Raw genomic sequence first — 56,045 nt, forward strand, 5'->3', positions numbered from 1 at the left:
GTGCAGACCTACTTCTTCCGCCGCACCAACATGAACGCGCTGGGCCAGCCGCGCAGCTGGACCGACCATCTGCTGTGGCACCACGCCGCCCACACGGTGGACCTGTTCGCCTACCAGTGCGGCTCACCCGTCGTGCAGGCCCATGCGATCCAGGGTCCGATCCACCCGACGCTCGGCATCGCGATGGACATGAGCATCCAGCTCAAGGCGGCCAACGGGGCGATCTGCACGCTCTCCTTGAGCTTCAACAACGACGGGCCGCTGGGCACCTTCTTCCGCTACATCGGCGACACAGCCACCTACATCGCCCGCTACGACGACCTGTTCAACGGCAAGGACGAGAAGATCGACGTGTCGAAGGTCGACGTCTCGATGAACGGCATCGAGCTGCAGGACCGCGAGTTCTTCGCGGCGATCCGCGAAGGGCGGGAGCCCAATGCCAGCGTGGCGCAGGTGCTGCCTTGCTACCGGGTGCTGCAGCAGCTGGAGCAGCAGTTGAACGCGGGGTGATAGCGGCGATTCAAGGCTTGCAGAGGTGGTGGCGGCAGGGAAACGGCGGTGCCCCCGGTCGCCGGCCGCTCGCGGGGCACTGTTAGCGGCCCATGCAGCGCATCTCCATCAACAACGTGGTACCTGGGATTCGTTGGGGCGACCGCTAATGAGGCCGACACCCGGGAACACCACCGTCACCCTGCAGGCACCGCCGTCGGCATGGCACGCCGTGGCATGCCACCCGGTTGCCCCGGGGTGTGAGGCTCGGGGTACGGTCGGCGGCTCTCATTCGCGGTCGCCCCAACCGCCGCAAGAGAAGGCGGTGCCGAGGGCAGCACGTTCGCGAGCGCATTCCGTGTCCCCGCGAGCGGAGCCGCAGAACGTGCCCCGGGCCTCGCGCCCACGCGCGACCATTGCAAGCAGCTCGCATCGCGCGTCACCAAAGGCCTGAGCAGAGATGAACCTCACCCGCCGCCACTGCCTGTTGATCGCCTCCGCGTGGCCCGCCCCGGGATTTGGGCAAGCCAGCAAATTCCCAACCAAGCCCATCACACTGATCGTGCCCTTCGCACCCGGCGGTGTCGCCGACATCACCGCCCGCACCGTCGGCAAGGTGATGGGTGAATCGCTGGGCCAGCCGATCGTCATCGACAACCGGCCCGGCGCGGGCGGCATCGTCGCCACCCAGGCAGTGCTGAATGCACCAGCCGATGGCCACACGCTGCTGCTGATGAGCAACGCCTCGGCCGTCAGCGTGCACCTGGTCAAGAAGCTGCCGTACGACGTTCAACGCGATCTGGCGCCGATCTCGACCTTGGGCTTCTTCGAGCTGGCCCTGGTGGTCAGTGCCGACTCGCGCTTCAAGACGCTGGCCGACCTGCTGGCGTTCTCGCGCACGCACCCGGACAAACTCAGCATCGGCACCATCACCGTCGGCAGCACCCAGCACCTGGCGGCCGAATGGTTCAAGGCGTGGCCGGCATCAGCGCCACCGTCGTGCCCTACAAAGGCTCGCCCGCGGTGGTCAATGCGCTGCGCTCGGGCGAGGTCGACGTGGCGTTCGAGATCCTGAGCCCGCTGTTGCCGCAGGTCGCCGCCAAGGTCGTAGGGCCGCCGGCGGTGACGGGCGCCCAGCGCTTCGCACTCTGGCCCGAGGTCCCCACCGTGGCCGAGCTGGGCTGGTCTGCCTACGTGGTCGACAGCTGGAACGCCTTGGCCGCGCCCACGGGCACGCCGCCAGCCGCCATCGAGCGGCTGCAACGCGTGGCGACAGAAGCGCTGCGGCAACCAGCTGTTCACAAGAGCCTGCGCGACCTGGGCGTGAAGGCTCAGGCCGGCACGCCGGCCGAGCTGAAGGCGCTGCTGGCCAGCGAGATCAAGCACTGGGGCGAGGTCATTCGCACCGCGAAGATCGAGCCGGACTAACCTCCAGTGCACGCCGCGGGTTGCCGCTGAATTTCGGCGTTTGAGTGGGCGCCGTTCCATCCATCAACTTCTGTCAATACGACTGGATACACCCGAAGCCGGGCGTCACGGTCGGTGCAATATCCCCGCTCGGTGGGCATGCGCATAACGCAACGCCTTGGGTGTCGCCCCGACCGGGATGCGACGTGATGGATCTGTTGACTGGGAAAGCCTGACTCATGACTGGATATCGCCGTACACCTCGCAGCGCCGCCGTGCGCTCGATCACCTGGACGCGCACCGCGCTGGCCGCGGGCGTGGCGCTCGCCTGCCTGGGCGTGGCCCACGCCCGCCCGCAGCCGCAGGGCAACCTGGGCCTGGGCCTGCGCGAGCTGGTCGAGCAGCAAGGCGTGCAGCCGGCCTCGCGTGCCGAGGCCGAGCGCAGCCGCGCCCGCACCGCGCTGGCCGTGCAGGACAAGCAAGGCCGGGTGCGCGTCAACGTGCATCTGAACGGCCGCGTGCCGCTGGCCAACCTGCAGGCGGCCGCCCGCAAGCTGGGCGCCGAAGCGGTCGCCGCCAACGCGCGCTACCGCCAGGGCGTGTTCACCGCCTATGTGCCGGTGGCCAAGGCGAAGGAGTTGGCCGCGCTGCCGGGCGTGAAGTCGGTGCTGCTGTCGACCGCGCCGATCGCCGATGTCGGCACGGTCACTTCGCAAGGTGCCGCCACGGTGCACGCCGACCAGGTCAACGCGCTGGGCATCCGGGGCGCGGGTGTCACCGTCGGCGTGATGTCCGACAGCTTCGACGCGGCCGCAGGCGCCAAGACGCACGCGGCGCAAGACGTGGCCAGCGGCGACCTGCCCGGCGCCGGCAACCCCGACGGCGACGTCGAGCCGGTGGTGGTGATCGAAGACGTGGCCAGCGGCAGCGACGAGGGCCGCGCGATGATGCAGATCGTGCACGACCTGGCGCCCGCCGCGAAGCTGTGCTTTGCGACTGCGTTCAACGGCGAAGTCGGCTTTGCCGACAACATCCGCAAGCTGGCCGACAAGAACGGGCCGTGCAAGGCCGATGTCGTCGTCGACGACGTCATCTACTTCACCGAGCCGATGTTCTCGGACGGCGTGATCGCGCAGGCCGCCGACGAGGTCGTCGCGCAGGGCGTGTCGTACTTCTCCTCGGCCGGCAACCGCGGCTCGACGATGGGCTACCTGGCCGGCTACAACAAGGTCGACGACGCCACCGCACGCGCCAGCGCGCAGACGGTGGACCTGTCGCTGATCGCGGCCGGCTCGTCCAACGGCGGCTTCCACAACCTGGCCACCGACGGCAAGACGATCGACGTCTCGCGCACGATCACCTTCGGCGCCACGTCGACGCTGGTGCTGCAGTGGAACGACCCGTTCGACGCCGGCAAGGTCACGACCGACTACGACCTGTACGTGTACAACGCCGCCGGCGACCAGCTGGCCGCCGTCTCGGCCGACGACAACTTCTCGACCGACCAGCCGATCGAGGCGGTGCAGGTGCCAGCCGGCACCTACCAGATCGTGGTCGTCCGCGCTGACACGACAACTGACGCGCCGACCGCCGACCAGGTGCGCTTCGTCACCTTCGGCAGCGTGGTCAACGGCGAGTACATGAACTACACGACGCCGATCACCTTCGGCCACAACTCGGCCGCCGGCGCCAACGGCACCGCCGCGTTCGCCTGGTTCCAGGACTACCTGCCCGAGTCGTTCTCGTCGCCCGGCCCGTCGATCATGTACTTCGGCAAGGACGGCTCGCGCCTGCCCACGCCCGAGGTCCGCCGCAAGCCGGACATCGGCGCACCGGACGGTGTCAACACCACCTTCTTCAGCGGCGACACCGCCGAAGACAGCGACACCTTCCCGAACTTCTTCGGCACCAGCGCCGCCGCGCCGCACGCCGCCGCCGTGGCCGCGCTGGTGATCGACAAGGCCGGCGGCCCGGGCTCGATCTCACCGGCCAAGCTGAGCCACCTGCTGAAGAAGACAGCCCGCGCGCACGACTCGAAGCCCAACTTCGCCGCCGCGCAGGCCTCGTTCGGCGCCGGCACCGTGCACGTCACCGCCACCGGCGACGGCCAGTCGCCCAGCCAGTTCGACACCGATGTCTTCCGCATCGGCTTGACCGCGCCCGAGGGCTACACGCTGAAGTCGGTGACGCTGGACCTGTCGACCGCCAACGGCCAGCGCCAGCTGCTCGGCAACCCGGCGCCCGGCATCCAGCTCGACCCGCGCGTCGGCCCCGGCCTGCCGGTGACGCTGGGCACGCTGAAGGACATCGCCGCGACCGACGTCAGCTTCTCGGCGCTGAGCGATGTGGTGCCGTTCAGCAAGACGCTGACCGTCACGTTCGCGCCGGGCAGCTTCGGGCGCAAGTCGGTGGTGCATTTCGGCGTCGACCGCGACGAGGTCGCCACCGGCGGCGGCGGCAACTCGGCCGACCTGCTGGTGGGCGGCACGATCAGCGGCGTGGTCGCCGGCCCGGGCGGTGACATCCCGTTCACCGGCACCTTCTCGCAGGCGCTGCGCAAGGGCCACTCGCCGGCAGAGGGCATGGGCCTGGTCGACGCGCTGTCGGCGGTGCAGGCACTGCCCTGAGGTAGGGCCACCCCAGCAAAAAGCCGCGGCAGTCGCCGCGGCTTTTTTTGCGGCTGCGGCCCCGGCCTCAGCGCAACGGCGTCTCGTCGTCCACCGGCAGCGCCACGTCCAGCGACAGGCGCAGGAACTCGGTCGGGTCGGGCTCGCCATCGACGCGGCTGCTGCCAGGGTAGTTGTTGTCGTTGATCACCAGCAGCGTGTGCGCGTCCAGCACCAGCACGTCCTCGATCGTCACGAACGGGAAGGTGAAGCTGGTCTGGCCGTCCTGGTTCAGGTCGTGCGGGTCGGCCACGTCCATCAGGTCGACCACCTCGGTCTTGCTGACGAAGCCGTCGGCGTCGACCACGTTCAGGTCGATCAGGTAGATCCTCTTGAAGCGCGGCATCTCGGTGCCGTTGCGCTCGATGACCAGGAACTGGTGCTCGTTGACCGCCGTCATGTCGCCGATGTTGGTGCCTTGCGGGGCGAGCTTGTACAGCCACTGCTGGCCGGTGTAGGCACCGGCTCGGATGTCGAAGCGGTTGATGCGCAGGCTGCCCGCCGGGTCGCCGGTGACCGTGCCTTCGAGCAGCGTGAACAGGTGCTGGCCCGCCGCGTCGATCGCCATGCCCTCGAAACCACGCGAGCGGCCGAGGTTGGGCGTGGCGCCGTTCAGGTGCGGGTTGTCGGGCGACTGGACACCCGGCATCGGCACCTCGGCACGCAGCACCTTGCCCTTGGCATTGGTCTGCAGCAGGAAGGGGCCGAGCTCGTCGCCGAACCAGAGGTGGCCGCGGCGGTCCACCCGCACCGATTCGATGTCGAGGTCGGCGCCGGTCAGCAGGCGGCGCTTGGTGATCGCATCGTCGACCGGGATGTCGGCACTGCCCGGGCCGCTGCCAGCATAGGGGTAGAACGCGCCTTCGGCGACGATCGGGAAGCCGAGACGGTGGTCGGCGTCGTTCAGCGTCACGTAGCTGCGCTTGTCGAAAGCGGTGAGCTTGTCACCCGTCTCGCGGTCGACCGGCAGCACCGTGCCGCTGCCGGTCAGGCCCTTGCCGCCCCAGCTGCGAAAGTCGGGCTGCACGGCGTACAGGCGCAGCAAGGTGTCGGGCGAGTTGGTCTTCGCGCCGAAGCCGTTGTCCGGCATGACCAGGAAAGTGCCGGCCACCGGCCCCGGCAGCACCGCCGAGAAGCCCTGTACCGGCTGCTTGTCGACCAGCGGCAGGCTGCGGCCGTTGGCGCTGCTGGCGAACTGGCCCGAGGTCGGGCCCGGAGCGAAGGTGTCGGCCGGCATCGAGGCAAAGCCGGCCAGCGTGGCGGCGGCGTGGGCGGCAGGCAGCGCGAGCACGGCGAGGGCGCCGGCCATGGCCAGGGAGAAGGTTTTGAACGAACAGCGCATGGAAATCTTTCGTGCAGGGAAGACCCGGCATGCTTCCAAGCCGCGATGACAGGCCCATGAGCGCCCGATGACGCCGATGTGACGCGCCTATGATTCGGCCTTGTCGTCTCTGCCAGGTGCTGCCCCGTGACCGACCTTGTCCCTTGGCTCAGCTTCAATCTCAGCGTCCTGCTGCTGGTGGCCTACGAATGGCGCGTGCACCACGTCGGCCAACGCCAGCCCGAGCGGCTGGCCCGCTACGCCAACGCCAAACTGCGCATGCACTGGGTGGTGTCGCTGAGCGGCAAGCCCGGCCACGAGATCGTCGCGGTGCAGGCGCTGCGCAACTCGCTGATGGCCGCGTCGATCTCGGCCTCGACCGCAGCGCTGGCGGTGATGGGCGCCTTGAGCATGACCGGCCCGTCGCTGGCCGCAAACCTGTCGCGCTGGTCGGGCGAGAACACGCTGCACACCCTGCTGCAGGCGATGCTGGTCGGCCTGCTGTTCGCGTCGTATGTCTGCTCGGCCTTGTCGACGCGGCACTACAGCCACGCCAGCTTCATCGTGTCGATCCCGGTCGACCGGCCCGAGCGCGCCGAGCTGAACAGCGCGGCGGCCAACCACGTGCGCCGCGCCGGGCTGATGTACAGCTGGGGCCTGCGCCTGTTCCTGATGGTGCTGCCGGCCGTGGCCGGGGTCGTGCACCCGCTGGCGATGCTGCCGGCCACGGTGTTGCTGGTCTTTGGCCTGCGCCTGTTCGATCAGCCGGCCAATGACGTCGAGGTGGATTGATCCCGCGGCCCGATCCAGAAATGGAAAACGGGGCCCGAAGGCCCCGTTGTCTCGTTCAGTGCCGAAGCGCTGATCAGTTGCCGCAACCCAGCTTGGTGATGCGGGCCTTGGCGGCCTTGGCCTGGACCAGGCCGTAGCCGGTCTTGGCGTCGCGGCCAGCCACGTCCAGGTCCTTGGCGGACTTGTTCAGCGACTGGCGGATCTGCTCGCCGGTGCAGGTCGGGAAGAAGCTCCACACCAGCGCAGCGACCGCCGCGACGTGCGGGGTGGCCATCGAGGTGCCGTCGAAGTAGGCGTAGTTCGTGGCTTGCACGGCCACGGTGGCCGACTGGCCCAGCTGGCCCTTCATCGCGGCGCCTTCGGTGTCCGAAGCGGTCACCGACGGGATGGTGGTGGCCACGCCACCCAGCGTGCCGGCGAAGCCGCCAGCGACGTTGTTGTAGACCACCGCGCCGACGCCACCGGAGTTCTGGCAGTTCAGCACCTTGTCCGAGAACGCGATGTTGCCGCGCTGGATCAGGCAGACCTTGCCCGACACCGAGGTGTCGACCGCGTCGCCCAGGCCGAAGTCGGCCAGCGCAGCGGTGGCGCTGCCTTGCGGCGAGCCGTCCATCGCGCCCGGCGCGTAGTCGGTGCCACCCACCTTGAGCGACGGCGCCGAGCCGGTGCCCATCGGCACGGTCGACAGCACGCCCACGCCCGGGCCGGAGATTTCAACGTCGGCGTTGCGCTGCGAGAAGCTGGCCCAGGCCGAGTGCTCGTCCACCGCGGCGACCGACATCACCGGCACATAACCGGCGGGGTACGAGGTCTGGGTGTTGCCACCGTTGCCGGCTGCGGCGATCGACAGGATGCCGGCGGTCTGCAGGGCGGTGAAGGTGTTCTTCTCGACCGTGTTCGGGATCGGGCCGCCGAGCGACATGCTGATCACGTTGGCACCGGCGGCCTGGCACTTCTTGGCCGCGGCGGCCAGGGTCGACGAGTAGGCCCACACGCCGTCGTCGCCGAAGACCTTGATGATGTGCAGCTTGATCTTCGAGTTCGGCAGCACGCCGACCACGCCGGTGTCGAGGTTGTTGATCGCCGAGATCGTGCCGGCCACGTGGGTGCCGTGGTGGGTGCCGTCGTGGTTCCACAGGCCGGCGCCGCCGATGTCGTCTTCGCCGGTCACGTTGGCGTTGTGCTGCAGGTCTTCCTGGCCACCGTCATAGCCCGAATCGATGATGCAGATCTTGCGGTTGCCGGCGTTGGTGTCCTTCAGCTTGTCGGCCTGGGTCAGCGCGATGCCGTAGGGCACGAGCTGGCCGAGCTTGTAGGGCTTGCCGTCCGACGGCGTGGTCAGCGACATCGGGTAGCGCGGAGCGTCTTCTTCGATGCGGGCGATGGCCGTGTGCTTGGCCAGCGCCATCGCGGCAGCCTTCGGCAGCTCGACGGCGACGTTTTCGCCGTCGATCTCGAGCTTGATCTTGCCGCCCAGCTGGGCAACGGCAGCACGGGCCAGCTTGGCAGCCTGGCTGCCCGACTTGAAAGTCACAACCACGCGGGTGGTGTCAGCAGCGGCTTGGGCAGCGCCCATCATCGCAAAGGCCAGGCCCAGGCCGACACACAGGCGGGACACCGGGAAGCTCGTCTTGGTCATCTTCACAACTCCAGAAAGGAAAGGTCGATCAAGCAAAAAACGTAAGGATCTGAATCCGAGGCCGCAGTGTCCACGCGAGCCCTGGGCTTGCCCACTACAAAAGCTTCAACGATCCTCACGACATTCGAGAGCGCCACGGGGAAACCCGGAGCAAATTCGCCCTCAGCGGCCCAACCCGCGTGAATTGTTCACACCCCCGGCGATGGAGCGCCGCGCCTACAATGGCGGCTTGCAGGAGAGCGCCGGGTTTCGACCACCGTGTCAGCCCGGCCACCGAAGGCGCAAACTCCCATACACGCTCAGGTTCCGTACTGCACTGATCAATCGCCGTCTGGAGAGCCGCTGACCTAACTTTCAGGATCAGCGCACCGAAGGAGCAAAGCCCCGCGGCAGTCACGCGGCGGCCGAATCTCTCAGGTACCGGGGACAGGGGGAGCGGCAGGCACGAAGCACTCCATTTCATCGGGCTTCGTGCCGATCGCCTCCTGGAGAAACCATGCACGTGGTCGTTCTCGGCGCCGGCCTGCTCGGCGTCACTTCCGCCTATTTCCTTCGCCAACAAGGGCACGACGTCACCGTCGTCGATCGCCAGGCCGTACCGGCCGCCGAAACCAGCTTCGCCAATGGCGGCCAGATCTCGGTCAGCCACGCCGAACCCTGGGCCAACCCGAGCGCACCACTGAAGGTGCTGAAGTGGCTGGCCAGAGAGGACGCACCGCTGCTGTTTCGCCTGCGGGCCGATGCGCGGCAATGGGCCTGGGTCTTCAGCTTCCTGCGCGAGTGCACGCCCGGCCGCACGCGCCACAACATCGAGCAGATCGTGCGGCTGGGCAGCTACAGCCGCGAGACGCTGCAGCAGCTGCGCCGCGACATCGGGCTCGAGTACGACCAGCGCACGCAAGGCATTCTTCACTTCTACACCAGCCAGCAAGAGTTCGACGCCGCCGAGGCGCCCGCCGCGCAGATGCGCGCGCTGGGCTGCGACCGGCGCGTGATCTCGGCCGACGAGGCGGTGCGCATCGAGCCGGCGCTGGCCCACATCCGGCCGCAGCTGGCCGGCGCCACCTACACGGCGGAAGACGAATCGGGCGACGCCAACCGTTTTGCGCGCGAGCTGGTGCGCCGCTGCGAGGCAGACGGCGTGCGCTTCCTGATGAGCCACACGGTGACCGCGTTGCGCGAAGCCGGCGGCCGGGTCGACCATGTCGAGGCGACCGATGCCGAGGGCCGCTTCCAGCGCATCCGCGGCGATGCCTATGTGCTGGCGATGGGCTCGCTGAGCCCGCTGTATGCCAAGGCGCTGGGCATCAAGCTGCCGATCTACCCGGCCAAGGGCTACTCGGTAACGATGCCGGTGAAAGATGCGAGCAAGGCCCACCAGGTGTCGCTGACCGATGACGAGTACAAGCTCGTCTTCTCGCGCCTGGGCGACCGGCTGCGCATTGCCGGCACGGCCGAGCTGAACGGCTACGACCGCGACCTGAACCGCGTGCGCTGCGAAGCGATCGTGCGCCGGGTCGAAGAGCTGTTCCCCGGCGCCGGTGACGGCGAACGCGCACAGTTCTGGACCGGCCTGCGCCCGGCGACGCCGAGCAACGTGCCGATCATCGGCCGCTCGAAGCTGCCCAACCTGCTGCTGAACACCGGCCACGGCACGCTGGGCTGGACACACGCCTGCGGCTCGGGCAAGAGCATTGCGCGCATCGCCAGCGGCCTGAAGCCCGAGGTCGACTTTGCTTTTGCCTAACCCGCTGAATTGACGAAGCCACTCACCGCCGCGATCACCTGTTCAGGCTGGTCGCGGTGCGGTGAGTGACCGCAATCGGGCAGTTCGAGCAACACCGTTTGCGGCACGCGCTCGGCGATGCCGTGGATTTGCTTCAGCGTGCCGTACTCGTCGCCCAGCCCCTGCACTGCGAGCAGCGGGCAGGTGATGGCGGCCAGCTCTCGCTCGATGTTCCAGTCGCGGAACGCCGGGTGGAGCCAGATGTCGTTCCAGCCCCAGAAGGCCGAGTCGGGGTCGTCGTGGTACTTGGCCAGGCTGTTCTTCAACAGGCCCCCCAGATAGGCCTCGCGGGCCCGCTCGATGTTGGTGATCGAGACGCCTTCGACGAAGAGGTGCGGCGCCAGCACGACCAGGCCCGCGACGCGTGCCGGGAAGGCCGCGGCATGTAGCAGCGCGATCGAGCCGCCATCGCTGTGGCCGAAGAGCCAGGGGCGGTCGGCGTCGACACCCAAGGCCCGAAGCAGCGCTGGCAGCACCTGCCGCGCTTGCCGGTGCATGAAGTCCGGCGCCCAGGCTTCGTCGGGCGAACGCGGCGTCGAGCGGCCATAACCCGGGCGCGAATAGACCAGCCCGCGCCAGCCGAGTGCGTCGACCAGCCGTGCCGGGAAGTCGCGCCACATCGCCACCGAGCCCAGGCCCTCGTGCAAGAAGACCATCAGCGGCCGGCCCTGGCGCTCGCGGCCCAGCCATTGGTGCTCGATCGTGACCGGCCGGCCCTGCCAGTCGATCTCGACGAACTCGATCGTCACACGCCGGCCTCGCGCTCACGTAGCCGAAAGCGCTGGATCTTGCCGGTGGCGGTCTTCGGCAACTCGGCGATGAACTCGATCTGCCGCGGGTACTTGTAGGGCGCGAGCCGGTCCTTGACGAAGGCCTTCAGCGTGTCGTCGTCGACCTGTTGCCCGGGCTTGAGCACGACGAAGGCCTTGGTGCGCGTCAGCCCGTCGGCATCCGGCACGCCGATCACCGCGGCTTCGAGCACGGCCGGGTGCTGCACCAGCGTCGACTCCACCTCGAACGGCGAGACGTAGATGCCGCTGACCTTCAGCATGTCGTCGCTGCGGCCGGCGTAGGTGTAGGTGCCGTCGGGGTTCTTGACGTACTTGTCGCCACTCTTGGTCCAGCTGCCCTGGAAGGTCTCGCGCGACTTCTCGCGGTTGCCCCAGTACATCAGCGCCGCGCTCGGGCCGCGGATGTACAGGTCGCCGGTCTCGCCATCGGGCACCGCATGGCCATCGTCGCCGCGCAGTTCGATCTCGTAGCCCGGCACCGGCCAGCCGGTGGTGCCGTAGCGCACCTGGCCGGGCCGGTTGCTGAGGTAGATGTGCAGCATCTCGGTCGAACCGATGCCGTCGACGATCTCGCAACCGAAGTGGGCCGTGAAACGCTGGCCGATGTCGGCCGGCAATGCTTCGCCGGCCGACGAGCACAGGCGCAACGCCACCGCCTCGCGCGGCGGCAGGTGCGGCGACGCCAGCATGCCGGCATAGCCGGTCGGGGCACCGAAGAACACCGTCGGGCGGTGCGTGTCGCGGGTCCAGCGCTTGAAGGTCGCGTCCGGCGTGGGCCGCTCGGCCATCAGCACCGTGGTGGCGCCGACGCTCAGCGGAAAGCTCAGCGCGTTGCCCAGGCCGTAGGCGAAGAACAGTTTGGCGGCCGAGAAGCACACATCGCGCTCGGTCAGCCCCAACACCGGCGTGCCGTACAGCTCGGCCGTCCAGTACGGATTGGCCTGGGTGTGCAGCGTGCCCTTGGGCCGGCCGGTCGAGCCGGACGAATAGAGCCAGAAGCCGGGGTCGTCGGGGCCGGTGTCGGCCGGGGCCGCCAGCGGCGGATGGGCTTCGAGCAGCGTCTCGAGCGCCTGGCAGCCGGCCGGCAGCTCGGCCGTGGCGCGCGAGACGATCACCGTGCGGGCTTCGTGGCCGCCCTCGCCCGCCGCCTTGTCCATCGCCGCCCGCAGCGTGGGCAGCAGCGCGGCCGACACCAGCACCGCCTGGGCCCGGCTGTGCCGCAGCATGTAGGCGTAGTCGTCGGCGGTCAGCAAGGTGTTGACGGCCACCGGCACGATGCCGGCGTACAGCGCACCGAGAAAACTCACCGGCCAGTCGATGCTGTCGTGCATCAGCAGCAGCACGCGCTCTTCGCGCCGCACGCCCAGCGCCGTCAGGCCGGCCGCCAGGCGCCGGACGCGCTCGGCCAGCGCGGCGTAGCTGACGCTGCCCACGTCGTCGATGTAGGCCAGCTTCGCGCCGCGGCCGGCGTTGCGCTCGATCAGGTGCTGCGCGAAGTTGAAGCGCGCGCCCGGGGTAGGAACCGAAACGGCAGACACGGCAGTCTCCTTGCGTTCACGGCCTTGCGAAGCCTGGGAAGATGAACTATTGTGCTTGCAAGAACTCTAGATCTGCCGTTGAGCCATGTCAAGCACTATATTGCATCCCCGGGAGCCGGAAGACGATCTGGACGTGGCCGGCCCCGCCGCCACAGGCGACGACAAGAACCCGTTTCTGGTCGCGCTGGGCGAGCGGGTGCGCTCGCTGCGCTCACGCCGCGGCATGACGCGCAAGGCGGTGGCGCTGGCGGCCGAGGTCTCCGAGCGCCACCTGGCCAACCTCGAGTACGGCACCGGCAATGCGTCGATCCTGGTGCTGCTGCAGGTGGCCGGCGCACTCCAATGCCCGCTGGCCGAGCTGATCGGCGACGTGACGACCTCGTCGCCCGAGTGGCTGATGATCCGCGAGATGCTGGAGCACCGCGACGAGCCCAGCCTGCACCGCGTGCGGGTGGCGATCGGCGAGCTGCTGGGCACCGGCGGCGCACACGGCCAGGGCGGCACCCAGCGCAGCTCGCGCATCGCGCTGGTGGGCCTGCGCGGCGCCGGCAAGTCGACGCTGGGCCAGATGCTGGCCGATGACCTGGGCTTTCCGTTCGTCGAGCTGAGCCGCGAGATCGAGAAGTTCGCCGGCTGCAGCATCTCGGAGATCCAGGCGCTGTACGGCATGAACGCCTACCGCCGCTACGAGCGCCGCGCACTCGAAGAGGCGGTGCAGATCTACCCCGAGGCGGTGATCGCCACGCCCGGCGGGCTGGTCTCGGACGCGGCCACCTTCAACCAGCTGCTGGCGCACTGCACCACCGTCTGGCTGCAGGCCGATGCAGAAGACCACATGAAGCGCGTCACCGCCCAGGGCGACCTGCGGCCAATGGCCGCCAGCAAAGAGGCGATGGACGACCTGAAGCGCATCCTGGCCGGCCGCGCCGCCTTTTATTCGAAGGCCGAGTTGAAGCTCGACACCAGCGCCCAGCCGCTGGCGCCCACTTTCGCCGCGCTGCGCGCGCTGGTGCGCCAGGCGCTGGAACTGCCGTTGTAGTCCGCACAAGCAAAATAATGCATTAAGGTGCTTGCGTGCATTTCGATTGATGCACTATGATTCCTGTACCGTGCGGCATACGACGACCGTACGCCAAGGAGATCGACGATGAGCCATGCTGAATCAACGCCGGTGGGCCGAGCGCCGGGCCGCTCCCAAGCCGGCCCACATCCCCTCGGGGGATCGGCCGATGTACCCGTCGGACGAGGGGCTCCAATGAGCACCCCTGATCGCGTCGACTACCAGACCGACCCGTCGCGCTACCGCCATTGGCGGCTGAGCTTCGAGGGCCCGGTCGCGACGCTGGCCTGCGACATCGATGAGAACGCCGGCCTGCGCCCGGGCTACAAGCTCAAGCTCAACAGCTACGACCTGGGCGTCGACATCGAGCTGAACGACGCGGTCAACCGCATCCGGTTCGAGCACCCCGAGGTGCGCACCGTGGTGGTCACCAGCGCGAAAGACAAGGTCTTCTGCTCAGGCGCCAACATCTTCATGCTCGGTGTCTCGAGCCACGCGTGGAAGGTCAACTTCTGCAAGTTCACCAACGAGACGCGCAACGGTTTCGAAGACTCGTCTGCCCACTCGGGCCTGAAGTTCCTGGCCGCCGTCAACGGCGCCTGCGCCGGTGGCGGCTACGAGCTGGCGCTGGCCTGCGACGAGATCATCCTGGTGGACGACCGCTCCAGCGCCGTCAGCCTGCCCGAGGTGCCGCTGCTGGGCGTGTTGCCCGGCACCGGTGGCCTGACGCGCGTGACCGACAAGCGCAAGGTCCGCCACGACCTGGCCGACATCTTCTGCACCACCACCGAAGGCGTGCGGGGCCAGAAGGCTTTAGGCTGGCGGCTGGTCGACGAGATCGCCAAGCCGGCGCAGTTTGCCGCCACGGTGCAAGAGCGCGCGCTGCAGCTGGCCCAGACGAGCGACCGCCCGGCCCATGCCCGCGGCGTGGCGCTGACGCCGCTGCAACGCACGATCGAGGCTGATGCCTTGCGCTACCCGCACGTCACGGTCGAGATCAACCGCGCGCAGCGCACCGCCAGCCTGACGGTCCATGGCCCGCAAGGCCCGCAGCCTGCCGACATCGCCGCGATCGAAGCGGCCGGCGCGGCCTGGTACCCGCTCGCGTTGGCGCGCGAGCTCGACGACGCGATCCTCGAGTTGCGCACCAACGAGCCCGAGATCGGCACCTGGCTGGTCAAGACCCAGGGTGACGTGGCGGCGGTGCTGGCGATGGACGCCACGCTCACCGCGCACGCCGGCCACTGGCTGGTGCGCGAAACCATCGGCCTGCTGCGCCGCACCTTCAGCCGGCTCGATGTGTCGTCGCGCAGCCTGTTTGCGCTGATCGAGCCCGGCTCGTGCTTCGCCGGCAGCCTGCTCGAACTGGCGCTGGCCTGCGACCGCAGCTACCACCTGGCGCTGCCCGACGACGAAGCCCAGGCGCCGAAGATCAGCGCCAGCGAGGCCAACTTCGGGCTGTACCCAATGGCCACCGGCCAGAGCCGGCTGCAGCGCCGCTTCTACGGCGAAGAAGACCCGCTCGCCGCGATCCGCGCCAGGCTCAACGAGCCGCTCGACGCCGACGCCGCCTTCGCGCTGGGCCTGGTCACAAGCAACCCCGACGACATCGACTGGGCCGACGAAACACGCATCGCGATCGAAGAGCGCGTGTCGATGAGCCCGGACGCACTGACCGGCATGGAAGCCAACCTGCGCTTCAACGGCCCCGAGAACATGTTCACCCGCGTCTTCGGCCGCCTGACCGCGTGGCAGAACTGGATCTTCCAACGCCCCAACGCCGTTGGCGAAAAGGGCGCGCTGAAGGTTTACGGCAAAGGCGACAAGGCAGCCTTTGATTGGCATCGCGTTTAAGGACACCGCCATGAGCACTATCGACTACAGCGAGAAGATCCCCAACAACGTCAACCTGGCCGACGACCGCACGCTCAAGCGCGCGCTCGAACAATGGCAGCCCAACTTCCTGAGCTGGTGGGACGACATGGGGCCCGACGGCTCGCAGAACTTCGACGTCTACCTGCGCACGGCCACCAGCGTCGACCCGCAAGGCTGGGCGCAGTTCGGCCACGTGAAGATGCCGGACTACCGCTGGGGCATCTTTCTGAACCCGGCTGAGGCCGGCCGCAAGATCCACTTCGGCGACCACAAGTGCGAAGACGCCTGGCAAGACATCCCCGGCGAGTACCGCGCCAACCTGCGCCGCATCATCGTGACGCAAGGCGACACCGAGCCGGCCTCGGTCGAGCAGCAGCGCCACCTGGGGCTCACGGCCCCCAGCATGTACGACCTGCGCAACCTGTTCCAGGTCAACGTCGAAGAAGGCCGCCACCTGTGGGCGATGGTCTACCTGCTGCACAAGTACTTCGGCCGCGACGGCCGCGAAGAAGGCGAAGCGCTGCTCGAGCGCCGCAGCGGCCAGCAGGACAACCCCCGCATCCTGCAGGCCTTCAACGAGCAGACGCCCGACTGGCTGTCGTTCTTCATGTTCACCTACTTCACCGACCGCGACGGCAAGTTCCAGCTCTGCGCGTTGGCCGAAAGCTCGTTCGACCCGCTGGCCCGCACGACCAAGTTCATGCTGACCGAAGAGGCGCACCACATGTTCGTCGGCGAGTCCGGCGTGTCGCGCGTGATCCAGCGCACCTGCCAGGTGATGAACGAGCTGAAGACCGACGACCCCAAGCGCTTGCGCGAGGCCGGCGTGATCGACCTGCCGACGCTGCAGCGTTACCTGAACTTCCACTTCTCGGTCACGATCGACCTGTTCGGCGCTGACGAATCCAGCAACGCCGCGACCTTCTACTCCACAGGCCTGAAGGGCCGCTACGAAGAAGGCAAGCGCCAGGACGACCACCTGCTCAAGGGCCAGACCTACCGCGTGCTGCAGGCCAAGGACGGCGCGCTGATCGAGAAAGACGTGCCGATGCTCAACGCGCTGAACGAGGTGCTGCGCGACGATTTCATCAAGGACTCGGTCGCCGGTGTCGAGCGCTGGAACAAGGTGATCGAGAAGGCCGGCATCCCGTTCCGGCTGAAGACGCCGCACAAGGCCTTCCACCGCAACATCGGCGCGCTGGCTGGCGTGAAGGTGTCGCCGGACGGCCGCGTGCTGAACGCCGCCGAATGGGCCGCCGGCGTCGACCACTGGTTGCCCACCGCCGAAGACCGCGCCTTCGTCGCCAGCCTGATGGGCCGTGTCGTCGAGCCCGGTAAATTCGCCAACTGGATCGCGCCGCCGGTGATGGGCATCAACCGTCAGCCGGTGGACTTCGAATACATCCGATTTGGCTGATCGCCATGGCCGTGGTTGAAATCGTCAAGCAGCACCTGATCGACCCCGAGATCTGCATTCGCTGCAACACCTGCGAAACGATGTGCCCGACGGGTGCGATCACGCACGACGCACGCAACTACGTCGTCGACGTCAGCAAGTGCAACTGGTGCAATGACTGCATCTCGCCCTGCCCCACCGGCAGCATCGACAACTACCGCCGGGTGCCCAAGGTCAAGGCCTACAGCATTGAAGAGCAGTTCAGCTGGGACGCGCTGCCCGCCGAGGTGAGCCGCGACCAATGGGCGGCGCTGGTCGACGACGAGACCGACGCGCCGGCCCCGGCCGCTGCGCCCACGGCTGCCAGCGCGGCGCAGCACACCGGCGGCGTCGACGCACCGGCCTTCAACGCCACGCAGTACGGCGCCACGCTGCCGCCCTGGTCGGCCGCGCACGCCTACACCAACCTCTACGGCCCGAAGGCGGCCGAGAAGACGGTGACGGCCACGGTGACCGGCAACGTGCGCGTCACCCAGGTCGGCAAGGACTACGACACCCACCACATCGTGCTCGACTTCGGCGCGATGCCGTTCCCGGTGCTCGAAGGCCAGTCGATCGGCGTGCTGCCGCCCGGTGTCGACGAGGCCGGCCGGCCGCACCATGCGCGCCAGTACTCGATCGCCAGCCCGCGCAACGGCGAGCGGCCCGGCTACAACAACGTCTCGCTGACGATCAAGCGCGTGCTCGAGGACTACCAGGGCAAGCCGGTGCGCGGCGTCGCCAGCAACCACATGTGCGACCTGAAGGTGGGCGACACGGTGCAGGTGATCGGCCCGTTCGGCACCAGCTTCCTGATGCCGAACCACCCGAAGAGCCACATCGTGATGATCTGCACCGGCACCGGCTCGGCGCCGATGCGGGCGATGACCGAATGGCGCAGGCGCCTGAGGCAATCGGGCAAATTCGAAGGCGGCAAGCTGCTGCTGTTTTTTGGCGCGCGCAGCCAGGAAGAACTGCCCTACTTCGGCCCGCTGCAGAACCTGCCGAAAGACTTCATCGACATCAACCTGGCCTTCAGCCGCACGTCCGGTCAACCGAAACGTTATGTGCAAGACCTGATGCGTGAGCGTGCGGCCGACCTGGCGCCGCTGCTGTCAGACCCGAACGCGTTCTTCTACGTGTGCGGCTTGAAGGCGATGGAAGAAGGCGTGGTGCTGACGCTGCGCGACGTGGCGCAGCAAGCCGGCCTGAACTGGGAGCACACAGCCGCCGCGCTGAAGCAGCAGGGCCGGCTGCACCTGGAAACCTACTGACCCGCAGCGACCGCGGCCCAGGCCGCGACGAAAGCCTGCGCCCGCTCGCGCAGGGCGGCGAGCGACACGCCCGGCTTGTACAGCGCGCCGCCGATGCCGAAGCCGGTGGCGCCGTGGCGGCGCCAGGCCGCCATGCTCTCGGGCGTGACGCCGCCCACCGGCCACAGCGCGGTGCCCGCCGGCAACACGCTGGCCAGCGCCTGCAGGCCGGCCGGCGGCATCGCCTCGGCTGGGAAGATCTTCAGCGCGTGGGCACCGGCGCGCAGCGCGGCAAAGGCCTCGCTGGCGGTGAACACGCCCGGCACGCTGCGCAGGTTCAACGCGCGCGCGCGGCCCGCCACCGCCTCGTCGAAGTGCGGCGACACGATGAGCGTCGCCCCGGTGGCCGCCACCGCATCGACCTGCGCGGCGCTGGTGACCGTGCCGGCGCCCACGGCCACGCCGGCGGGCGCCAGCTTCACCAACTGCGCGATGCTGTCCAGCGCGCCTTCCCGGTTCAGCGGCACCTCGAGCGCCTGAAAACCGGCGTCCAGCAGGACCCGGCCGACCTCCGCCGCGTCAGCCAGCGTCAGGCCACGAAGAATCGCCACCAGCGGCGGGCGGGGGGGCCAAGCGGGTGTGGGGGTGGTCGTGGTGGTCATCAGCAGGTCTCCATCGATGCGCGCAAGGCCTGCCAGGCGGCCAACTGCACGGCCCGGGCGTCCAGCAACTCGACCCGGCACCCCAATTGCACGGCGCACTGCGCGTGCAGCCGCGCCAGGGCCGGCTCGCCGATCACGCGCACCACGCCGCCGCGGTTGGCGTCGCGGCGCAAATGTTCGTGCCACTCGCTGCCGATCAACAGGCCGCTGACGTAGGCGGCGGCGTCTTCGGCCGGCATCGCGCCGGTCACCACCCGTGCGGGTGCGCCGAACAAGGTGTGGCTCAGCACGCCTTCTGCCGCATCGGCCACGCCGCGCGCAAACGCCACCGGGTCGGGCTCGGCGTCGGCTGCGGTGGTCTTCATCGCCGCGGACAAGGTGCCACGCTCGCGCAACAGCGCGAACAGCTCACCGCTCATGCAGGTGCGCAGGCTGGCCACCGCGCCCTCGCGCAGCTGCACCCATTTGCTGTGCGTGCCGGGCAGCAGGTAGCAGCCGTCGTCGCCGGCTGTGCCCAGCGCTTGCAACGCGCCGAGCAACTGGGTCTCTTCGCCGCGCATCACATCGACGCTGCCATGTGCGCCGCGCCAGCAGACGCCCGGCACGATCGCCCAGCGGCGGCCGGCCGGCGCATCACGCACCGGCGACAGCCGCGCGCCCAGCTGGCGCAACGGCGTGGCGGCGTCGGCATAGGGCACCTCTTGCCAGCCCAGCGCCGAGCCGACCATGCCGGCCATCACCACCGGCACGCCGTCGCCCACCTCGGACCATTGCGCCAGCAGGGCCTGCAGCGACTCGCCGAAGCGGCCCGCGCAGGCCAGTGCTCCGTCGTCGTCGTGACGCTGCGCGAGCAATTCGCCGCGCTCGCCCAGCAGGCTGGCGCGGCGGTGCGTGGTTCCCCAATCGATCCCGATGAAGGCTGGTGGCATGGTCAAGCGTGATGAAGCGTTGCAGCGACGTTGGCGGGAAGCGCGCGGCTTGTCAAACCGTCCCCTTCCCGAAGACGGTCAGAACCAGATCTCGACCTGCGCGCCGTAGCTGGTGCCCGACTCCTTGCCGTCGAACGCGCTCTCGCCGGTGACCACCGCGCCGTTGACGCCGCTCCACTTGGCGTGCGTCACGTACAGCCGCAGCTCGGGCCGGTTCCAGAAACCCGGGCCGGTGGCCAGCGTCGGCGCGAAGGTGAACTTGGTCAGCTTCTGCGCGCTCTGGCCCTCGGGCTTGACCTGCGACAGCCCCAGCTCACCGAGCAGCTTGAAGTTTTTCGTCACCGCATACGACACACGGCCCCCGAGCGACATCGACGTGGTGGTCGTGCTGTCGCCGGTCACCACATCGGGCGCGCGCTGCTGCGACCACAGCGCGATCGCCTGGCCACCGAACGCGCCCTGCTGCCAGTGCATGCTCTCGACCATGCGCCAGGCCTTGGTGCGGCTGTCGGCCAGCAGGTCACCGAAGTTGCTGTTCAGCGAACTGGTGCCCTGCGCGTACTGCAGCCAGAAGCTGTTGGCACCGCCGAGGAAGCCGTCTTGCACATGGCGCACCGACAGCGCCGCACCCTTCGCGCCTTCGGTGGCCTTGGTCAGCGTGCCGACCAGGCTCAGCTTGCCGCCGGGGTTGACGCCCCAGTCGTAGAACTCGGCGTTCAGGCGATGTCCGGCGTTGACCTCGTCGCCATCGGTCTTGTAGTACGCGACACCGAGCTTGCCCGGGCCGGCGCCGATCTCTTTGGCACCTGCGCCCACGCCCTTCATCTCGGTGAAGAAGGTGTCGACGATGTGCACGTCGCCGCGGCGGCCACGCTCCTTGCCGATCCAGAACACGGTGGTCGGTGCCACGTCGACACCCTTGATCTCGGCGTACATCTGCTCGATGCCGAGCTTGGCGTCGCCCGAATCGGTGGCCGGGTTGTAGAAGTTGGTCATCAACACGCCGCGCACGTCGATGCCTTCGACCTTCACGTCGTGGCCGAGCGTGAACTCGCCGTACATGTCGCACTCGTTGCCCAGCCGGTACTTCAGGCCCGGGCCCGACAGGCCGTAGCAGGCGCGCGACACGCCCTTCTCCGACGTGGCCCCCGGGCCGGCGCGGAAGTAGCCGCTGTAGTCGAACGCGTGTGCGGCCGGTGCGCCGAGCAGCGCCACGGCGCAGGCCGTGGCCGACAGCGTGGCACGCGGCGAAAGAAGGGGTTGGGTCATCGTGTGGTCTCCGTCTTGGGTTTGTCGAAAGCGCGCAGGCAGGCGTCGCCCTGCGCAGGGAAAATCCCTCGCATCAGCCAGGTCAGCGAACAGGTGGGGTCGGGCTTAGCCCGAGGGCGGGCCGGTCATAGCGGCGAGCGACCGCGGCCGGCTTCGAACAGGCGTTGCAGCAGGCAGAAGGCGAACAGCAACGCACCGATGACGATGCGCGTCCACCAGGAGCTCAGCGTGCCGTCGAAGCTGATCAGGGTCTGGATCACGCCGAGGATCAGCACGCCGAACAAGGTGCCGGCGACGTAGCCGACGCCACCGGTCAGCAAGGTGCCGCCGATCACCACCGCAGCGATGGTGTCCAGCTCGAGCCCCATTGCATGCAGGCCGTAGCCCGACAGCATGTAGAACGCGAACACCACGCCGGCCAGCGCCGAGCAGAAGCCGCTGAGCGCGTAGACCAGCACCGTCGTGCGCGCCACCGGCAGCCCCATCAGCAACGCCGACTGCTCGTTGCCGCCGATCGCATAGACCGTGCGGCCGAACGCGGTGCCGTGCGCCAGGTAGATGCCGGCCGCGACGACCACCAGCGCGATCAACGCGCCGATCGACAGCGAGGCGCCCTCCCACAGCTCGAAGCGCTGTTGCGCCAGTTCGGAGAAAGCTTCGTTGCCGATGCTGATCGAGTCGATGCTGATCAGGTAACACAGCCCCCGCGCGAGGAACATGCCGGCCAGCGTGACGATGAACGGCTGCAGGCGAAAGCGCTGGATCAGCAGGCCCTGGCAGGCGCCGAACAGCGCGCCCAGCGCCAGCACCAGCGGGATCGCGCCGGCCGCCGCCCAGCCATGGCGCTCGACCAGCGTGGCCAGGGTCATCGTCGTCAACGCGATCACCGAGCCGACCGACAGGTCGATGCCGCCGGACAGGATCACGAAGGTCATGCCGACCGCAACGATCGCGAGGAACGCGTTGTCGATCAACAGGTTCAGAAAGACCTGCGCCGAGAAGAAGCCTTCGTAGGCGAACGAGCCGTAGGCCGCCATCGCGGCGAACAGCATCACCGTCAGCGCCAGCGGCCACTGGGCGGCGCTCAGGCCGCGAACGGTGGGCCGGGTCGGTGCGGTGGGCGTGGGGGGCATGGCCATGGTCTTCGCAGGCGTCATGATGCCGCCCCCGGCTGGGCCGGTGCCGGCCGGAACACCCAGCGGTGCGCCTGGCGCCGAAACTCGGGCGACTGCAGCAGCATCACGACGAAGACCACCGCGGCCTTGACCACCAGGTTGACCTCGGGCGGCACGCCGATCGAGTAGATGGTCGAGGTCAGCGTCTGGATCACCAGCGCGCCGATCACGCTGCCGGCCAGGCTGAAGCGGCCGCCGGTGAGCAAGGTGCCGCCCAGCGTGACCGCGAGGATCGCGTCCAGCTCCATCAGCAGCCCGGCGTTGTTGCCGTCGGCGCTCTTGACGTTCGAGCTCAGCAGCAGGCCGGCCACGCCCGCGGCCAGGCCGCAGAAGCCGTAGACGCACACGGTGATCAACCGCTGCCGCACACCAGCCATGCGCGCGGCGGCCGGGTTGACGCCGATGGCCTGGATGAACAGGCCCAGCGCGGTGCGCGACAAGGCCTGCTGCAGCAACAGCCACAGCGCGCCGACGATGAACAGCGAGAACGGCAGCCCGAACAGGAAACCACCGCCGATGAAGAAGAACGGCGGGTAGTAGACGGTGATGATCTGGCCCTCGGTGATCAGCTGCGCGATGCCGCGCCCGGCCACCATCAGGATCAGCGTCGCGATGATCGGCTGGATGCCGACGCCAGCGACCAGCAGGCCGTTCCACAGCCCGGCCAGCAGCGCCACGCCCAGTGCGCAGGCCAGCGCCAACCCCATTGGGAAGCGGCTGGCGTAGACCTGCACGCCGTCTTGCATCACCAGCTGGCCACCGATCATCCACGCGGCGACCGCCGCGCTGATCGCCACCACCGCGCCGACCGAGATGTCGATGCCGCGCGTCGCGATCACCAGCGTCATGCCGAGCGAGACGATGGCCAGCGGCGCGGCGCGGTTCAGGATGTCGATCACGCTGCCGTACAGGTGGCCATCACGCCAGCGCAGTTGCCAGAAGCCCGGGTTGAAACTGGCATTGACGGCCAGCATCAGCAGCAGCGTGACCAGTGGCCAGAACAGGCGATGGGCCATCAGCTTCTTCATGCCGCTGCCGCCCCCGCGATCACGGCGCAGATCGCCGCCTCGCTGCTGCCACCGGGCAGCTCGCCGGCCTTGCGCTGCTCGCGCATCACCATCACCCGGTCTGACAGGCGTGCGATCTCGTCCAGCTCGGCCGAGATGAACAGCACCGACATGCCGCCGTCTGCCAATGCGCGGATCTGGTCCATGATGTCTTGCTTGGCGGCCACATCGATGCCGCGGGTCGGTTCGTCCAGGATCAGCAGCGCCGGCTCGGTGGCCAGCCAGCGCGCCAGCAAGGCCTTCTGCTGGTTGCCGCCCGACAGCTGGCCGATCGGCATGTCGGCATCCGACGCCTTGATGCCCAGTTGCTGGATGAAGCGCTCGGCCAGCGCCTGCTGCTTCTGTGGGCTGAGGCAACGCCACACGCCCAGCCGTGCCTGCAACGCGAGCGCGATGTTCTCGCGGATCGACAGGTCGGCGACGATGCCTTCGGCCTTGCGCTCTTCCGGGCACATCGCCAGGCCGTGGCGCACCGCGTGGGTGGGCGTGGGCAGCTTCAGCACCTGGCCACGCAGGCGCAGCTCGCCGGCGTCCGGCCGGTCCAAGCCGAACAGCAGGCGGGCCAGCTCGGTGCGGCCCGAACCCAGCAGCCCGGCCAGGCCCAGCACCTCGCCGGCGCGCAGCTCGATGTCCAGCGGCTCGACGGCGCCGCGCCGCGCGAGGCCCTGGGCCTGCAGCAGCGGGTGGCGGGCGGTCGCGCCAGCCGCCACCGGCGTTGCCGTGCTGGCGTGGAACTCGCGGCCGATCATCGCCGCGATCAGCGCCGGTGCGTTCAACTCGCTGGTCAGGTATTCGCCGACGAACTCACCGTTGCGCAGCACGGTGATGCGGTCCGAGATCTCGTAGACCTCGTCGAGGAAATGCGACACGAAGAGGATGGCCAGCCCTTCGCTGCGCAGCTGGCGCAGCAGCGCGAACAGCCGCGCCACTTCGCCTGCATCGAGGCTGGAGGTCGGCTCGTCGAGAATCAGCACGCGAGATTGGCCATGCAGCGCGCGGGCGATGGCCACCATCTGCTGCACCGCGACCGGGTAGCTGCCGAGCAGCCGGGTCACGTCGATGTCGAGGTTCAAGCGCGCCAGCAGGGCCCGCGCGTCGGTGTGCACCTTGGCCCAGTCGATGCGCCAGGCGCCGGCCGCGCCGTGGCGCGGGAAGCGGCCGGCGAAGATGTTCTCGGCCACCGACAGGTTGGTGCAGAGGTTGACCTCCTGGTAGACCGTGCTCAGGCCCAGGGCCTGCGCCTCGAGCGGCGAGCCGGGCCGGATGGGCTGGCCGCCCAGCCGCATCTCGCCGGCCTCGGCCGTGTACACGCCCGTCAGCACCTTGATCAGCGTCGACTTGCCGGCGCCGTTCTGGCCCATCAGCGCGTGCACCTCGCCGGCCCGCAGGCTCAATGCCACATCGCGCAGCGCCTGCACGCCGGCAAATCGCTTGCACAGGCCGCTCAGCTCGAGCACCGGGGGAGTTGCCGCGACCATCGCCTACTTGTTCTTGTTGTAGACGTCGACACAGACCGCCGCGAGCAGCACCAGGCCCTTGATGACCTGCTGGTAGTCGATGCCGACGCCGAGGATGGACATGCCGTTGTTCATCACGCCCATCACGAAGGCGCCGATGACCGCCCCCATCACGCGGCCGACACCGCCCGACGCCGACGCGCCGCCGATGAAGCAGGCCGCGATCACGTCGAGCTCGAAGCCGAGTCCGGCCTTGGGCGTGGCGGTGTTCAGCCGCGCGGCAAACACCAGCCCCGCCAGCGCGGCCAGCACGCCCATGTTGACGAAGGTCAGGAACGCCAGCCGCTCGGTCTTGATGCCCGACAGCCGCGCCGCCTTCTCGTTGCCGCCCAGCGCGTAGATGCGCCGGCCGATGGTCGTGCGGCTGGTGACGAACTCGTAGGCCACCATCAGCACGAACATGATGATCAACACGTTGGGCAGGCCCTTGTACGAGGCCAGCAGCCAGCTGAGCGCCACCAGCATCAGCGCGAAGGCGGCGTTGCGGGCCGCGAACAGCACCGTGGGCTCCACGTCCATGCCGTGCAGGCGGTGCCGGCCACGCTCGCGCCAGGCCACCACCACCATCGCCAGGGCCACCGCCACGCCCAGCAGCAGCGAGGTCAGCCGAAGATCGTCGCCCGCGAACACATCAGGGATGAAGCCCGAGCTGAGCTTCTGGAATTCTTCTGGAAACGGCCCGACCGACTGGCCCTTCAGCAGCGCCAGCGCCAACCCCTTGAAGACCAGCATGCCGGCCAGCGTGACGATGAACGACGGGATCTTGAAGTAGGCGACGAACCAACCCTGCGCGGCACCGATGACGCCACCGGCCACCAGGCAGACCAGCGCCGCCGGCAAAAAGTGCCAGCCATACTCGACCATCAGCACCGCAGCCAGCGCGCCCACGAAACCGCAGACCGAGCCGACCGACAAGTCAATGTGGCCCGACACGATCACCAGCAGCATGCCCAGCGCCATGATGACGATGTAGCTGTTCTGCAGCACCAGGTTGGTCAGGTTCAGCGGCTGCAGCAGCGTGCCCTCGGTCATGATCTGGAAGAAGACCATGATCGCGACAAGCGACAGCAGCATGCCGTACTCGCGCAGGTTCTTCTTCAGGAACAGCGCGGCCGATGGCGACGAGGAGGTGGCGCGGCTGCGCGCACCGGGTTCGGTTTCAGACACTGCACTCATTTCCGGCATTCACGATGGCATGCATGATCTTCTGCTGCGTGGCTTCGGCCGCGTCGAACTCGGCGACGAACGCGCCCTCGTTCATCACATAGATGCGGTCGCACAGGCCCAGCAGCTCGGGCATCTCCGATGAGATCACCAGGATGGAGCGGCCCTCTTCGGCCAGCTGCGCGATCAGGCTGTAGATCTCGAACTTGGCGCCGACATCGATGCCACGCGTCGGCTCGTCGAGGATCAGCAGCGTGGGGTTGGCAAACAGCCACTTGGCGAGCACCACCTTCTGCTGGTTGCCGCCCGACAGGTTGACGACCTGCTGCTGCACGCCTGCGCAGCGCGTGGCGAGCTTGCGCCGGTAGTCGGTGGCCACCGCGTGCTCGCGGCCTTCGTCGATCACGCCGGCGCGGGCCACGCCGGGCAGGTTGGCGAGCGTGGTGTTGCGGGCGATGCTGTCACCCATCACCAGGCCCAGCGACTTGCGGTCTTCGGTGACGTAGGCGATGCCATGGGCCACGGCCTTGCCCACCGTGCTGACATCGATCTCGCGCCCGTTCATCAGCGCCTGGCCGCTGATGCGCCGGCCCCACGATCGGCCGAACACACTCATCGCCAGCTCGGTGCGGCCGGCGCCCATCAGCCCAGCGATGCCGACGATCTCGCCGCGCCGCACGGTCAGGCCCACGCCCTTGATGACCTCGCGCTCGGCGTGCTGCGGGTGGTGCACGCGCCAGTCGCGCAACTCGAACACCGTCTCGCCGATCTTCGGCGTGCGGCGCGGGTAGCGGTCGGCCATCTCGCGGCCGACCATGTGGTTGATGATGACGTTCTGCTGCGGCGGGCCGTCGCGGCAGTCCATGCTGACCACGGTCGAGCCGTCGCGCAGCACGGTGATCGCGTCGGCGACCTTGGCGATCTCGTTGAGCTTGTGCGAGATCAGGATGCAGGCGATGCCCTGGCGCTTGAGCTCCAGCAGCAGGTCGAGCAGTGCGTCGCTGTCGGTCTCGTTCAGGCTGGCGGTGGGTTCGTCCAGGATCAGCAGCCGCACCTGCTTGGCCAGCGCCTTGGCAATCTCGACCAGCTGCTGCTTGCCGACGCCCAGGTCGCTGATCAACGCGGTGGTCGGCTCTTTCAGGCCGACCTTGGCCAGCAGCTCACGCGAGCGGCGGTGCGCTTCGACCCAGTCGATCACGCCGCGCCGCGCCGGCTCGTTGCCGAGAAAGATGTTCTCGGCGATCGACAGCCCCGGCACCAGCGCCAGCTCCTGGTGGATGATGATGATGCCCAGGTGCTCGCTGTCGGCGATGCCGCCAAAGCGCCGCTCGACGCCATCGAAGTGGATCTCGCCTTCGTAGCTGCCATGCGGGTAGACACCGCTGAGCACTTTCATCAGCGTCGATTTGCCGGCGCCGTTTTCGCCGACGACCGCGTGGATCTCGCCGGCCCTCACGCTCAGGTTGACGTTGTCGAGTGCGACCACGCCCGGAAAGGTCTTCCGGATGTGGCGCATCTGCAAGAGCGTGGTCATCGGCTGGGGGCTGGGGGCTGGGGCTGGCGAGGTACTGCGGCGGCGCGAGAAGGTCAGCGCAGCTGGCTTTCCTTGTAGTAGCCACTGTCGACCAGGGCGGCCTTCCAGTTGCTCGTGTCCACCGAGATGGGCTTGAGCAGGTACGACGGCACGACCTTGACGCCATTGTTGTAGGTCTTGGTGTCGTTGACCTCGGGCGCCCTGCCGCTCAGCATGGCATCGACCATGCCGACCGTCACCTTGGCCAGCTCACGGGTGTCCTTGAACACGGTCGAGCTCTGCTCGTTGCGCAGCATCGACTTCACCGAAGGCACCTCGGCGTCCTGCCCCGACACCACCGGGCACGGCTGCTGCGCGGTGCAGTAGCCCACGCCCTTCAGCGACGACAGGATGCCGATCGACAGGCCGTCGTACGGCGACAGCACGGCGTGCACCTTCTCTTTGCCGTAGAACGCCGACAGCAGGTTGTCCATGCGGGCCTGGGCGACGGCGCCGTCCCAGCGCAGCGTGCCGACCTTGTCCATGCCCATCTGCTTGCTGCGCACGACCAGCTTGCCCGAGTCGATGTAGGGCTTGAGCACGCTCATCGCGCCGTCGTAGAAGAAGAAGGCGTTGTTATCGTCGGGCGAGCCGCCGAACAGCTCGATGTTGAACGGGCCCTTGCCCTGCTTCAGGCCCAGTTTGTCGACGATCGATCCGGCCTGCAGCACGCCGACCTGGAAGTTGTCGAAGGTGGCGTAGTAGTCGACGTTCTTCGAGCCGCGAATCAGGCGGTCGTAGGCGATCACCTTCACGCCCTTGTCAGCGGCCTTCTGCAGCGCGTTGGACAAGGTGGTGCCGTCGATCGCCGCGATCACCAGCACCTTGGCGCCCTTGGTGATCATGTTCTCGACCTGCGCGAGCTGGTTCGGGATGTCGTCGTCGGCGTACTGCAGGTCGGTCTTGTAGCCCTTCTCCTTGAAATACTTGACCATGTTGTCGCCATCGGCGATCCAGCGGGCCGATGATTTGGTGGGCATCGAGATGCCGACCGGCCCCTTGTCCTGCGCGAAGGCAGAGGGCAACAACACGGCAAACGCCAGCGCGGCGCCTGTCAGCAACTTGGTGATCGTCGTCTTCAATTCATGTCTCCAGGGTGGTTCGGATGCGTGACAGCGTCTGGGTCCGTTCTTCTGCATTCAAGGGTGTTCGCGAGCCGAGGGGGCCGGGTGACCGGCTACGTTCATGTCCCCCGGAGCCGGGCGCTGCCCGGCCCCTCCTCCTAATACTTCACTTCGCCGGTCACCCGGCCCCCTCGACCATCCACGTCGGCTGCTTCTCCAGGATGCGAAGACCGTGCCTGACCAGGTGGGTGGGGCGCTCTGCGTAGCGAAGTAAAGGAGGAGCCGACAGCCGCAGGCTGGTGGCGGAGGACATGAGCGGAGCAGAACGCCCCAGCCGCCTGGTCTCGCGCCTTGCCCGTGTCAGTGTCAGTACTTGCGGTTCGGGAATTCCTTCGCCGCCACTTCCATCGGGAACACCGACTCCTCGGTGACGATGCGCTTAGGCAGCGTCTTGCCGGCCTTCAGGTCTTTCACGGCCGACATCAGCTGCGGGCCGAGCAGCGGGCTGCATTCGACGGTGACGTTCAGCTTGCCGGCGATCATGGCCTCGAAGGCGCCCTTGACGGCGTCGATCGAGATGATGGTGATGTCCTTCGCCGGCTTCAGGCCGGCCTCTTCGATCGCCTGGATCGCGCCGATCGCCATGTCGTCGTTGTGCGCGTAGAGCACATTGATTTTCTTGCCCTCGGCCTTCAAGAAGGCTTCCATCACCTCCTTGCCCTTGGCCCGGGTGAAGTCGCCGGTCTGCGAGCGAACGATCTTGAACTTCGGGTCGGCCTTGATGACCTCTTCGAAGCCCTTTTTGCGGTCGATCGCCGGGGCCGAGCCCACCGTGCCTTGCAGTTCGACGATGTTGACGTCGCCCTTGGCGTCCTTCATTTTCTCGACCAGCCAGCGGCCGGCGCGGCGGCCTTCTTCGAGGAAGTCCGAGCCCATGAAGGCGACCCACAACGAATCGTCTTTCACGTTGACCGCGCGGTCGGTCAGGATCACCGGGATCTTCGCGGCCTTGGCCTCGCGCAGCACCGGCTCCCAGCCCGATTCGACCACCGGCGAGAAGGCGATCACGTCGACCTTCTGTGCGATGAACGAGCGGATGGCCTTGATCTGGTTCTCCTGCTTCTGCTGCGCGTCGGAGAACTTCAGCTCGATGCCGGCCGCGGCAGCCGCGGCCTTGATCGACTCGGTGTTGGCGGTGCGCCATTCGCTTTCGGCGCCGATCTGCGAGAAGCCCAGGACCAGCTTCTTCTGCGCCAACGCGCTCAACGGGAAGCCGGCGGCCAGCGCCGAGGCGGCCAGGGTGGTGACGATCGTGCGGCGTGAGGTGGTCATGCTTGTCTCCTCTTCATCGGTGGTGCGTGCTCGAAAAACCGAACGCTGGTTGCGACGGCCTTCCGTGGGCCCCTTCGCATTTGGCGCGGATGGTACGAAGTCGAACGATAACTTTCTAATAGATTATTGGCGGCAATCCATATAGGATTTTGGATATGTCTGCGAACCCCACTCACTGGTCCATCCGCGCCCGGCTGAAGACACGCCAGTTGCTGCTGCTTGTCGCCCTGCAGGACGAGGGCAACATCAACCGCGCTGCCCAGGTGCTGAGCATGACGCAGCCCGCCGCGTCCAAGCTGCTGAAGGACCTGGAGGAAACGCTGGGCGTGCCGCTGTTCGACCGCCTGCCGCGCGGCATGCGGGCGACCTGGTACGGGGAAACCATGATCCGCCATGCGCGGATGGCGCTGGCCAGTCTGTCTGAAGCGCACGACGAGATCGAGGCCTTGAAGGCCGGCCGGTTCGGCCAGGTCAGCGTCGGTGCGATCACCGCACCCGGCATGACGCTGCTGCCGCCCGCCGTGGCGCAGGTGAAAGAGGAGCACCCGAGCCTGCGCCTGTCGCTGCAGATCGAGACCAGCGACGTGCTGATGGAGCGGCTCGCGCAGGGCAAGCTCGACATGGTCATCGGCCGCCTGTTCGAGCGCCACGACAAGAGCGACCTGCGCTACGAAGCACTGGTCGAAGAGCCGGTGTCGGCGATCGCGCGGCCAGGCCACCCGCTGCTGAGCAACCCGCGGCTCACGCTGCGAGACCTGGTCGACCACGGATGGATTGTTCCCGGACAGGGCACGGTCTTGCGGCACCGCTTCGAGCTGATGTTCCAGGAGGTAGGCCTGGTTGCACCGGTCAATTTGGTGGAAACGAGCGCATTGCTGTTCCTGACCAAGATGCTGCAGCAGAGCGACCTGCTGGGCGTGGCCGCCAGCGACGTGGCGCGTTACTACGCCGAGCACGGCATGGTCGCGCTGCTGCCAATCCAGCTGCCTTGCAAGATGGACGCGTTCGGCCTGATCACCCGCAGCGACAAGCTGCTGTCGCCCGCGGCCAAGGTGATGCTGCGGGCGCTGAAGAACGCCGCGCTGGCGATCTACGGCACGCAGCTGACCTCGGCCGGGCTGGAGTGACTCAGGACCAGCCGGCGTCGACGATGAACTCTTGGGCCGTGCACATGCGGCCGTCGTCGGCAGCGAGAAACAGCACCATCGCGGCAATGTCGTGCGGCTGCAGCCGGTCGGGCAGGCACTGGTTGCGCGCAATCGCCTGTTCACCCTCGGCGTTCACCCACAGCTTCAGTTGCCGCTCGGTCATCACCCAGCCGGGTGAGACGGTGTTGACGCGGATGCGGTCTTTGCCAAGGCTGGCGGCCAGGCCGCGTGTCAGCCCGTTGACCGACGACTTGGCGATCGCGTAGCAGGGGTACTCGCTGCCCTTGGTCTGCCAGCCGGTCGAGCCCAGGTTGACGATCGAGCCGCCGCCGCGCCGGCGCATGCCCGGCACCACCGCCTGGATCGCAAAGAACGCCGGCCGCTCGTTGATGGCCATGCGCTGTTCCCAGTAGTCGAGGGTCACCGACTCCAGCGTGTGCCGGTCGTCGCTGGCCACGTTGTTGACCAGCACGTCGAAGTCGCCCAGCTCGGCCGCCGCATCGCCGATCGCGGCTTGCAGCGCGGCGATGTCGCGCACATCGCAGCGGCGCCACCAGGGCGCCGCGTGGCCGGCCGTCGTCAACGCCTGGACCAGCGTGGCGCTCGGGCCTTCGGCCACGTCGATGAACGCGACCCGCGCTCCCTGCACGGCAAAGGCTTCGACCATTGCGGCGCCGATGCCAGACCCGCCGCCGGTGATGAAGACACGGCGCCCCTGGAGGCTGGGAAAACGGGCCGTGGGTGTGCTGGAAGAGGTGGTCATGACGGGTGGATCCTGCAGATATGCCAATTCGAATATACGTAGAAACGATTTATCTATTTTTCTTGTATCAGTGTGCGGGGATAGCATGCGCCGCGTCAAGAGCAAGGAGACATGCATGGCGACCAAGAAGCCGGCCCGACGGAGCCAGGCCTGGTTCGGCCGAACCGACCGCGACGGCTTCGTCCACCGCAGCTGGATGAAGGGCCAAGGCTACCCTGAGGACCTGTTCGACGGCCGCCCCGTCATCGGTATCTGCAACACCTGGAGCGAGCTCACTCCTTGCAACGGCCACTTTCGCGAATTGGCCGAGTTCGTCAAGCGGGGTGTCTACGAGGCCGGCGGCTTCCCGCTCGAGTTCCCGGTGATGTCGCTGGGCGAGACCCAGTTGCGCCCCACCGCGATGCTGTTTCGGAACCTGGCCAGCATGGACGTCGAGGAGTCGATCCGCGGCAACCCGATCGACGGCGTGGTGCTGCTGATGGGTTGCGACAAGACGACGCCGGCGCTGCTGATGGGCGCGGCCAGCTGCGACCTGCCGACGATCGGCGTCTCGGGCGGCCCGGCGCTGAACGGCAAGTTCCGTGGCCAGGACATCGGCTCGGGCACCGGTGTGTGGCAGATGAGCGAAAGGGTACGTGCAGGCGAGATGACGCAGCAGGACTTCAACGCCGCCGAGAGCTGCATGCAGCGCTCGAAGGGCCACTGCATGACGATGGGCACCGCGTCGACGATGGCTTCGATGGTCGAGGCGCTGGGCATGGCGCTGCCAGAGAACGCCGCGATCCCCGCGGTCGATGCGCGGCGCCACCGGCTGGCCCAGCTGAGCGGGCGGCGCATCGTCGAGATGGTCGAGCAGGATTTGCGGATGTCGAAAATCCTGACCCGCCCGGCGTTCGAAAACGCGATCCGCACCAATGCGGCGATCGGCGGCTCGACCAACGCGGTGATCCATCTGCTGGCGATCGCGGGCCGCATGGGCGTCGAGCTGAGCCTGCAGGACTGGGACCGGCTGGGCGCCGAGATCCCCTGCCTGGTGGACCTGCAGCCGTCCGGCCGCTTCTTGATGGAAGACTTCTACTACGCGGGCGGCCTGCCGGTGGTGATGAACCAGATCCGACACCTGCTGCACCTGGACGCGCTGACGGCCAACGGCCAGACGATCGGCCAGAACATCGATGGCGCCCGCTGCTGGAACACCGAGGTGATCCGCCCGTTCGAAGCACCCTTCAATCCGGCCGCCGGCATTGCGGTGCTGCGCGGCAACCTGGCGCCCGATGGCGCGGTGATCAAGCCCTCGGCCGCGTCGCCGCACCTGCTGCAGCACCGCGGTCGCGCGGTCGTGTTCGACAGCATCGAAGACTTCCACGCCCGCATCGACGACGAGGCGCTGGACATCGACGAGCACTGCGTGATGGTGCTGAAGAACTGCGGCCCACGCGGCTACCCCGGCATGGCCGAGGTCGGCAACATGCCGCTGCCGCCCAAGGTGCTGCGCAAGGGCATCGCCGACATGGTCCGCATCTCGGATGCACGCATGAGCGGCACGGCCTATGGCACCGTGGTGCTGCACACCTCGCCCGAGGCGGCCGCGGGCGGCCCGCTGGCGCTGGTGCAAGACGGCGACATCGTGGAGCTGGACGTGCCCGGCCGGCGCCTGCATCTGGAGGTCAGCGACAAGGAACTCATGCGTCGCCGTGCAGAATGGGCGCCGCTGGACGCGCCGAGGCGTGGCTGGCAGAAGCTGTACGTTCAACATGTGCAGCAAGCCCACCTGGGCGCCGACCTCGACTTCCTCGTCGGTGGCAGCGGCGCCCCGGTGCCCCGCGACTCCCACTGAAACCTGGCATGAGCACCTCGACGCCGCAACTGCTGTCCGAACCCCGCTGCCTCTGGCCGGCCGGTGCCACGCTGGGCGAAGGCACCTGCTGGTCCGAGCGCGAGCAGGCGCTGTACTGGGTCGACATCCTCGAACACCGGCTGCACCGCTGGCGCCTGGCCGATGGCGAGCGCAGCACCTGGGCGTTCGACGACACGGTCAGCGCCGTGGCTGAACGCGCGCACCGCCCGGGCCTGGCCATCACCTTGCGTCGCGGGCTGGCCTTGTTCGACCCCGACAGCGGCGAGCTGCAACGCCTGCACGAGCCCGAGCCCGACCGCGAGGGCAACCGCTTCAACGACGGCAAGTGCGACGCCCAGGGCCGCTTCTGGGCCGGCAGCATGGACTTCGGCTGCAAGGCGCCGACCGGGGCGCTGTACCGTTTCGACGCCAACGGCCACGGCACGCGCGCCTTCGACGCCGGCTTTGCGGTGACCAACGGGCCTACCTGGTCGCGCGACCAGCGCACGATGTACTTCAACGACACCGTGCACCAGCAAATCCACGCCTTCGACTTCGACGCAGACAGCGGCACGCTGTCCAACCAGCGGCCCTGGCTGCGCTTTGCCAAGGGCGATGGTTACCCCGACGGCATGACCACCGACGCCGATGGCCGGCTGTGGATCGCCCACTGGGGCGCCGCCTGCGTCACCTGCCACGACCCCGACAGCGCCGAAGAGTTGCTGCGTGTGAAGCTGCCAACCGATCACATCACCAACATGGCCTTCGGCGGGCCGGGCCTGTGCACGCTGTTCATCACCAGCGCACGCTTCGAACTCAGCGCCACACAGCTGGCGCAACAGCCACTGGCGGGTGCGCTGTTCGCGGTCGAGACCAACGTGACGGGGCGCCCGGCCCACCGCTTCGCCGGTTGACGGCGGCCCGCCGGGCAGCCCACGCGGCAGCGCGCGGTGAAGCGCGGCGTGGTCCTACGCGCACTGACGCCGGCGACCGACACCGCCTGACGCATGGGCCCGCTACGGTGGCGACATTGTTGTCACCCGCAGGAGAAGCCCCATGCTCTACACCATCGCCGTCATCTTGTTGGCCCTTTGGGTCCTCGGCTCATTGACCGCATTCACCGCCGGGGGCTTGCTGCACCTGTTGCTGGTGGCCGCGGTGGTGATCGTGCTGTTCCAGCTGATCACCGGGCGCCGCGCGCCCTGAGCGCGGCCACGCTCGCTGAAGGGACGAACGCCATGCCAAGCCTCTCGAAAGCCCTGGGCCCGGTGCTGCAACTGGCCAGCCTGTGCGCGCTGGGCGTGCTGGCCGCCGTCAGTGCCGATCAGGCGCTGCGGGTCCGTCGCGCCTTGCGCGACGCCGATGCCGCGCCACCGCGCCGCCCTTACCAGTACCGTGCGCTGCGTGCCCAGCGGCGCGTGTTGATCGTGGGTGACAGCACCGGCGTCGGCATCGGTGCCGAGTGCCCCACCCAGTCGATGGCCGGCTTGCTGGCGGCCGAGTGGCGAGGGGCTGAGGTCGTCAACCTCAGCGTGTCGGGTGCGACGCTCGGCGATGTGCCTGGGCAGTTGCGCCACCTGGGGCCACACGCCGCGCGCTTCGACGTCGTGTTGCTGCACATCGGCGGCAACGACATCTTGCGCAGCCCGAATCTGTTGACCATGCAGCAGGCGGCCGAGGCGCTGCTGCCGCGGCTGCGCGAGGCCGGCGACCGCGTGATCTGGGTCGGCCCGGGAGATGTCGGCCTGGCACCCTTGTTTCGCCCACCGTTCAGCTGGTGGCTGTCGCGGCGGTCGCGGCTGGCCTGCGAGTTGTTCCAACGCCTGGCCGAACAACACGGCGCCGAGTTCGTCGGCTTTCACGGCGGCCCGCACCGCGACCTGCTGGTGCGCCAACGAGAGCGCTTCTTCGCCGGCGACGGGTTTCACCCCAACAGCCACGGCTACCGCTACTGCTATGGCTGGGTGATGCAGTCGATGGGGATGCAGCAGGGTTTGGTTCGCCGCCGCTTTCGCGCAGCCAGTGATGCGCTGGCGGTGCATGCGCAGGTGCCGTTCGTCCCCGCGGCGGGGCGAACGCATGCCCACCCGTCGAGCCCGTGGACGGGTGCGCCGGGCTGCCCCTTACCTCGACCCAGTCCCAGCGTCTTCGCAGTTGACAAGGAATTCAACGCCGTTATGATACCTACCAAGTAGTCGGTAGTTCATTGAAACGGTCGCCATGAAGCATTTTTCCGAAATCTCGGCCACCGCCGAAAAGGTGGTCGACGCTGCCGAAGGCCTGGTGCAAGAGCGTGGCTACACCGGCTTTTCCTATGACGACGTGGCCCAGATCGTCGGCATCAAGAAGCCGAGCATCCACCACCACTTCCCGACCAAGGCCGAGCTTGTCGCGGTGGTGACGCAGCGCTACACCCACCGCTTTCGCGAGCACCTGCTCGGCATCGAAGGCCAGCATGCCAAGGCACCCGACCGGCTGGCCGCCTACGCGGCGCTGTTCGAGCGCACATTCGCCCACAACCGCCGCCTGTGCCTGTGCGGCATGCTCGGCGCCGAGGCCGATTCGCTGCCCGATGCACTGGCCAGCGAGGTTCAGCATTTCTTCGAGGTCAACATCGATTGGCTGAGCGCCACCTTCCTGGCCGGCCAACAAGCAGGGCTGATCCGCCCCACCCCCGATGCCCGCGCCTTGGCCGAGGCCTACCTGTGTGCGCTCGAAGGGGCGATGGTGGTGGGCCGCGGTTTGCGCTCCCCCCGCAGCCCGGCCGACGTGGGCGCGGCCTTCTTGTCGACCGTGCGGGCCTGAGCTCGCCCCTTTTTTTACCCCCAATGTCTACCAATTGGTTGGTAGATCACTTCAGGAGAATCCATGGAAAAGAACTTTTCGGGCCGCAAGGTGCTCGTCGTCGGCGGCAGCAGCGGCATCGGCCTCGCCGTGGCCCGCCAAGTGTTGGCACAAGGTGGCAGCGCCGTGATCGTCGGGCGGCAGGCCGCGAAGACGGCCGACGCCGTGCGCCAGCTGCAGCCGCTGGGCCCGGTCGCAGCGGTGAACGCCGACGTGGCGCGCAACGACGGCCTGCAGCAACTGCTGCACCACCTGAATGAAGAACACCGGGACATCGGCCTGCTGGTCAATGCAGCGGGCGTGTTCTTCCCGAAGCCGTTCCTCGAGCACGCTGAGAAAGACTTCGACCAGTACCACGCCCTCAACCGCGCCACCTTTTTCATCACCCAGCAGGTGGCGGCGCAGATGGTGGCCGCCGGGCGGCCGGGCGCGATCGTCAACATCGGCTCGATGTGGGCCCGGCAAGCGATCAAGGCCACCCCCTCGTCGGCCTATTCGATGGCCAAGGCCGGCCTGCACGCGCTGACCCAGCACCTGGCGATGGAACTGGCAGACCACCACATCCGCGTCAACGCGGTGTCGCCGGCCGTGGTCGAAACGCCGGTCTACGAAGGCTTCATCCCGAAGGCCGAGGTGCATGCGGCGCTGCAAGGCTTCAACGCCTTTCACCCGATCGGCCGCATCGGCAGTGCCGACGACGTGGCCAACGTCATCACCTTCTTGTTGTCGGACCAGGCCGCCTGGGTGACCGGCGCGGTGTGGGACGTAGACGGCGGCGTGATGGCCGGGCGCAATCACTGATGAGCGCGTGATGGCCGGTGGTGGGATGCAAGCGGCCCCACTCCCCTAGAACGAGGCCGCCAAACCCCACCGCCTCCCCCGATCGAGGGAGATACGCCCGCAGCGGGGGTCCGCAGAATCCGGGCCTCCCGAGTTGTATCGATCCTGGCCCTCCATGCGCATGCTGTTTCTCGACAAGACCCGCCCGACTTCCCGCAAGTGGGTGTGGGCGGTCGCCGGTTTGGCGCTGGTGGAAGCCACGGCCTTGGCCGCCTATGTGATGCGGCCGGCACCCAAGGGCATCGAGGTCGACCTCGCGACGCCGCGCGAACAGTGCGTCACCCGCGGCGCGGCGATTTTCGAAGCCCGCGGCGAATGGCCCGCCACCGCCGACGGCCGCGATGCGCCCACGCTGGTCAACGCCCGCTGCACGCTGGACCCTGAATCCTTTCGCTGAGCACCCGACCGCGGCCTAAGCATGGTCGGACGCGGCGTCGCCCTGGCGCAGCATCAGCGTCACCAGCACGGCCGTGTCCGATCGTGCACTGAGCGAATGACGCTGGCGCGCCGGCAGCACCACCAGTTGCCCCGCGGTCAGGCGCCGCGTGCCGCCTGGCATCACCACGTCCACGTCACCTTCGAGGCAGTGGATGCTGCACTCGTTGTCGACATGGTGTTCGGGCATGTCCTGCCGCGCCGGCAACACCAGGTGCAGCAATTGAAGCCGCTCGGTCTTGATCAGGCTGGTGCTGAACGCGTCGATCAAGGCGTCACCCAGCGGCTGCACGCCGATGACGTCAAGCAATTGGGCATGGGGCAAGGCCATCGGGCGTCTCTCCTACGGTGATGCAGTGGCACCGGCATCGGAGCAAACAGCAGACCCGGCGCTACCCGGCGACAGGTTGACGCGGGCGGCTGCGTGGCATGGCGCGCGACAACGATCGTGGTAGGCCGTGCTGGGCTCGAACCAGCGACCAAAGGATTATGAGTCTGCTGCCGTAGACCCGCTCCAGACCATTCTACGAGGGAGCGGCCTACTGAGTCGCGCCCTTTTTCACGGGGAATTTGCTCACGACTTGCTCACGCGTGAGCAAGAAGAATGGCCCCCCGCAGGAGCCGTCTCACCTGCTTTGAACGTACGCTTTCGTTCAAGCCCGGCGCTTCAGCAGTTCTTGGAGCATGGGTGCCCCGATTGGCACGGCGCCTGGTACGTGTCGAACAACTTGGTCGACGCTCCGACCCACGTCTCTCGGCCCTTACGGAAACTGTTCAGTCTTTCCTTGCGGCGGCGGCCTCGCTGATGCCGAGCCGCTTGAACGTGTCGACTGGCTTCTCCCGACGCTTGACGTTGAACATCAACATCAAGGAGGTGCGAGTCGCGTGCGAAGAGCTCCTCGATTGCTCCATCAACGGCGTTCGGGAGGAAAGCGTTCCTGCACGCCGCAATATGCTTACGCCAATCATCCCCGACGGCTACTTGGCCGACCGTCAGCCGGTCGTCTTGAGCTCAACCAGCTTCTTCGCCACCTCGCGCTTGCCGATTCCGCGTAGCGCGGCGATGGCAGCCAAACTCTTCCCTCTAGGCTTGGCCTTACCAGCCTCCCACGCGTAAACGCTCTGCCCGGTGGCCCCGACCAGCAGGCCGAAGTCAGCAGCCGACAGCCCGAGCCTTTTGCGGTTGGCGCGCATGCCAGCGGCGCGGAAGCGGAACTGGCCGCCCTCCTCTTCGCTAGCGCCCGGCTTTGCGGACGATTTGGACGCGGTCGCCGCTCGCGCCACCACCTTGAGCGCTCGCTCAAGGTCCTGCACGCGACGCTTGAGAGCAGCAAGGTCCGAGCGCTGAGCAGCAATGGTCTTCTTGAGGCCTTCAGATTCGCTGCGTAACTGTTTGCGAGCCAGGCGGACAATCTCGGACTTCAGGACTGTGGCGATGTTTGGCATTCAGGGATTGTGGCTGACGCGCGCTCGATAGGCGAAACGAGCGCTGCGATGCAGGAATAGCCGCCTCGGGCACTGCGGCGAGATAGCCGCGCAGGGGTTGCAGAGGACCTTACAACGCGGGCAAACTCGCGCTGCGTTTGGCCGGGAGTCCAGACCCGCTGTCCAGTCCCTAGCAGTACCAACGGCTACGGCGTGATGCCCCGGTGCCCGCACGTGGGCGTTAGCTACCGCGAGGACATTCCATTGAGGAGTCCTCATGGCATGCCATCAACGTTCACGTTTTCAAGCGCGCAACCACCAAGGCGGTCGCTGCTACTGCTGCAACCTCCCGATGTGACTCGGCAGCCAAGCAGGCCCGCCGCAACTTCGATGCACTGCCAAACATCTGACCGCCCAGAGTGAGGGTGGGAAGGACGGACAGTTCAACATCGGGGCGGCTTGCTGGCACTGCAACCGTACTAGGCACAAGAGGAAGCGTCCGCCGGTCCTCGTTGGACTCACAGCGTCGCCGCAATCACTTGCCCCTCCGCTGCGTGACGCACACGGAGACCACGCCGATGCAGCAGGTACCAGGCCGCCGGCACTACGAGCATCGACAGCAGCGGTGCGGTCACCATGCCGCCGACCATTGGGGCGGCGATGCGCGCCATGATTTCCGAGCCGGTGCCATTGCCCCACATCATCGGGATGAGGCCGGCGAGCACGATTGCCACGGTCATCGCCTTCGGCCGCACGCGCAACACAGCGCCCTCGCGGATGGCTGCAAGGAGCGTGTCCTCGTTGTCCGGCTCGCCGGCAGCGAGGCGCCGTTTGAGGGCGTTCTCCAGGTAGACCAGCATGACGACACCGAACTCCGCGGCCACGCCCGCCAGTGCGATGAAGCCCACAGCAGTCGCCACGGAGACAGAGTGCCCGAGCAGCGAGACCAGCCAGAAGCCGCCCACCAGCGAGAATGGCACTGCCGCCATCACCAACACCGCGTCGGTTGCGTTGCGGAACAGCAGATAAAGCAGCACGAAGATGACGGCCAGCGTTGCCGGCACGACGACCTTCATGCGCTCGGTCGCACGCTCGAGGTATTCGAACTGCCCGGACCACGAGAGTGCGTAGCCCGCAGGCATTGCGACCTCCTTGGCCACAGCCGCTTGCATATCGTGTACGACCGAGCGCAGGTCTCGGCCGCGAACGTCGACGTAGACCCATCCCGACAGGCGCGCGTTCTCGCTACGCAACATCGGCGGGCCCTCTTCCAGTCGCACGTGGGCGACATCCTGCAGGAGCAACTGGGCGCCCTTCTCCGTCACGAAGGGCAGTGTCCGCAGGCGTTCCAGCGAGTCCCTAGTCTCGCGTGGGTAGCGAATGTTGATGGGGAAGCGCTCGCGGCCGCTGACGACCTCTCCGACGTTCTCGCCGCCGATGGCCGTTGCCACGATGGCCTGCACGTCGGTTACCGACATGCCATAGCGCGCCGCGGCGGCACGGTCGACATCGACGTCGATGTAGTGTCCGCCAGTGAGGCGCTCGGCCAGCGCCGATGAGACGCCGGGCACGTCCTTCACCACCGACTCAATCTGGGTCGCCAGCTTGTCGATGGTTGCCAGGTCGGCGCCAGCGACCTTGATACCCACCGGGCTCTTGATGCCGGTGGCGAGCATGTCGATGCGATTGCGGATGGGCGGCACCCAGATGTTGGACAGCCCCGGCACCTTGACTGCCCGGTCGAGTTCTTCGACCAACTTGTCCGGCGTCATGCCCGCGCGCCAATGCTGGCGCGGCTTGAACTGGATGGTCGTCTCGAACATCTCCAGCGGCGCGGGGTCGGTGGCGCTGTCGGCGCGGCCCGCCTTGCCGAAGACCCGCTCGACCTCGGGCACGGTCTTGATGAGCCGGTCGGTCTGCTGCAGCAACTCAGTGGCCTTCGACACCGACAGGCCTGGCAGGGCCGACGGCATGTAGAGCAGGTCCCCCTCGTCCAACGGCGGCATGAACTCGCCACCCACCTTGGTCAGCGGGATGACGGTCAGCGCGAGAACGACGCCGGCAATTGCAAGCGTCGCTTTCGGGAAGCGCAGGACCGCCTCGAGCGCTGGTCGGTAGATGCGCATCAGAAACCGGTTGAGCGGGTTGGCGGTCTCGTGCGGAATGCGGCCTCGAACCAGAAGGCCCATCAGCACCGGCACCAGCGTCACCGACAGGGCCGCGGCGGCCGCCATCGTGTACGTCTTGGTGAAGGCCAGCGGCGAGAACAGCCGCCCTTCCTGCGCCTCGAGCGTGAACACCGGCAGGAAGGACAGCGTGATGACCAGCAGCGAGAAGAACAGCGCCGGTCCCACCTCTACCGACGCATCGGTAACCAACTTCCACCGCTCTGCCACCGTTGGGAAGCGCCCGTGCTCGTGTTCGAAGCCTTCGATGTGCTTGTGCGCGGCCTCCAGGAGCACCACCACTCCGTCGAGAGCAGCGCCGCATGCCAATGCGATGCCGGCCAGACTGAGGATGTTCGCGTTCAGCCCCTGCCAGCGCATGACGATGAAGGCAATGCCGACGGCGATGGGCAGAGAGATGACGGCCACGAGTGCCGAACGCAGATGGAACAGGAAGACGGCGCAGACCACCGCCACCGCAATGAATTCCTCCGTGAGCTTCAACTTGAGGTTGTCGATGGACCGGTCGATGAGCTTCGAGCGGTCGTACGCATCGACCACCTCGACACCTGGCGGCAGGCTGGGCTTGAGCTGCTCCAGCTTCGCCTTGACGCCTTCGATGGTCGCCCGGGCGTTCTTGCCCGAGCGCATCACTACGACGCCGCCCGCCACCTCGCCTTCGCCATCGAGTTCGGCGATGCCACGACGCATCTCCGGCCCGACCTGCATGAAGGCGACATCCCGCAGCAGCACTGGCGTGGCGCCGGAGACCGAGATGGGGATGCCTCGAAAGTCGTCGAGCGACTTCAGGAAGCCGCGCGAGCGCACCATGTACTCGGCCTCGGCCAGCTCCACCACGGAGCCACCAGACGACTGGTTGGCCTTCTGCAGCGCCTCCATCACCATGGCCTGCGTGACACCAAGCTGCCGCATGCGGTCCGGGTCGAGGATGACCTGGTACTGCTTGACCATGCCGCCGATGCTTGCGACCTCGGACACGTCCTGCACGGTTTTGAGCTCAAACTTGAGGAACCAGTCGTTCAGCGCGCGGAGCTGGCCGAGGTCGTTCTTGCCGGTGCGGTCCACCAGGGCGTACTCGTAGACCCAGCCCACTCCCGTGGCATCGGGCCCGAGCGTCGCAGTTGCGCCAGCCGGAAGCCTGCTCTGGACTTGGTTGAGGTACTCGACGACGCGCGAACGGGCCCAGTACGGGTCGGTCTTGTCGTCGAACAGGATGTAGACGAAGGAGTCGCCGAAGAAAGAGTAGCCGCGCACGGTCTTAGCGCCCGGCACGCTGAGCATCGTCGTCGTCAGCGGGTAGGTCACTAGGTCCTCGACCACCTGCGGCGGCTTGCCCGGGTAGCTGGTGCGCACGATGACCTGGGTGTCGGACAGGTCGGGAAGCGCGTCCACCGGCGTGTTCGCGACCGAGAAGAGCGCAGCGGCGACCAGGAACGCCGCGGCGATGAGGACGACGAACCGGTTCCCTACCGACCAACGGATGAGTGCGGCAATCACTTGGCGCCTCCCATCCGATGGACCGACACGAGCTCGTACTCGTCGCCCTTCTTCTTGAACTCGAAGTGCACCGTGTCGCCGACCTTGACGTCAGCGAAGGCCGTCGGGCTCGGCTTGATGAAAGGCATCGTCATCGCCGGCCACTTCAGCTCGGCGATGGCGCCGTGGGAGAGGGTCATGCTGTCAGCGTCAACGCCGTCCACCTTGCCTTGGGCTGAGTAGGTAGACGCTGCGACGGCTGAGGCAGAAGCAGGTGCCGAGGCCGGCTGTGCGGCCGACAGGCTTCCCAGTACGGAGCGCAGACGGGCCTCGGAATCGACCAGGAACTGGCCGCTCGCAACGACTTGGTCGCCCTCGGCAAGACCCTGCACGACCTCGAGCTGGTCTCCGAGGTCAGCGCCCAGCTTCACCTCTCGCGGTTCGAATGTGCCGTTGTCCTTTCGGACGATGACGACAGCTCGCGTTCCCGTGCGGATGACCGCCTCGGCGGGTGCGACCACGCGTGATGACGTGGCGCCGGCCACCTGCAAGCGCAGCAGCATTCCCGGCACGAGCTTGCCGCCCTTGTTGTCGACCGCGAAGCGCGCCTGGAGCGTGCGGGTGGCAGCATTCACCTGGGGCAGGATTTCTTGCATCGTGCCGCTGAATGTCTGGCTCGGGTCAGCCTGCAGCGCTGCTGTGACCTTCTGGCCTCGCGTGAGCCGAACGGCCTGCGCCTCCGGCACCTCAGCCACCGCCCAGACCTTCTCAAGGCCGGCGATGCGGAAGAGCGTCATACCCGGCGAGACGGCGACGCCCTCACGGACGCCGAGCTCGGCAACGACCCCAGCCGCAGGCGCGGACAGGGTGTATCGCGCATTCGGTGTGCCGCCCTCCTCAGCCTGGCGCACCAGGTCGGCGGGAATGGACATCGCACGAGTCCTTTCGCGGGCTGCAGCGAGGAGTTCGGCCGAAGCGCCGGCGCGCTTCAGTGCAACGATGTCGTTCAGCGGCCCCAACCACTCGGGTGCGAAGACGGTGCCGAGCGCCTGGCCCTTGGCGACGCGCTCCATCGGTGCGCGGACGCTGAGCCGCTCCAGGTAGCCGGCCGTTCGGGTCTGGACGGCGACATTCAGGCGCTCGTCGAACTGCACCGCGCCAACCGCGTCGAACGACGAACTGACATCCGCCTTCTTCACCACGGCCGTGCGGATGCCCAGATTCTGCTGCACCTGCGGGCTGACCTTCACGCCGGAGTCGCTCGCCTCGTCGGCGTAGACCGGCTGCAGCTGCATGTCCATAAAGGGTGACTTGCCCGGCTTGTCGAAGCGCTGACCGGGAACCATCGGGTCCTGCCAGTAGAGAACCTTGCGCTCGCCTGGGGCGGACGCTGGTGCCGCCGAGGAGGCGACCACTGCGTGGCCCGCGGTGCTGCGGCCCAGGTAAAAGGCGCCACCGCCAATCAGCAGAGCAGCGGCCACGGTGATGACGGAGAGTTGCATGCGGCTCATTGCGCTGCTCCTTGGGAAATCGGCTTGAAGACAAGTTGCGCCTGGGCCTTCGCCAGGTCGCGTTGAAGGTTGAGCACCTTGCGCTGCGCCTCGACTTCCGCGTGGCGAGCTTCGAAGAGCATCACCAGGCTCGCCTGGTTGGAGCGGTAGGCCGCGAGCGTCGCGGCAGTGCGCTGCTTCACTGGCTCGATGACCGATGCCCGGAAGCGTTGGATGCGGTCCTGCAGGCGGCGTGCATCGCTGGTCAGCGCGGCGTACTCGCCGGCAGCGGCACGTCGGGCTTCCTCGGCGTCGGCCTCCGCCTTGTCGACCAGCGCCAGCTTGGCTGCAGTCTCGCGGTCCTGACGCGCATCCGGCGTAATCGGCAGCGGGATGCTGACGCCGAAGGACACCAAGTCAGGACGGCCCTGGCGCTGTCCGTATGACACCTCGTAGGTCCAATTCGGCTTGCGGTTCAGGCGCGCCACCTCGACTTCCTGCCGGGCCACCTCGATGTCTCGCTGCTTCGCGACGACCAGCGGATGCGAGGCGACGAACGCGTCTTGCGTCGGAATGGTCGCCAGCTGCGGTTGCGCGAGTTCGTCGGCGGGCGTCCCCGTCCAGCGCTGCAGGTTCACCGCCGAGGCGCCATGCTGCTGGCGCACGTCAGCTGACTCGTCTTCGGCGGACCCCAGCGCACTCGACAGGGCCAGGACCTCTGCGCTGCTGCCGGACACCGTGGCAAGGCGCCCTTTGCCAGCTTCCAGTTCTTCGCGGGCATGCTTCTCGTTGAGTGCCGTGAGCTTCAGCGCCTCACCGGCGTAATACGCCTCGATGAAGGCCATCGCCGTCTGCATGCGGGCGTCGGCCGCGGCGACACCCTCCATTACCGCTTCGCGTCGGCGCATGGCGTTCGAGACTGCCTCGCGGGCTGAGCGCTTGTCGGCTGAAACCCACTCCTGCGACATGCCGATGCGCTTCATCGTCATGTCCTCGGCATTGGTGCTGAAGCGGCTCCCGCCGGTCGCCGGCAGGTTGTCGATGCCGAAGGTCAGCATCGGGTCAGGCTGCTGACCAGCGGCGCGCGCCATCTCGGCGGCGCTCACCGCACTGGCTCGCGCGGAGCGGGCCATCTGGGAACGTTGAACGGCCAGGTCAACCGCCTGGTCCAGCGAAAGTGGCGCCGCAACAGCCCAGGTGGCTGGCAGCAAGGCGGCAGTCAGGGCGACTGCGCGCAGGATGTGTTTTGACATCGAAAGCTCCGAAGACGAACGGGAACGCGGCTGGCGTGCGGACGAGCCGCAGCAGCACCGGTCAATCGACGGAGCGGGTCAGACGCGGAGTCTGAGCGTGGAGAGGAAGAGCGGGTCCGGAGGCGGCTGAGCCTCGGACGTGGCGGTCGTGGAGACCGCTTGGGCTTCCTGGGCGTCGAGCACCAACGGCAGCTCGAGAACCTGGACCACGGCCGGCTGGGCCGCGGCCGGCAGCTTGACAGCCTCGAAGGTCTTGGCTGGGTCAGCCGAGTGCTGGTGGCACAGGACCGGCTGCTGCTGGTCCATGCCCTCGCAGGGGGTGCCAGCCTCCATCATCGCGGCCATCGCTTCGACGTCCACCTGCTGCGGGCAGACGTACTGCGCCAGCGCCAGCTGCGAGAACAGCAGCGACAGCACCACGAAGAACGTGGTGGCGAGGCGGTGGAGGCGACGGCGCAGCATGTGCATCGACAGTGTATTTTGCGCGGCTCAGCCGGGACTTGCCCTATGTCAGGTCCCGCCCTCGTCGACTTCACTGCTTCATCATCGAACCATGGTCGTGGTGCATGTGCCCTGCCATCGCGTCGTGCCCGTGGTCCGACACCTGCGCGTCGAACCAGCTGTGCAGCGCAGTCGCCAACTTGGTCTCCGCGGTCCGGTAGGTCAACTCTGCCCCGCCCGCCACCTCCTTGTAATCGATGGCAATCTGGCCGGGCTTGGCGGCCCGGAGTTCGGCAAGGCCGGGCATATCCGCACCGTGGATGTGTGTCGGGCCGGAGAAGTCACCCTTGAGGAACTGCGTCTGGATGTCGCGAAGGTGACCGCGCACGAGCTTGACCTGCTCGCTGTCGGCGGTGTTCCGTGCGACGACCTTCTGGACGCCGCCATCTGGCGTCTTCGTGAAGACGTGCTGCGTGGCCTTTAGGCTGAAGGGCATCACGTCGGGCCCGCGCTGGGCGACCTCAGCTTGGCGCTGCACATCGGCGGCACCTGCGGGGACTGAAAGCGCAGCCGCTGCTGCGCAGGCGAAAGCGGCCAGAGACTTCCTGAGCATGGTCGCCTCACTTGGCCACTTCGATGGCGGTCACGGTCAACGCGCCATTGACGTTGTCCGCCGCGAACTTGACCTTGTCACCCTGCTTGATGGCATCCAGCAGTTTGGGGTCGGCGACCTTGAAGACCATCGTCATGCCGGGCATGTCGAGGTTGGTGATGGGGCCGTGCTTGAGCGTGACCTTGCCCTGCTCCTTGTCGACCTTGCGGACTTCGCCGTCGGTGGACGGAGCGGCCGCCGCAGAGGCTGCAGGCGCATGGTGTGCGGAGTGGTCGGTAGATTGAGCGAACGCGGCGCCGGATGCGATGAGTGCGGCAGCGGCGATGAGAGAAGACAGCTTCATGTTGAGCTCCAGGGTTCAAGAGTAGGAAGAGAAGACGCGCTCGCGACCTTGTTTGTCGACGAGCAGAACTTGGTACGGGTCTTTGCGGGAACCCATCTCCATGCCGGGTGAGCCTGCGGGCATGCCCGGCACAGCGATGCCGACAGCCACCGGTTTCATCGCCAGCAGCTTCTTGACATCGGCGGCCGGGACGTGCCCTTCGACGACGTAGCCCGCGACCACCGCGGTGTGGCAGCTGCCGAACTTGTCGGGCAGGCCGTACTCCTTGCGAGCCACCGAGGTGTCGTCCACCATGGTGACCTTCACCTCAAAGCCGGCTGCCTTGAGGTGGTCGACCCAGGCGCCGCAGCAGCCGCAGGACGGGTTCTTGAAGACCTCCACCGTCGGCAGCGCGCCGGCGGCGAAAGCGGGGACGGCCGCGAGCGCCATGGCGCCCAGGGCCGCAGAGAGTGCATTGCGTCGGTTCATTTGACGACGACCTTTCCAATCATTCCGGCCTCGAAGTGGCCGGGTATCAAGCAGGCGAACTGGTATTCGCCCGTCTTGGTGAACTGCCAGACGATTTCGCCCTTGGCGCCAGGCTTCACGTGAGCCATGTTGGCGTCGGCGTGTTCCATGTCCGGGAACTTCTTCATCAGCTCAGCGTGCTCCCGGAGTTCCTGAGGGGTGCCCAGGACCATCTCGTGGAGCTGCTTGCCGCTGTTGCTGACGACGAACTTCACGGTCTCGCCGCGTTTGATGACGACGTCGGCCGGCGTGAACCGGAACGCGTCGCTCATGTCGACCTTGATGGTCCGCGTGACCTTCTTCGGGTTACCTTCGCGGCCGAAGGCTCGCTCCTCCGCCTTGGTGGCGTCGTAGTGATGCGCCTTGGCGGGGTGGCTCTCGTCGCCGTGGGCAAAGGCGGAGGCGCCGAGTGAGGCCAGCGCAAGCGCGAGGCCCAAGTGAACAGCGTTCATGTGGTTGTCGTAGCTTCTGACAGGCGGACAGATGTCCGCGATTGCTCGAACGGGCGAGCGCCATCGAAGCCTCTCAACGGAGGCCGGAATGGGTCAGATGCTTCGGGGTGGCCGGTCCTGGCCGTCCGACTGGAAGGTCGGAGCGGGAGCGGCGAAGTGCGGGAAGACGGTGGTGCCCAGAAGCGTTGGCGTGAGGACGGACGGCGCGACCGCCATCAGCGGCGCCGCCGAGCAGGACGACAGGCAGTGGCGGCCCTTGTCGAAGCCGTTGTGGCTGTGGTCGTGCGGCGCGTGGTCTTCGCCAGTGGCGCTGGCCATGTCGTGCCCACCGTGGTCATGGCTCACCACTTCGGTATGCGAAGCCGGCTGTTGCTCGCACACCAGCGCAGCTGCCGATACCCCTCGCAGGGGCAGCAGCATCGCCAGCAGCACGAGAACGAACAGACGCACAGTCTTCACAGGATTCAGCGTAGCACGGAGCGGTTACACATCTCTGTCTAGGAAACGCGGTTTATGCAACGACCGGTATGGCGTTGAGGTTGACGGACTGAAGTGTTGACTCTGACATCGTGGGAAGGTCAAGACTTCTCGCATCAACCACTGAACGGAGCACACCATGCAAGCCTTCCGCGTTGACGACATGACCTGCGGACACTGCGCCAGCACTATCACCAAAGCCTTGAAGGCGGCCGACCGGAACGCCCGGGTGACCATCGACCTGGGTCAGCACCTCGTCATGGTGGAGCCGACCGAGGCCGACACCCAGGAGCTGAGCGACGCCATCGCCGAGGCCGGCTACACGCCGGTGCCGGTGGAGGCGCAGACGTTGGTTGCCGAGCCGGCCACGCGAAGCGCTTGTTGCGGATGCTGCGGCTGATGCGAGCCAGGGCTTGATGCGCCTCAAGCCCCTACCAGCAGCGTAGTCCCATCCTGAACACGTACTTGCTGGAGGCCCGTATGAAGCTCGCCCTGTCACTCATTGGCGGTGCAGTCCTGTTGGCCGGTTGCGCCACTGGTCCGAAGGAGGAGGACCACGCAGCCCATCACCCGCCCGGCGCCGCGGCAGCCGCCTCGGCGACGCCCTCGCCTGGCCAGATGGACTCGATGATGAGGTCGATGCAGGAGATGCACGACAAGATGATGGCCGCGAAGACCCCCGAGGAGCGCGCCAAGCTGATGCAGGAGCACATGAAGCTCATGCGGGACGGCATGGGAATGATGGGCCAGATGCGCGGCGGCTGGGGTTCCAAAGCCGGGCCCGGTGGAATGGGCGGTATGGGAATGGGCGGCCGCGGCATGGCGATGAGCCCGGAGATGATGGGTCGCCGCATGGACATGATGGAAATGATGATGCAGATGATGATGGACCGCGAGGGAATGAAGCCGCCGGCGGCCACGAAGTGACAACTGGAGTGCCGTCATGGACCAACCAGGAACCAACCTGTCACGTTGGCGTTCGCCGCTGGGCATCTTCATGCTGGTCGCTGGTGCGGTCGGCGTCTACTACCTGCTCACCGAGCACCTGACGCACGTGACTCAAGCCATTCCATACCTGTTCTTGCTCGCTTGCCCGCTGATGCACCTCTTTCACGGGCACAGGCATGGCCACGGTCATCATCACCAAGGCAGCCGCGACTCGGAGTCCTCAACCGGGCTGCCTCCGAAGGCCTGACCCCGATGCACGGAGGCCCGGCCAAGGGCGTTGAGCTCGCCTCGGGGCTTGGTGCCATCGTCCTGGGTGCAGGGCTGGCGCTCGTTCTGCCAGAGTGGCTAAGGGCGTACGGGCTGCCTCTGTTGGTCGGAGGCGCTCTTGTGCACGGCGTCGGGATGACGCTGAAGTACAGGCTCGAGAGGCGAGACGTGCCTCCCCTTTGGTGGGAGAGGGCATTGTTCTGGCTATGCTGGTTGTGCCTGGCAGCGCTGGGCGTCTGGCTTGCTGCGGGCCTCTTCGCTACGAAGTAGCGAGAGGCACTTGACCTTCCAATCATGGGAAGGTCGAAAGTAGAGAACAAGAACAGGAGAGCGCGATGCCGACCACCTCCCAGCAACACGACCATTCGCATCACTACCATCACGATGAAGGCGGCAGCCATGTGATGCCGGACGGCACGGTGATGAAGGGGTCGATGCACGCGCACCATGACCATTCGGGACACGCCCACCACGACCACAGCCACCACGCCCACGCAGCGACATTGAAGGCCGCGCCGAATGGCGACCAGACCCAGGTCGAGTACACGTGCCCGATGCACCCGCAGGTGCGGCAGATGGGTCCTGGGAGCTGCCCCATCTGCGGCATGGCGCTGGAGCCGGTGCTTGCGACGGCGGACCAAGCCGAGAGCCCCGAACTGCGGGACATGACGCGGCGGTTCTGGATTGGCACGGCACTGACACTGCCGGTGTTCGCGCTGGAGATGGGCGGGCACCTGTTCAACATCCACCACCTCATTGCGCAGCAGACGTCGAATTGGGTGCAGTTGCTGTTGGGGACACCGGTCGTTCTGTGGGCCGGATGGCCATTCTTCACGCGAGCGGTCGCGTCGGTGAAGAACCGCAGCCTGAACATGTTCTCGCTCATCGCGCTCGGCACGGGCGCAGCGTGGCTGTACAGCATCGTCGCGACGCTGCTACCCGGTTTGTTCCCGCCGGCGCTGCGCGGCGAGGACGGTGCGGTCGCGGTCTACTTCGAAGCGGCCGCGGTCATCACGGTGCTCGTGCTGCTGGGCCAGGTGCTCGAGCTGCGCGCACGAGAGAAGACATCCAGCGCCATCAAGGCGCTGCTCGGCCTGGCGCCGAAGACGGCGGTGAAGGTGCACCCAGACGGCACGGACGAGACCGTCCAGGTCGACAGCATCCAAGTGGGCGACCTGCTTCGCGTGCGCCCCGGTGAGAAGGTGCCCGTCGACGGCGAGCTCTCCGAGGGCAAAGGCAACGTCGACGAGTCGATGGTCACGGGCGAGCCCATCCCCGTGGCGAAGGCGGTCGGGGCCAAGGTCACGGCCGGCACGCTGAACCAGACCGGCGGCTTCGTGATGCGCGCCGAGATGGTCGGCGCGGACACCCTGCTCTCACAAATCGTCCACATGGTGGCAGCCGCGCAGCGCAGTCGTGCGCCCATTCAGCGGATGGCGGACCAGGTGGCCGGCTGGTTCGTGCCGGTGGTCATTCTCGTGGCGGCGCTAACGTTCGTCGCCTGGCTGGTGTGGGGTCCGTCGCCCGCCTTCAGCTACGCGCTCATCACGGCGGTGGCGGTGCTCATCATCGCGTGTCCCTGTGCGCTGGGCCTGGCCACGCCGATGTCCATCATGGTGGGTGTCGGCAAGGGCGCGCAGCACGGCGTGCTCATCCGCGACGCCGAGGCACTCGAAAAGATGGAGAAGGTCGACACGCTGGTGGTCGACAAGACGGGGACGCTGACCGAAGGGAGGCCCAAGGTCGTGCACATCGAGCCAGCGCCTGGCTTCACCGCCGACGAGGTCCTGCAGAAGCTCGCAAGCGTCGAGCGAGCCAGCGAACACCCTCTGGCCATGGCCATCGTGATGGACGCACAGGAGCGCAAGCTGCCCCTGGCACCGGTCCAAGACTTCGACTCGCCTGTCGGCAAGGGCGTGGTCGGGACGGTGGACGGACTGGCCATCATCTCGGGCAGCGCGAAGTTTCTGTCGGAGCACAGCATCCCGACGGAGAGCCTCGCCGCCGCAGCCGAGGCGCAGCGTCAGAAGGCCGCGACAGTCATCTTCGTAGGCATCGGCGGCAAACTGGCTGGCTTCGTCGCAATTGCGGACCCCATTAAGCCGACGACACCTCAAGCGCTGAAGGCGCTGCAGGCCGCGGGCGTTCGAGTGGTCATGCTGACGGGCGACGGTAAGACAACGGCCGAGGCGGTTGGCCGCGAGCTCGGCATTGACGAGGTGGTGGCCGAGGTCTTCCCGGAGGATAAGGCCGCGGTGGTCAAGCGTCTCCAGTCGGAGGGTCGCGTCGTCGCGATGGCCGGTGACGGCGTCAATGACGCCCCTGCGTTGGCCCAGGCGACCGTCGGGGTCGCGATGGGCACGGGGACCGATGTCGCCATGGAAAGCTCCGGCATTACGCTGCTCAAGGGTGACCTCATGGGCATCGTGCGCGCGCGCACCTTGTCGCACGCAACCATGCGGAATATCCGCCAGAACCTGTTCCTCAGCTTTGCCTACAACGTGGCCGGCATTCCGCTGGCGGCGGGCGTGCTCTACCCGTTCTTTGGGCTGCTGCTGTCGCCGGTTGTTGCGGCAGCCGCGATGGCGCTGTCGTCGGTGAGCGTCATTGCCAACGCACTGAGGCTTCGCACGGTTCAGGTCGAATAGTCGCCGTCAGCCGGTCTGCGGCGGCCAGTTGTGGCTCTCTCCCTGACAGTTGCTGCACCAGGCATAGAGGGCGTCGTACATCACCATGCCGTACCTGAGCATCTGGTGGTCGTCTGCGTAGACCGCCGACAGGCCGAGCGACAGCGCGTACAGGCCGGGTGACTGCGGCGTCAGGTCCAGCCGCGAGGTATCGGCGCCGCGCACGATAGCCGCTAGCTGCTGCAGCGCCGGGCCTTCCAACTGATACTTCTTCAGGAAGGCATCGAAGCTGCAAAGCTCGCCGACGTGGCTCATCTCCACTCCAGGGATGTCGTAGGGCACCGCACCGGTCGCATCCGCGGTCTCCAGTACCTTCTGTGCAGGTACGTAGAGGAACTCCGGCTCCTTGTCGATGAAGCGAGCAATGAGCCAAGGACATGCGATGCGGTCAATTTTCGGACGCTCGCGAGTGACCCACTTCATGCGTGGCCTCCCTTCGATTGCAGCGGTCGCCCCTCGGCCTTCCAGGCATCGAAACCGCCACGCAAGAAGCTCGCGTTGACCCCGGCGGCACGCAGTCGCATCGCAGTCGCGCGGCCGACCTCGTGCCCGTACACACAGTAGACGACGACGTCGCTGCCGGGCGGCAACTCCGCACCCCAGGAGCCCACGTCCTTCGGGTCGCGCCATCGAGCACCCTCGACGAGCGCGTCGGCCTGCTCGAACATCCCGGCGCGGCGCACGTCCAGCAGCGTCGCGCCCGCGATGTCGCCTGGACTTGCCCCGAGAGCTTCGCTGTGCTGCTCGACAGCGGTCTGGTAGCGCTCGTAGACCTTCGCCCAGTCGATGTTCTCCATGAACGCATCGACGTAGGCCCCTGCCGCGGCGCCAAAGTCCATGTGGTACGAGTGCTCGTACATGTCCAGCGCCAGGATGGGTATGCCGCCGGCCAGTGCGTGCGTGTGGTCCGCCGCCCACTGATTGACGAGCATGCCTTCCCTCGGCAGAAAGGTCAGCAGCACCCAGCCGGACCCGCCTGCGAGCGCCTTGCCCATTGCCACGAACTCCTCGCGCCAGCGACCGACGCTTCCGAAGCTCGCGCTGAGCGCGAGGTCCATTGCCGGCACCATCGGCAGCGGGTGGCCGACCAGACTCGCAAAGTACAACTCATGCAGCAGCATTGAGTTGGTGGCAATGAGTTCCTCGCGCTTCAACCCGTTGAGCTGGAAGCCGGGTACCGATGCGAAGCCGAGGCCGGCCAATTGGGCCCGGATGGCGTTGAGCCGCTTCACTGCACCACCGTAATTGTTCTTGTGATGGCTGCTCAGCAGCTTCTCGGACAGTCCTTTGAGCGCCGTTGGGTCGAACGGCAGTTCTTGAATGCTAGTGTCCATGGCGAAGCTCCTCAGAGGTTGGCACCCATCGCCGCGCGGCCGAGCTGAAAGGTAAGGCCCGCCAAGCCCGAGCCGAGCACGACCGGGATGACGCCGAGCTTGAAGCGGAAGAGTGCGATGGCCGCGGCCAACCCGATGACCGCGGAAGCCCACTCGAAGCTTCCCCCGAGCCCTTTCGGCCACAGCACGTGGTACGCGAAGAAGACCGCCAGGTTGACGATGACACCGACGACCGCGGCCGTGATGCCCGTCAGCGGCGCAGTGAACTTCAGGTTGCCGTGTGTCGACTCGATGAACGGCGCGCCCAGGAGGATGAAGAAGAACGAAGGCAGAAAGGTGAAGAAGGTGACCACGGCGGCCGCGACTGCACCGGCCAGGAACAGTGATTCGCTGCCGAATATGGCCTTCGTCCAGCCCCCCACGAAGCCGACGAAGGCCACGACCATGATTAGCGGCCCCGGAGTCGTCTCGCCCAGGGCCAGGCCGTCAATCATCTGCGGCGGGGTGAGCCACTGATAGTGGTCGACACCGCCTTGATAGACGTAAGGCAGTACCGCGTAGGCGCCGCCGAAAGTCAGCAGCGCGGCCTTGGTGAAGAACCAGCCCATCTGGGTCAGCACGCCGCTCCAGCCATAGACTGCCGCCAGGGTCCCGAGCGCGACAGCCCACAAAGCAAGGCAGACCATCAGAACGGCCCGAAACCGCGCCCACGAGAAGAGCGCGTGCGTTGGTGTCGGCGTGTGGTCGTCGATGAGGGCCGGGCCGTAGCCCTGCTTGGCCGAGCCATGTCCGCCTCCGGTCTTGAACTTGTCCGGGGCGTACTTGCCGCCGAAGTAGCCGATGAGCCCGGCAATCAACACGATGAGCGGGAATGGCAGGTCGAGCGCAAAGATGGCCACGAACGCGCCGGCCGCAATGGCCCACAGCCACGCGTTCTTCAAGGCCCTGGAGCCCACGCGGTAGGCGGCGTGCACCACGAGTGCGGTGACCGCGGGCTTGATGCCATAGAAGAGTCCCGCGATGACGGGGACATTGCCGAAGGCCATGTAGACCCATGACAGCGCGATGAGGATGAAGAGCGACGGCAGCACGAAGAGACCGCCGGCGACGATGCCTCCCCAGGTGCGGTGCATGAGCCAGCCGATGTAGGTAGCCAGCTGCTGAGCTTCCGGGCCGGGCAGCACCATGCAGTAATTCAACGCATGCAGGAACCGGTTCTCGGAAATCCAGCGTCGGCGCTCGACCAGCTCCTCATGCATGATGGCTATCTGCCCGGCGGGACCGCCGAAACTGATGAAGCCGAGCTTGAGCCAGTAGCCGAAAGCCTCGGAGCGGCTGACCTCGAGCGTCGATGCTTGTGCCTCGTCGATGCTGGATTCACTGGTCATGCGGCACCTGCAATGCGGCGTAGTAGGCGTCGAACGCCGGGAGGGCGGCAGCCAGAAGCGCATCGTCGTCGGCATGCTGGGCCTGTAGACCGCGGATGAGCATCTCGAAGCCTGGCGCCTCGTCGACAGGAATACCACCGGTGTCGATGTAGTGAACCAGGCCTGCGAGGCGCTTGAGCGCAGGGTCATTGAGCAGGCCGAAGCTCTCTGCCACTACCTCGAAGGTCACCTTGTCGCCGACATGCGTGAATGTGGCGCCATCGAAGTCGTATCCCAAGGCGGTCTTCGGGCACCTCTTTGGGTCGCTGAGCCAGGCGAAGGTCGGCTTCCTGTCGATGAAGCGCTGCACGAGCCAGGCGGTTCCGAGCCGGTCGACCCAAGGACGCTTGCGCGTGGCCCAGGTCCGGGCCTGGTACTCGGCGATGGCACGCGGTGCAATCGCGGCCTTCGTGGGTCCGGGCTCATCAGGAGAGAGGTGCAACTCCACCTCACGCCGCAGGGCGGCCAGGGCATCGGCGGCCTTCTGGCCATCCTTGCCCGGGAAGAAGTCGTTCGACTGAAGCGCCTGGAGCTGCACCTCCAAGGCCCTTAGGCCCTTGTGCAAGTCCCCTTCGGAAGACTTCTTGATGGTCTTGCGCGTCTCCTTGACCGTCTGCAGGAACTCGGCATAGAGCTCAGAGCGGTCGAAGAGCGCTCGAAACGATTGCTCCTGGGCTTCGTCGCGAGCCTGGACGACGAGCATGTGGGCATCCGCGCCGGCTTCGCCGATGGTTCGCTCCAGCTCCCAAAGGGACTTGGCGCTCGGCGCGTGCTCGGGCAGCACGTAGACGCCCTCGCGCAGGGTGCCGGCCCCGGTCGCTTTGAGTGCGCGCCACACGCGCACACGCAGACCACTTGGGTTGGTCGGGAGGGTCGCGGTCAGTACGAGCCAGCAAGTTGCCATGCAACAATCATCTCATAGAGCGATAAATGTTGCAAACATTGCACTGAGCGCCCAGCCTCTCCTATCGTGGTCCACTACGCCCATGTCGGTTCGTTCAGCCTCTCCCGCCCTCGCGGCCGCGCTTCTCTTCGGGGCAAGCACGCC

52 protein-coding genes, 2 pseudogenes and 1 riboswitch (1 of these 55 running past the window's edge) are annotated in these 56,045 nt (G+C 67.2%); of the genes and pseudogenes, 24 read left to right on the plus strand and 30 right to left on the minus strand.

From position 1 onward, the window contains the following. The 4 genes and pseudogenes from ACE3SG_RS27200 to ACE3SG_RS27215 form a co-directional block, all read left to right on the plus strand. Positions 1 to 510, plus strand: a pseudogene (locus ACE3SG_RS27200) (oxidoreductase); the annotation flags it as partial. 541 nt (positions 511 to 1,051) lie between these two features. Further along, a complete protein-coding gene (locus tag ACE3SG_RS27205) occupies positions 1,052 to 1,564 on the plus strand; it encodes a tripartite tricarboxylate transporter substrate-binding protein (RefSeq protein ID WP_374569400.1) in 513 nt (170 codons plus the stop codon). Beyond that, positions 1,513 to 1,917, plus strand: a complete 405-nt coding sequence (locus tag ACE3SG_RS27210; protein ID WP_374569401.1) for a Bug family tripartite tricarboxylate transporter substrate binding protein — start codon at positions 1,513 to 1,515, stop codon at positions 1,915 to 1,917. Before ACE3SG_RS27205 ends, ACE3SG_RS27210 begins: the two co-directional genes overlap by 52 nt. Positions 1,918 to 2,135: 218 nt before the next feature. Next, positions 2,136 to 4,523, plus strand: coding sequence for a S8 family serine peptidase (locus ACE3SG_RS27215; protein ID WP_374569402.1), 2,388 nt, complete (start codon positions 2,136 to 2,138; stop codon positions 4,521 to 4,523). Positions 4,524 to 4,590: 67 nt separating this feature from the next. Here ACE3SG_RS27215 and ACE3SG_RS27220 read toward each other — a convergent pair whose 3' ends face one another. Next, positions 4,591 to 5,904 carry an esterase-like activity of phytase family protein gene (locus tag ACE3SG_RS27220; RefSeq protein WP_374569403.1) on the minus strand — a complete coding sequence of 438 codons (1,314 nt, stop codon included), beginning with the start codon at positions 5,902 to 5,904 and terminating at the stop codon, positions 4,591 to 4,593. A 126-nt stretch (positions 5,905 to 6,030) separates the two neighbouring features. Between ACE3SG_RS27220 and ACE3SG_RS27225 the strand changes: the two genes are divergently transcribed. Then, entirely contained in the window at positions 6,031 to 6,675 is a 645-nt protein-coding gene (locus ACE3SG_RS27225; RefSeq protein ID WP_374569404.1) for a DUF599 domain-containing protein, read from the plus strand. 73 nt (positions 6,676 to 6,748) lie between these two features. Here ACE3SG_RS27225 and ACE3SG_RS27230 read toward each other — a convergent pair whose 3' ends face one another. Next, entirely contained in the window at positions 6,749 to 8,314 is a 1,566-nt protein-coding gene (locus ACE3SG_RS27230; protein WP_374569405.1) for a S8 family serine peptidase, read from the minus strand. Between the two features lie 321 nt (positions 8,315 to 8,635). Continuing rightward, positions 8,636 to 8,754, plus strand: a riboswitch (glycine riboswitch). Between the two features lie 56 nt (positions 8,755 to 8,810). Here ACE3SG_RS27230 and ACE3SG_RS27235 point away from each other — a divergent pair. Next, a complete protein-coding gene (locus ACE3SG_RS27235) occupies positions 8,811 to 10,061 on the plus strand; it encodes a D-amino acid dehydrogenase (protein ID WP_374569406.1) in 1,251 nt (416 codons plus the stop codon). Here the strand turns inward: ACE3SG_RS27235 and ACE3SG_RS27240 are convergent. Further along, the gene (locus ACE3SG_RS27240; RefSeq protein ID WP_374569407.1) at positions 10,058 to 10,849 is read right to left on the minus strand and encodes an alpha/beta fold hydrolase; all 792 of its coding nucleotides are present in this window, start codon (positions 10,847 to 10,849) and stop codon (positions 10,058 to 10,060) included. The two genes, ACE3SG_RS27235 and ACE3SG_RS27240, sit on opposite strands and share 4 nt — an antisense overlap. Next, positions 10,846 to 12,429 carry a benzoate-CoA ligase family protein gene (locus tag ACE3SG_RS27245; protein WP_374569408.1) on the minus strand — a complete coding sequence of 528 codons (1,584 nt, stop codon included), beginning with the start codon at positions 12,427 to 12,429 and terminating at the stop codon, positions 10,846 to 10,848. The genes ACE3SG_RS27240 and ACE3SG_RS27245 overlap by 4 nt, the downstream gene beginning before the upstream one ends. Positions 12,430 to 12,514: 85 nt before the next feature. On the opposite strand from ACE3SG_RS27245, the gene ACE3SG_RS27250 reads away from it, so the two are divergent. The 4 genes from ACE3SG_RS27250 to boxA all read left to right on the plus strand — a co-directional run bounded on the left by ACE3SG_RS27250 (position 12,515) and on the right by boxA (position 18,073). Further along, on the plus strand, positions 12,515 to 13,468 hold the full coding sequence (locus tag ACE3SG_RS27250) for a helix-turn-helix transcriptional regulator (protein WP_374569409.1): 954 nt from the start codon (positions 12,515 to 12,517) through the stop codon (positions 13,466 to 13,468). A 216-nt stretch (positions 13,469 to 13,684) separates the two neighbouring features. After that, on the plus strand, positions 13,685 to 15,343 hold the full coding sequence (boxC, locus tag ACE3SG_RS27255) for a 2,3-epoxybenzoyl-CoA dihydrolase (protein ID WP_374569410.1): 1,659 nt from the start codon (positions 13,685 to 13,687) through the stop codon (positions 15,341 to 15,343). Between the two features lie 10 nt (positions 15,344 to 15,353). Then, positions 15,354 to 16,781, plus strand: a complete 1,428-nt coding sequence (gene boxB / locus ACE3SG_RS27260; RefSeq protein ID WP_374569411.1) for a benzoyl-CoA 2,3-epoxidase subunit BoxB — start codon at positions 15,354 to 15,356, stop codon at positions 16,779 to 16,781. A gap of 5 nt (positions 16,782 to 16,786) precedes the next feature. Then, complete coding sequence (gene boxA, locus ACE3SG_RS27265) at positions 16,787 to 18,073, plus strand: benzoyl-CoA 2,3-epoxidase subunit BoxA (protein WP_374569412.1); 1,287 nt, start codon at positions 16,787 to 16,789, stop codon at positions 18,071 to 18,073. Here the strand turns inward: boxA and ACE3SG_RS27270 are convergent. The 10 genes from ACE3SG_RS27270 to ACE3SG_RS27315 all read right to left on the minus strand — a co-directional run bounded on the left by ACE3SG_RS27270 (position 18,067) and on the right by ACE3SG_RS27315 (position 29,804). Next, the gene (locus ACE3SG_RS27270) at positions 18,067 to 18,714 is read right to left on the minus strand and encodes a 2-dehydro-3-deoxy-6-phosphogalactonate aldolase (protein WP_374569413.1); all 648 of its coding nucleotides are present in this window, start codon (positions 18,712 to 18,714) and stop codon (positions 18,067 to 18,069) included. The two genes, boxA and ACE3SG_RS27270, sit on opposite strands and share 7 nt — an antisense overlap. Then, the gene (locus ACE3SG_RS27275) at positions 18,714 to 19,643 is read right to left on the minus strand and encodes a 2-dehydro-3-deoxygalactonokinase (protein WP_374569414.1); all 930 of its coding nucleotides are present in this window, start codon (positions 19,641 to 19,643) and stop codon (positions 18,714 to 18,716) included. The genes ACE3SG_RS27270 and ACE3SG_RS27275 overlap by 1 nt, the downstream gene beginning before the upstream one ends. 78 nt (positions 19,644 to 19,721) lie before the next feature. Then, a complete protein-coding gene (locus ACE3SG_RS27280) occupies positions 19,722 to 20,912 on the minus strand; it encodes a maltoporin (protein WP_374569415.1) in 1,191 nt (396 codons plus the stop codon). A 125-nt stretch (positions 20,913 to 21,037) separates the two neighbouring features. Then, positions 21,038 to 22,051, minus strand: coding sequence for a galactofuranose ABC transporter, permease protein YjfF (yjfF, locus tag ACE3SG_RS27285; protein ID WP_374569416.1), 1,014 nt, complete (start codon positions 22,049 to 22,051; stop codon positions 21,038 to 21,040). Between the two features lie 14 nt (positions 22,052 to 22,065). Then, a complete protein-coding gene (locus tag ACE3SG_RS27290; RefSeq protein ID WP_374569417.1) occupies positions 22,066 to 23,103 on the minus strand; it encodes an ABC transporter permease in 1,038 nt (345 codons plus the stop codon). A gap of 8 nt (positions 23,104 to 23,111) precedes the next feature. Next, positions 23,112 to 24,632 carry a sugar ABC transporter ATP-binding protein gene (locus ACE3SG_RS27295; protein ID WP_374569418.1) on the minus strand — a complete coding sequence of 507 codons (1,521 nt, stop codon included), beginning with the start codon at positions 24,630 to 24,632 and terminating at the stop codon, positions 23,112 to 23,114. Between the two features lie 3 nt (positions 24,633 to 24,635). Further along, positions 24,636 to 25,847 (minus strand): multiple monosaccharide ABC transporter permease, encoded by a 1,212-nt coding sequence (mmsB, locus tag ACE3SG_RS27300; RefSeq protein ID WP_374569419.1) that lies wholly within the window; start codon positions 25,845 to 25,847, stop codon positions 24,636 to 24,638. Beyond that, the gene (gene mmsA / locus ACE3SG_RS27305; protein ID WP_374569420.1) at positions 25,831 to 27,369 is read right to left on the minus strand and encodes a multiple monosaccharide ABC transporter ATP-binding protein; all 1,539 of its coding nucleotides are present in this window, start codon (positions 27,367 to 27,369) and stop codon (positions 25,831 to 25,833) included. The genes mmsB and mmsA overlap by 17 nt, the downstream gene beginning before the upstream one ends. Before the next feature lie 53 nt (positions 27,370 to 27,422). Beyond that, complete coding sequence (gene chvE / locus ACE3SG_RS27310; protein WP_374569421.1) at positions 27,423 to 28,490, minus strand: multiple monosaccharide ABC transporter substrate-binding protein; 1,068 nt, start codon at positions 28,488 to 28,490, stop codon at positions 27,423 to 27,425. A 348-nt stretch (positions 28,491 to 28,838) separates the two neighbouring features. Continuing rightward, positions 28,839 to 29,804: an ABC transporter substrate-binding protein gene (locus tag ACE3SG_RS27315; protein WP_374569422.1), complete on the minus strand. Its 966-nt coding sequence runs from the start codon at positions 29,802 to 29,804 to the stop codon at positions 28,839 to 28,841. A 155-nt stretch (positions 29,805 to 29,959) separates the two neighbouring features. On the opposite strand from ACE3SG_RS27315, the gene ACE3SG_RS27320 reads away from it, so the two are divergent. Next, entirely contained in the window at positions 29,960 to 30,931 is a 972-nt protein-coding gene (locus ACE3SG_RS27320; RefSeq protein WP_374569423.1) for a LysR family transcriptional regulator, read from the plus strand. 1 nt (position 30,932) lies between these two features. Here the strand turns inward: ACE3SG_RS27320 and ACE3SG_RS27325 are convergent, their stop codons facing one another. Then, complete coding sequence (locus tag ACE3SG_RS27325; RefSeq protein ID WP_374569424.1) at positions 30,933 to 31,715, minus strand: SDR family NAD(P)-dependent oxidoreductase; 783 nt, start codon at positions 31,713 to 31,715, stop codon at positions 30,933 to 30,935. Between the two features lie 115 nt (positions 31,716 to 31,830). On the opposite strand from ACE3SG_RS27325, the gene ACE3SG_RS27330 reads away from it, so the two are divergent. From ACE3SG_RS27330 to ACE3SG_RS27360, 7 genes are all read left to right on the plus strand, one after another. Next, positions 31,831 to 33,552, plus strand: a complete 1,722-nt coding sequence (locus ACE3SG_RS27330) for an IlvD/Edd family dehydratase (RefSeq protein ID WP_374569425.1) — start codon at positions 31,831 to 31,833, stop codon at positions 33,550 to 33,552. An 8-nt stretch (positions 33,553 to 33,560) separates the two neighbouring features. Further along, positions 33,561 to 34,466 (plus strand): SMP-30/gluconolactonase/LRE family protein, encoded by a 906-nt coding sequence (locus ACE3SG_RS27335; RefSeq protein ID WP_374569426.1) that lies wholly within the window; start codon positions 33,561 to 33,563, stop codon positions 34,464 to 34,466. Positions 34,467 to 34,608: 142 nt separating this feature from the next. After that, entirely contained in the window at positions 34,609 to 34,758 is a 150-nt protein-coding gene (locus ACE3SG_RS27340; RefSeq protein WP_374569427.1) for a lmo0937 family membrane protein, read from the plus strand. A 32-nt stretch (positions 34,759 to 34,790) separates the two neighbouring features. After that, a complete protein-coding gene (locus ACE3SG_RS27345) occupies positions 34,791 to 35,747 on the plus strand; it encodes a GDSL-type esterase/lipase family protein (protein ID WP_374569428.1) in 957 nt (318 codons plus the stop codon). Positions 35,748 to 35,772: 25 nt separating this feature from the next. Further along, positions 35,773 to 36,357, plus strand: a complete 585-nt coding sequence (locus tag ACE3SG_RS27350; RefSeq protein ID WP_374569429.1) for a TetR/AcrR family transcriptional regulator — start codon at positions 35,773 to 35,775, stop codon at positions 36,355 to 36,357. A gap of 63 nt (positions 36,358 to 36,420) precedes the next feature. Beyond that, positions 36,421 to 37,197, plus strand: coding sequence for an SDR family NAD(P)-dependent oxidoreductase (locus ACE3SG_RS27355; protein WP_374569430.1), 777 nt, complete (start codon positions 36,421 to 36,423; stop codon positions 37,195 to 37,197). Positions 37,198 to 37,351: 154 nt separating this feature from the next. After that, the gene (locus ACE3SG_RS27360; protein ID WP_374569432.1) at positions 37,352 to 37,633 is read left to right on the plus strand and encodes a hypothetical protein; all 282 of its coding nucleotides are present in this window, start codon (positions 37,352 to 37,354) and stop codon (positions 37,631 to 37,633) included. Positions 37,634 to 37,648: 15 nt separating this feature from the next. Here the strand turns inward: ACE3SG_RS27360 and ACE3SG_RS27365 are convergent, their stop codons facing one another. Continuing rightward, positions 37,649 to 38,002, minus strand: a complete 354-nt coding sequence (locus tag ACE3SG_RS27365; RefSeq protein ID WP_374569433.1) for a cupin domain-containing protein — start codon at positions 38,000 to 38,002, stop codon at positions 37,649 to 37,651. 662 nt (positions 38,003 to 38,664) lie between these two features. Then, the gene (locus ACE3SG_RS27370) at positions 38,665 to 39,117 is read right to left on the minus strand and encodes a helix-turn-helix domain-containing protein (RefSeq protein ID WP_374569434.1); all 453 of its coding nucleotides are present in this window, start codon (positions 39,115 to 39,117) and stop codon (positions 38,665 to 38,667) included. Between the two features lie 382 nt (positions 39,118 to 39,499). Here ACE3SG_RS27370 and ACE3SG_RS27375 point away from each other — a divergent pair. Beyond that, positions 39,500 to 39,577: pseudogene (locus ACE3SG_RS27375) on the plus strand (hypothetical protein); the annotation flags it as partial. A 37-nt stretch (positions 39,578 to 39,614) separates the two neighbouring features. On the opposite strand, the gene ACE3SG_RS27380 reads toward ACE3SG_RS27375, so the two are convergent. The 9 genes from ACE3SG_RS27380 to ACE3SG_RS27420 form a co-directional block, all read right to left on the minus strand. After that, positions 39,615 to 42,779 (minus strand): efflux RND transporter permease subunit, encoded by a 3,165-nt coding sequence (locus ACE3SG_RS27380; protein WP_374569436.1) that lies wholly within the window; start codon positions 42,777 to 42,779, stop codon positions 39,615 to 39,617. Beyond that, the gene (locus ACE3SG_RS27385; RefSeq protein WP_374569437.1) at positions 42,776 to 44,269 is read right to left on the minus strand and encodes an efflux RND transporter periplasmic adaptor subunit; all 1,494 of its coding nucleotides are present in this window, start codon (positions 44,267 to 44,269) and stop codon (positions 42,776 to 42,778) included. Before ACE3SG_RS27385 ends, ACE3SG_RS27380 begins: the two co-directional genes overlap by 4 nt. Then, positions 44,266 to 45,501 (minus strand): TolC family protein, encoded by a 1,236-nt coding sequence (locus ACE3SG_RS27390; protein ID WP_374569438.1) that lies wholly within the window; start codon positions 45,499 to 45,501, stop codon positions 44,266 to 44,268. The genes ACE3SG_RS27385 and ACE3SG_RS27390 overlap by 4 nt, the downstream gene beginning before the upstream one ends. A gap of 78 nt (positions 45,502 to 45,579) precedes the next feature. Beyond that, a complete protein-coding gene (locus tag ACE3SG_RS27395; RefSeq protein WP_374569439.1) occupies positions 45,580 to 45,969 on the minus strand; it encodes a hypothetical protein in 390 nt (129 codons plus the stop codon). Between the two features lie 64 nt (positions 45,970 to 46,033). Further along, entirely contained in the window at positions 46,034 to 46,555 is a 522-nt protein-coding gene (locus ACE3SG_RS27400) for an aspartate carbamoyltransferase (RefSeq protein WP_374569440.1), read from the minus strand. 7 nt (positions 46,556 to 46,562) lie between these two features. Then, positions 46,563 to 46,898, minus strand: coding sequence for a copper-binding protein (locus ACE3SG_RS27405; RefSeq protein ID WP_374569441.1), 336 nt, complete (start codon positions 46,896 to 46,898; stop codon positions 46,563 to 46,565). A gap of 15 nt (positions 46,899 to 46,913) precedes the next feature. Then, positions 46,914 to 47,366 (minus strand): DUF411 domain-containing protein, encoded by a 453-nt coding sequence (locus ACE3SG_RS27410; RefSeq protein ID WP_374569443.1) that lies wholly within the window; start codon positions 47,364 to 47,366, stop codon positions 46,914 to 46,916. Beyond that, positions 47,363 to 47,857, minus strand: a complete 495-nt coding sequence (locus tag ACE3SG_RS27415) for a plastocyanin/azurin family copper-binding protein (RefSeq protein WP_374569444.1) — start codon at positions 47,855 to 47,857, stop codon at positions 47,363 to 47,365. Before ACE3SG_RS27415 ends, ACE3SG_RS27410 begins: the two co-directional genes overlap by 4 nt. A gap of 93 nt (positions 47,858 to 47,950) precedes the next feature. Then, the gene (locus ACE3SG_RS27420; RefSeq protein WP_374569445.1) at positions 47,951 to 48,316 is read right to left on the minus strand and encodes a hypothetical protein; all 366 of its coding nucleotides are present in this window, start codon (positions 48,314 to 48,316) and stop codon (positions 47,951 to 47,953) included. 157 nt (positions 48,317 to 48,473) lie between these two features. On the opposite strand from ACE3SG_RS27420, the gene ACE3SG_RS27425 reads away from it, so the two are divergent. From ACE3SG_RS27425 to ACE3SG_RS27440, 4 genes are all read left to right on the plus strand, one after another. Further along, positions 48,474 to 48,734, plus strand: a complete 261-nt coding sequence (locus ACE3SG_RS27425; RefSeq protein WP_374569446.1) for a heavy-metal-associated domain-containing protein — start codon at positions 48,474 to 48,476, stop codon at positions 48,732 to 48,734. An 80-nt stretch (positions 48,735 to 48,814) separates the two neighbouring features. Further along, positions 48,815 to 49,261: a hypothetical protein gene (locus ACE3SG_RS27430; protein WP_374569447.1), complete on the plus strand. Its 447-nt coding sequence runs from the start codon at positions 48,815 to 48,817 to the stop codon at positions 49,259 to 49,261. 16 nt (positions 49,262 to 49,277) lie between these two features. Next, a complete protein-coding gene (locus ACE3SG_RS27435) occupies positions 49,278 to 49,529 on the plus strand; it encodes a DUF2933 domain-containing protein (protein WP_374569448.1) in 252 nt (83 codons plus the stop codon). Between the two features lie 355 nt (positions 49,530 to 49,884). Continuing rightward, on the plus strand, positions 49,885 to 52,197 hold the full coding sequence (locus ACE3SG_RS27440) for a copper-translocating P-type ATPase (protein ID WP_374569449.1): 2,313 nt from the start codon (positions 49,885 to 49,887) through the stop codon (positions 52,195 to 52,197). Positions 52,198 to 52,203: 6 nt separating this feature from the next. Here the strand turns inward: ACE3SG_RS27440 and ACE3SG_RS27445 are convergent, their stop codons facing one another. Genes ACE3SG_RS27445 through ACE3SG_RS27460 form a run of 4 tightly spaced genes read right to left on the minus strand, consistent with a single transcriptional unit; the run spans position 52,204 to position 55,901 of the window. Then, the gene (locus tag ACE3SG_RS27445) at positions 52,204 to 52,659 is read right to left on the minus strand and encodes a chromate resistance protein ChrB domain-containing protein (RefSeq protein ID WP_374569450.1); all 456 of its coding nucleotides are present in this window, start codon (positions 52,657 to 52,659) and stop codon (positions 52,204 to 52,206) included. Continuing rightward, positions 52,656 to 53,570, minus strand: coding sequence for a Fe-Mn family superoxide dismutase (locus ACE3SG_RS27450; RefSeq protein ID WP_374569451.1), 915 nt, complete (start codon positions 53,568 to 53,570; stop codon positions 52,656 to 52,658). The genes ACE3SG_RS27445 and ACE3SG_RS27450 overlap by 4 nt, the downstream gene beginning before the upstream one ends. An 11-nt stretch (positions 53,571 to 53,581) precedes the next feature. Next, on the minus strand, positions 53,582 to 54,958 hold the full coding sequence (gene chrA / locus ACE3SG_RS27455) for a chromate efflux transporter (protein ID WP_374569453.1): 1,377 nt from the start codon (positions 54,956 to 54,958) through the stop codon (positions 53,582 to 53,584). Further along, positions 54,948 to 55,901 (minus strand): chromate resistance protein ChrB domain-containing protein, encoded by a 954-nt coding sequence (locus ACE3SG_RS27460; protein WP_374569454.1) that lies wholly within the window; start codon positions 55,899 to 55,901, stop codon positions 54,948 to 54,950. Before ACE3SG_RS27460 ends, chrA begins: the two co-directional genes overlap by 11 nt. A gap of 82 nt (positions 55,902 to 55,983) precedes the next feature. Here ACE3SG_RS27460 and ACE3SG_RS27465 point away from each other — a divergent pair, with 82 nt between their 5' ends. Next, positions 55,984 to 56,045: the 5' portion of a DMT family transporter gene (locus ACE3SG_RS27465; RefSeq protein WP_374569455.1), read on the plus strand. 1,000 nt of this gene lie beyond the right edge of the window; 62 of the gene's 1,062 nt are visible here — the first part of the coding sequence; it begins with the start codon at positions 55,984 to 55,986; its stop codon lies beyond the right edge, outside the window.

The organism is Ideonella sp. (assembly GCF_041914305.1).
GTDB lineage: Bacteria > Pseudomonadota > Gammaproteobacteria > Burkholderiales > Burkholderiaceae_C > Ideonella.

Coding starts and splice junctions, on each gene's coding strand:
- chrA (WP_374569453.1), bottom strand. CDS start 54,958: ATGACCAGTGAATCCAGCATCGACGAGGCACAAGCATCGACGCTCGAG.
- ACE3SG_RS27215 (WP_374569402.1), top strand. CDS start 2,136: ATGACTGGATATCGCCGTACACCTCGCAGCGCCGCCGTGCGCTCGATC.
- ACE3SG_RS27275 (WP_374569414.1), bottom strand. CDS start 19,643: ATGCCACCAGCCTTCATCGGGATCGATTGGGGAACCACGCACCGCCGC.
- ACE3SG_RS27385 (WP_374569437.1), bottom strand. CDS start 44,269: ATGAGCCGCATGCAACTCTCCGTCATCACCGTGGCCGCTGCTCTGCTG.
- ACE3SG_RS27435 (WP_374569448.1), top strand. CDS start 49,278: ATGGACCAACCAGGAACCAACCTGTCACGTTGGCGTTCGCCGCTGGGC.
- ACE3SG_RS27350 (WP_374569429.1), top strand. CDS start 35,773: ATGAAGCATTTTTCCGAAATCTCGGCCACCGCCGAAAAGGTGGTCGAC.
- ACE3SG_RS27315 (WP_374569422.1), bottom strand. CDS start 29,804: ATGACCACCTCACGCCGCACGATCGTCACCACCCTGGCCGCCTCGGCG.
- ACE3SG_RS27295 (WP_374569418.1), bottom strand. CDS start 24,632: ATGGTCGCGGCAACTCCCCCGGTGCTCGAGCTGAGCGGCCTGTGCAAG.
- boxC (WP_374569410.1), top strand. CDS start 13,685: ATGAGCACCCCTGATCGCGTCGACTACCAGACCGACCCGTCGCGCTAC.
- boxB (WP_374569411.1), top strand. CDS start 15,354: ATGAGCACTATCGACTACAGCGAGAAGATCCCCAACAACGTCAACCTG.
- ACE3SG_RS27395 (WP_374569439.1), bottom strand. CDS start 45,969: ATGCACATGCTGCGCCGTCGCCTCCACCGCCTCGCCACCACGTTCTTC.
- boxA (WP_374569412.1), top strand. CDS start 16,787: ATGGCCGTGGTTGAAATCGTCAAGCAGCACCTGATCGACCCCGAGATC.
- ACE3SG_RS27290 (WP_374569417.1), bottom strand. CDS start 23,103: ATGGCCCATCGCCTGTTCTGGCCACTGGTCACGCTGCTGCTGATGCTG.
- ACE3SG_RS27430 (WP_374569447.1), top strand. CDS start 48,815: ATGAAGCTCGCCCTGTCACTCATTGGCGGTGCAGTCCTGTTGGCCGGT.
- ACE3SG_RS27425 (WP_374569446.1), top strand. CDS start 48,474: ATGCAAGCCTTCCGCGTTGACGACATGACCTGCGGACACTGCGCCAGC.
- ACE3SG_RS27340 (WP_374569427.1), top strand. CDS start 34,609: ATGCTCTACACCATCGCCGTCATCTTGTTGGCCCTTTGGGTCCTCGGC.
- ACE3SG_RS27390 (WP_374569438.1), bottom strand. CDS start 45,501: ATGTCAAAACACATCCTGCGCGCAGTCGCCCTGACTGCCGCCTTGCTG.
- ACE3SG_RS27440 (WP_374569449.1), top strand. CDS start 49,885: ATGCCGACCACCTCCCAGCAACACGACCATTCGCATCACTACCATCAC.
- ACE3SG_RS27235 (WP_374569406.1), top strand. CDS start 8,811: ATGCACGTGGTCGTTCTCGGCGCCGGCCTGCTCGGCGTCACTTCCGCC.
- ACE3SG_RS27335 (WP_374569426.1), top strand. CDS start 33,561: ATGAGCACCTCGACGCCGCAACTGCTGTCCGAACCCCGCTGCCTCTGG.
- ACE3SG_RS27405 (WP_374569441.1), bottom strand. CDS start 46,898: ATGAAGCTGTCTTCTCTCATCGCCGCTGCCGCACTCATCGCATCCGGC.
- ACE3SG_RS27355 (WP_374569430.1), top strand. CDS start 36,421: ATGGAAAAGAACTTTTCGGGCCGCAAGGTGCTCGTCGTCGGCGGCAGC.
- ACE3SG_RS27230 (WP_374569405.1), bottom strand. CDS start 8,314: ATGACCAAGACGAGCTTCCCGGTGTCCCGCCTGTGTGTCGGCCTGGGC.
- ACE3SG_RS27250 (WP_374569409.1), top strand. CDS start 12,515: ATGTCAAGCACTATATTGCATCCCCGGGAGCCGGAAGACGATCTGGAC.
- mmsA (WP_374569420.1), bottom strand. CDS start 27,369: ATGACCACGCTCTTGCAGATGCGCCACATCCGGAAGACCTTTCCGGGC.
- ACE3SG_RS27410 (WP_374569443.1), bottom strand. CDS start 47,366: ATGAACCGACGCAATGCACTCTCTGCGGCCCTGGGCGCCATGGCGCTC.
- ACE3SG_RS27365 (WP_374569433.1), bottom strand. CDS start 38,002: ATGGCCTTGCCCCATGCCCAATTGCTTGACGTCATCGGCGTGCAGCCG.
- ACE3SG_RS27360 (WP_374569432.1), top strand. CDS start 37,352: ATGCGCATGCTGTTTCTCGACAAGACCCGCCCGACTTCCCGCAAGTGG.
- ACE3SG_RS27280 (WP_374569415.1), bottom strand. CDS start 20,912: ATGACCCAACCCCTTCTTTCGCCGCGTGCCACGCTGTCGGCCACGGCC.
- ACE3SG_RS27325 (WP_374569424.1), bottom strand. CDS start 31,715: ATGACCACCTCTTCCAGCACACCCACGGCCCGTTTTCCCAGCCTCCAG.
- ACE3SG_RS27330 (WP_374569425.1), top strand. CDS start 31,831: ATGGCGACCAAGAAGCCGGCCCGACGGAGCCAGGCCTGGTTCGGCCGA.
- ACE3SG_RS27320 (WP_374569423.1), top strand. CDS start 29,960: ATGTCTGCGAACCCCACTCACTGGTCCATCCGCGCCCGGCTGAAGACA.
- ACE3SG_RS27345 (WP_374569428.1), top strand. CDS start 34,791: ATGCCAAGCCTCTCGAAAGCCCTGGGCCCGGTGCTGCAACTGGCCAGC.
- ACE3SG_RS27270 (WP_374569413.1), bottom strand. CDS start 18,714: ATGACCACCACGACCACCCCCACACCCGCTTGGCCCCCCCGCCCGCCG.
- ACE3SG_RS27415 (WP_374569444.1), bottom strand. CDS start 47,857: ATGAACGCTGTTCACTTGGGCCTCGCGCTTGCGCTGGCCTCACTCGGC.
- ACE3SG_RS27370 (WP_374569434.1), bottom strand. CDS start 39,117: ATGCCAAACATCGCCACAGTCCTGAAGTCCGAGATTGTCCGCCTGGCT.
- ACE3SG_RS27220 (WP_374569403.1), bottom strand. CDS start 5,904: ATGCGCTGTTCGTTCAAAACCTTCTCCCTGGCCATGGCCGGCGCCCTC.
- ACE3SG_RS27445 (WP_374569450.1), bottom strand. CDS start 52,659: ATGAAGTGGGTCACTCGCGAGCGTCCGAAAATTGACCGCATCGCATGT.
- mmsB (WP_374569419.1), bottom strand. CDS start 25,847: ATGAGTGCAGTGTCTGAAACCGAACCCGGTGCGCGCAGCCGCGCCACC.
- ACE3SG_RS27460 (WP_374569454.1), bottom strand. CDS start 55,901: ATGGCAACTTGCTGGCTCGTACTGACCGCGACCCTCCCGACCAACCCA.
- ACE3SG_RS27450 (WP_374569451.1), bottom strand. CDS start 53,570: ATGGACACTAGCATTCAAGAACTGCCGTTCGACCCAACGGCGCTCAAA.
- yjfF (WP_374569416.1), bottom strand. CDS start 22,051: ATGGCCATGCCCCCCACGCCCACCGCACCGACCCGGCCCACCGTTCGC.
- ACE3SG_RS27400 (WP_374569440.1), bottom strand. CDS start 46,555: ATGCTCAGGAAGTCTCTGGCCGCTTTCGCCTGCGCAGCAGCGGCTGCG.